Origin of the sequence: Hazenella coriacea (assembly GCF_004341825.1) — a bacterium.
GTDB lineage: Bacteria > Bacillota > Bacilli > Thermoactinomycetales > Thermoactinomycetaceae > Hazenella > Hazenella coriacea.
Genome location: NZ_SMAG01000002.1, coordinates 1 through 57,671 on the forward strand (window position 1 = coordinate 1; position 57,671 = coordinate 57,671).

The 57,671-nt window shown below is 40.4% G+C and carries 47 protein-coding genes, 3 tRNA genes, 1 rRNA gene, 1 other RNA gene and 1 other annotated feature (1 of these 53 running past the window's edge); of the genes, 13 read left to right on the forward strand and 39 right to left on the reverse strand.

Annotation, left to right across the window (positions count from 1 at the left end; genetic code table 11):
- The 8 genes from EDD58_RS03335 to ffs form a co-directional block, all read right to left on the reverse strand.
- A 16S ribosomal RNA gene (locus tag EDD58_RS03335) occupies positions 1 to 98 on the reverse strand; the annotation flags it as partial.
- A gap of 173 nt (positions 99 to 271) precedes the next feature.
- Entirely contained in the window at positions 272 to 544 is a 273-nt protein-coding gene (locus EDD58_RS03340) for a pro-sigmaK processing inhibitor BofA family protein (RefSeq protein ID WP_131923442.1), read from the reverse strand.
- A 62-nt stretch (positions 545 to 606) separates the two neighbouring features.
- A complete protein-coding gene (locus EDD58_RS03345; protein ID WP_131923443.1) occupies positions 607 to 1,590 on the reverse strand; it encodes a CPBP family intramembrane glutamic endopeptidase in 984 nt (327 codons plus the stop codon).
- Positions 1,591 to 1,682: 92 nt separating this feature from the next.
- The gene (gene recR, locus EDD58_RS03350; RefSeq protein ID WP_131923444.1) at positions 1,683 to 2,279 is read right to left on the reverse strand and encodes a recombination mediator RecR; all 597 of its coding nucleotides are present in this window, start codon (positions 2,277 to 2,279) and stop codon (positions 1,683 to 1,685) included.
- Between the two features lie 24 nt (positions 2,280 to 2,303).
- Positions 2,304 to 2,615 carry a YbaB/EbfC family nucleoid-associated protein gene (locus EDD58_RS03355; RefSeq protein ID WP_131923445.1) on the reverse strand — a complete coding sequence of 104 codons (312 nt, stop codon included), beginning with the start codon at positions 2,613 to 2,615 and terminating at the stop codon, positions 2,304 to 2,306.
- A 15-nt stretch (positions 2,616 to 2,630) separates the two neighbouring features.
- Positions 2,631 to 4,316 carry a DNA polymerase III subunit gamma/tau gene (gene dnaX, locus EDD58_RS03360; protein ID WP_131923446.1) on the reverse strand — a complete coding sequence of 562 codons (1,686 nt, stop codon included), beginning with the start codon at positions 4,314 to 4,316 and terminating at the stop codon, positions 2,631 to 2,633.
- Positions 4,317 to 4,450: 134 nt separating this feature from the next.
- Positions 4,451 to 5,605: an ATP-binding protein gene (locus tag EDD58_RS03365; protein ID WP_165875776.1), complete on the reverse strand. Its 1,155-nt coding sequence runs from the start codon at positions 5,603 to 5,605 to the stop codon at positions 4,451 to 4,453.
- A gap of 357 nt (positions 5,606 to 5,962) precedes the next feature.
- An RNA gene (gene ffs, locus EDD58_RS03370) (signal recognition particle sRNA large type) lies at positions 5,963 to 6,230 on the reverse strand.
- A gap of 538 nt (positions 6,231 to 6,768) precedes the next feature.
- On the opposite strand from ffs, the gene EDD58_RS03375 reads away from it, so the two are divergent.
- Entirely contained in the window at positions 6,769 to 11,073 is a 4,305-nt protein-coding gene (locus EDD58_RS03375) for a S8 family peptidase (protein WP_131923448.1), read from the forward strand.
- 395 nt (positions 11,074 to 11,468) lie between these two features.
- Entirely contained in the window at positions 11,469 to 12,185 is a 717-nt protein-coding gene (locus EDD58_RS03380) for a GDSL-type esterase/lipase family protein (RefSeq protein ID WP_131923449.1), read from the forward strand.
- A gap of 146 nt (positions 12,186 to 12,331) precedes the next feature.
- Here EDD58_RS03380 and EDD58_RS03385 read toward each other — a convergent pair whose 3' ends face one another.
- Complete coding sequence (locus EDD58_RS03385; RefSeq protein WP_131923450.1) at positions 12,332 to 16,636, reverse strand: PolC-type DNA polymerase III; 4,305 nt, start codon at positions 16,634 to 16,636, stop codon at positions 12,332 to 12,334.
- A 724-nt stretch (positions 16,637 to 17,360) separates the two neighbouring features.
- Between EDD58_RS03385 and EDD58_RS14745 the strand changes: the two genes are divergently transcribed.
- Both EDD58_RS14745 and ribD read left to right on the forward strand, forming a co-directional pair.
- Positions 17,361 to 18,032 (forward strand): helix-turn-helix domain-containing protein, encoded by a 672-nt coding sequence (locus tag EDD58_RS14745; protein ID WP_279389097.1) that lies wholly within the window; start codon positions 17,361 to 17,363, stop codon positions 18,030 to 18,032.
- A gap of 23 nt (positions 18,033 to 18,055) precedes the next feature.
- The gene (gene ribD, locus EDD58_RS03395) at positions 18,056 to 18,772 is read left to right on the forward strand and encodes a bifunctional diaminohydroxyphosphoribosylaminopyrimidine deaminase/5-amino-6-(5-phosphoribosylamino)uracil reductase RibD (RefSeq protein ID WP_165875779.1); all 717 of its coding nucleotides are present in this window, start codon (positions 18,056 to 18,058) and stop codon (positions 18,770 to 18,772) included.
- Positions 18,773 to 19,110: 338 nt separating this feature from the next.
- Here ribD and EDD58_RS03400 read toward each other — a convergent pair.
- The 8 genes from EDD58_RS03400 to EDD58_RS03435 form a co-directional block, all read right to left on the reverse strand.
- Positions 19,111 to 19,203: transfer RNA gene (locus EDD58_RS03400), tRNA-Ser, on the reverse strand.
- A 102-nt stretch (positions 19,204 to 19,305) separates the two neighbouring features.
- Positions 19,306 to 19,791 (reverse strand): tRNA adenosine(34) deaminase TadA, encoded by a 486-nt coding sequence (gene tadA, locus EDD58_RS03405; RefSeq protein WP_279389086.1) that lies wholly within the window; start codon positions 19,789 to 19,791, stop codon positions 19,306 to 19,308.
- Between the two features lie 87 nt (positions 19,792 to 19,878).
- Positions 19,879 to 20,316: a Fur family transcriptional regulator gene (locus tag EDD58_RS03410; RefSeq protein ID WP_131923452.1), complete on the reverse strand. Its 438-nt coding sequence runs from the start codon at positions 20,314 to 20,316 to the stop codon at positions 19,879 to 19,881.
- 52 nt (positions 20,317 to 20,368) lie between these two features.
- Complete coding sequence (locus EDD58_RS03415) at positions 20,369 to 21,232, reverse strand: metal ABC transporter permease (protein ID WP_131923453.1); 864 nt, start codon at positions 21,230 to 21,232, stop codon at positions 20,369 to 20,371.
- A 51-nt stretch (positions 21,233 to 21,283) separates the two neighbouring features.
- The gene (locus EDD58_RS03420) at positions 21,284 to 22,039 is read right to left on the reverse strand and encodes a metal ABC transporter ATP-binding protein (RefSeq protein ID WP_131923454.1); all 756 of its coding nucleotides are present in this window, start codon (positions 22,037 to 22,039) and stop codon (positions 21,284 to 21,286) included.
- A complete protein-coding gene (locus tag EDD58_RS03425; protein ID WP_131923455.1) occupies positions 22,036 to 23,004 on the reverse strand; it encodes a metal ABC transporter substrate-binding protein in 969 nt (322 codons plus the stop codon). The genes EDD58_RS03420 and EDD58_RS03425 overlap by 4 nt, the downstream gene beginning before the upstream one ends.
- Positions 23,005 to 23,294: 290 nt before the next feature.
- Entirely contained in the window at positions 23,295 to 25,457 is a 2,163-nt protein-coding gene (locus tag EDD58_RS03430) for a YhgE/Pip domain-containing protein (protein ID WP_207903242.1), read from the reverse strand.
- 260 nt (positions 25,458 to 25,717) lie between these two features.
- The gene (locus EDD58_RS03435) at positions 25,718 to 26,308 is read right to left on the reverse strand and encodes a TetR/AcrR family transcriptional regulator (RefSeq protein WP_165875780.1); all 591 of its coding nucleotides are present in this window, start codon (positions 26,306 to 26,308) and stop codon (positions 25,718 to 25,720) included.
- 368 nt (positions 26,309 to 26,676) lie between these two features.
- On the opposite strand from EDD58_RS03435, the gene EDD58_RS03440 reads away from it, so the two are divergent.
- The 3 genes from EDD58_RS03440 (at position 26,677) to EDD58_RS03450 (ending at position 28,749) form a co-directional block, all read left to right on the forward strand.
- On the forward strand, positions 26,677 to 27,435 hold the full coding sequence (locus EDD58_RS03440; protein ID WP_131923458.1) for an SDR family NAD(P)-dependent oxidoreductase: 759 nt from the start codon (positions 26,677 to 26,679) through the stop codon (positions 27,433 to 27,435).
- A 13-nt stretch (positions 27,436 to 27,448) separates the two neighbouring features.
- The gene (locus EDD58_RS03445; RefSeq protein ID WP_131923459.1) at positions 27,449 to 28,186 is read left to right on the forward strand and encodes an SDR family NAD(P)-dependent oxidoreductase; all 738 of its coding nucleotides are present in this window, start codon (positions 27,449 to 27,451) and stop codon (positions 28,184 to 28,186) included.
- Between the two features lie 134 nt (positions 28,187 to 28,320).
- Positions 28,321 to 28,749: a MarR family winged helix-turn-helix transcriptional regulator gene (locus EDD58_RS03450; RefSeq protein ID WP_131923460.1), complete on the forward strand. Its 429-nt coding sequence runs from the start codon at positions 28,321 to 28,323 to the stop codon at positions 28,747 to 28,749.
- 274 nt (positions 28,750 to 29,023) lie between these two features.
- Here EDD58_RS03450 and EDD58_RS03455 read toward each other — a convergent pair whose 3' ends face one another.
- Entirely contained in the window at positions 29,024 to 29,980 is a 957-nt protein-coding gene (locus EDD58_RS03455) for a pyridoxal-phosphate dependent enzyme (RefSeq protein ID WP_131923461.1), read from the reverse strand.
- 232 nt (positions 29,981 to 30,212) lie between these two features.
- On the opposite strand from EDD58_RS03455, the gene EDD58_RS03460 reads away from it, so the two are divergent.
- On the forward strand, positions 30,213 to 32,426 hold the full coding sequence (locus tag EDD58_RS03460) for an MMPL family transporter (RefSeq protein WP_131923462.1): 2,214 nt from the start codon (positions 30,213 to 30,215) through the stop codon (positions 32,424 to 32,426).
- A 75-nt stretch (positions 32,427 to 32,501) separates the two neighbouring features.
- On the opposite strand, the gene EDD58_RS03465 is transcribed toward EDD58_RS03460, so the two are convergent.
- From EDD58_RS03465 to EDD58_RS03475, 3 genes are all read right to left on the reverse strand, one after another.
- Positions 32,502 to 33,116, reverse strand: a complete 615-nt coding sequence (locus EDD58_RS03465; RefSeq protein ID WP_131923463.1) for a LysE/ArgO family amino acid transporter — start codon at positions 33,114 to 33,116, stop codon at positions 32,502 to 32,504.
- Positions 33,117 to 33,272: 156 nt separating this feature from the next.
- Entirely contained in the window at positions 33,273 to 33,506 is a 234-nt protein-coding gene (locus tag EDD58_RS03470; RefSeq protein ID WP_131923464.1) for a hypothetical protein, read from the reverse strand.
- The gene (locus EDD58_RS03475) at positions 33,479 to 33,706 is read right to left on the reverse strand and encodes a hypothetical protein (protein WP_131923465.1); all 228 of its coding nucleotides are present in this window, start codon (positions 33,704 to 33,706) and stop codon (positions 33,479 to 33,481) included. The genes EDD58_RS03470 and EDD58_RS03475 overlap by 28 nt, the downstream gene beginning before the upstream one ends.
- Positions 33,707 to 33,934: 228 nt before the next feature.
- Between EDD58_RS03475 and EDD58_RS03480 the strand changes: the two genes are divergently transcribed.
- Positions 33,935 to 35,044 carry a helix-turn-helix domain-containing protein gene (locus EDD58_RS03480; RefSeq protein WP_131923466.1) on the forward strand — a complete coding sequence of 370 codons (1,110 nt, stop codon included), beginning with the start codon at positions 33,935 to 33,937 and terminating at the stop codon, positions 35,042 to 35,044.
- Positions 35,045 to 35,353: 309 nt separating this feature from the next.
- On the opposite strand, the gene EDD58_RS03485 is transcribed toward EDD58_RS03480, so the two are convergent.
- The 3 genes from EDD58_RS03485 to EDD58_RS03495 all read right to left on the reverse strand — a co-directional run bounded on the left by EDD58_RS03485 (position 35,354) and on the right by EDD58_RS03495 (position 37,097).
- Complete coding sequence (locus EDD58_RS03485) at positions 35,354 to 35,716, reverse strand: type II toxin-antitoxin system RelE family toxin (RefSeq protein WP_131923467.1); 363 nt, start codon at positions 35,714 to 35,716, stop codon at positions 35,354 to 35,356.
- Positions 35,716 to 36,093, reverse strand: coding sequence for a hypothetical protein (locus EDD58_RS03490; protein WP_131923468.1), 378 nt, complete (start codon positions 36,091 to 36,093; stop codon positions 35,716 to 35,718). Before EDD58_RS03490 ends, EDD58_RS03485 begins: the two co-directional genes overlap by 1 nt.
- Positions 36,094 to 36,413: 320 nt before the next feature.
- Entirely contained in the window at positions 36,414 to 37,097 is a 684-nt protein-coding gene (locus tag EDD58_RS03495; RefSeq protein WP_243648645.1) for a GH25 family lysozyme, read from the reverse strand.
- 380 nt (positions 37,098 to 37,477) lie between these two features.
- Between EDD58_RS03495 and EDD58_RS03500 the strand changes: the two genes are divergently transcribed.
- Positions 37,478 to 37,774, forward strand: coding sequence for a hypothetical protein (locus EDD58_RS03500; protein WP_131923469.1), 297 nt, complete (start codon positions 37,478 to 37,480; stop codon positions 37,772 to 37,774).
- Between the two features lie 387 nt (positions 37,775 to 38,161).
- Here EDD58_RS03500 and EDD58_RS03505 read toward each other — a convergent pair.
- The 3 genes from EDD58_RS03505 to asnB all read right to left on the reverse strand — a co-directional run bounded on the left by EDD58_RS03505 (position 38,162) and on the right by asnB (position 41,675).
- Positions 38,162 to 38,238 (reverse strand) — tRNA-Arg (locus tag EDD58_RS03505).
- A 140-nt stretch (positions 38,239 to 38,378) separates the two neighbouring features.
- The gene (locus EDD58_RS03510; RefSeq protein ID WP_131923470.1) at positions 38,379 to 39,167 is read right to left on the reverse strand and encodes an alpha/beta fold hydrolase; all 789 of its coding nucleotides are present in this window, start codon (positions 39,165 to 39,167) and stop codon (positions 38,379 to 38,381) included.
- 663 nt (positions 39,168 to 39,830) lie between these two features.
- Positions 39,831 to 41,675 (reverse strand): asparagine synthase (glutamine-hydrolyzing), encoded by a 1,845-nt coding sequence (gene asnB, locus EDD58_RS03515; protein WP_131923471.1) that lies wholly within the window; start codon positions 41,673 to 41,675, stop codon positions 39,831 to 39,833.
- 597 nt (positions 41,676 to 42,272) lie between these two features.
- On the opposite strand from asnB, the gene EDD58_RS03520 reads away from it, so the two are divergent.
- Both EDD58_RS03520 and EDD58_RS15215 read left to right on the forward strand, forming a co-directional pair.
- Positions 42,273 to 43,199 (forward strand): ClpXP adapter SpxH family protein, encoded by a 927-nt coding sequence (locus EDD58_RS03520; RefSeq protein ID WP_131923472.1) that lies wholly within the window; start codon positions 42,273 to 42,275, stop codon positions 43,197 to 43,199.
- 221 nt (positions 43,200 to 43,420) lie between these two features.
- Positions 43,421 to 43,549, forward strand: coding sequence for a hypothetical protein (locus tag EDD58_RS15215; RefSeq protein WP_279389087.1), 129 nt, complete (start codon positions 43,421 to 43,423; stop codon positions 43,547 to 43,549).
- A gap of 118 nt (positions 43,550 to 43,667) precedes the next feature.
- On the opposite strand, the gene EDD58_RS03525 is transcribed toward EDD58_RS15215, so the two are convergent.
- The 6 genes from EDD58_RS03525 to EDD58_RS15220 form a co-directional block, all read right to left on the reverse strand.
- Positions 43,668 to 43,757, reverse strand: a tRNA-Ser gene (locus EDD58_RS03525).
- A gap of 86 nt (positions 43,758 to 43,843) precedes the next feature.
- On the reverse strand, positions 43,844 to 45,121 hold the full coding sequence (gene serS / locus EDD58_RS03530) for a serine--tRNA ligase (protein WP_131923473.1): 1,278 nt from the start codon (positions 45,119 to 45,121) through the stop codon (positions 43,844 to 43,846).
- Between the two features lie 45 nt (positions 45,122 to 45,166).
- Positions 45,167 to 45,388, reverse strand: a binding site (T-box leader).
- A 105-nt stretch (positions 45,389 to 45,493) separates the two neighbouring features.
- Positions 45,494 to 46,354: a pyridoxal 5'-phosphate synthase lyase subunit PdxS gene (pdxS, locus tag EDD58_RS03535; protein ID WP_131923474.1), complete on the reverse strand. Its 861-nt coding sequence runs from the start codon at positions 46,352 to 46,354 to the stop codon at positions 45,494 to 45,496.
- A 153-nt stretch (positions 46,355 to 46,507) separates the two neighbouring features.
- Positions 46,508 to 47,746, reverse strand: a complete 1,239-nt coding sequence (locus tag EDD58_RS03540; RefSeq protein WP_131923475.1) for a D-alanyl-D-alanine carboxypeptidase family protein — start codon at positions 47,744 to 47,746, stop codon at positions 46,508 to 46,510.
- 273 nt (positions 47,747 to 48,019) lie between these two features.
- A complete protein-coding gene (gene guaB / locus EDD58_RS03545) occupies positions 48,020 to 49,477 on the reverse strand; it encodes an IMP dehydrogenase (RefSeq protein ID WP_131923476.1) in 1,458 nt (485 codons plus the stop codon).
- A gap of 314 nt (positions 49,478 to 49,791) precedes the next feature.
- Entirely contained in the window at positions 49,792 to 49,917 is a 126-nt protein-coding gene (locus EDD58_RS15220) for a hypothetical protein (RefSeq protein ID WP_279389088.1), read from the reverse strand.
- Positions 49,918 to 50,022: 105 nt separating this feature from the next.
- Between EDD58_RS15220 and EDD58_RS03550 the strand changes: the two genes are divergently transcribed.
- Complete coding sequence (locus tag EDD58_RS03550; RefSeq protein WP_131923477.1) at positions 50,023 to 51,132, forward strand: YaaC family protein; 1,110 nt, start codon at positions 50,023 to 50,025, stop codon at positions 51,130 to 51,132.
- Between the two features lie 2 nt (positions 51,133 to 51,134).
- Here the strand turns inward: EDD58_RS03550 and gyrA are convergent, their stop codons facing one another.
- The 6 genes in view from gyrA to dnaN are tightly spaced (at most 46 nt apart) and all read right to left on the reverse strand, a layout consistent with a single transcriptional unit that may run on beyond the window.
- On the reverse strand, positions 51,135 to 53,597 hold the full coding sequence (gene gyrA / locus EDD58_RS03555) for a DNA gyrase subunit A (protein WP_131923478.1): 2,463 nt from the start codon (positions 53,595 to 53,597) through the stop codon (positions 51,135 to 51,137).
- A gap of 40 nt (positions 53,598 to 53,637) precedes the next feature.
- Complete coding sequence (gene gyrB / locus EDD58_RS03560) at positions 53,638 to 55,551, reverse strand: DNA topoisomerase (ATP-hydrolyzing) subunit B (RefSeq protein WP_131923479.1); 1,914 nt, start codon at positions 55,549 to 55,551, stop codon at positions 53,638 to 53,640.
- Between the two features lie 46 nt (positions 55,552 to 55,597).
- Positions 55,598 to 55,852, reverse strand: coding sequence for an extracellular matrix regulator RemB (remB, locus tag EDD58_RS03565; protein WP_279389089.1), 255 nt, complete (start codon positions 55,850 to 55,852; stop codon positions 55,598 to 55,600).
- Positions 55,853 to 55,861: 9 nt separating this feature from the next.
- Positions 55,862 to 56,980, reverse strand: coding sequence for a DNA replication/repair protein RecF (recF, locus tag EDD58_RS03570; RefSeq protein WP_131923481.1), 1,119 nt, complete (start codon positions 56,978 to 56,980; stop codon positions 55,862 to 55,864).
- Positions 56,981 to 56,994: 14 nt separating this feature from the next.
- Positions 56,995 to 57,210, reverse strand: a complete 216-nt coding sequence (gene yaaA / locus EDD58_RS03575) for a S4 domain-containing protein YaaA (RefSeq protein WP_131923482.1) — start codon at positions 57,208 to 57,210, stop codon at positions 56,995 to 56,997.
- A gap of 21 nt (positions 57,211 to 57,231) precedes the next feature.
- Positions 57,232 to 57,671, reverse strand: the 3' end of a protein-coding gene (dnaN, locus tag EDD58_RS03580) for a DNA polymerase III subunit beta (RefSeq protein ID WP_131923483.1). Its footprint extends 694 nt past the window's final position; only the last 440 of its 1,134 coding nucleotides appear in the window; its start codon lies off the right edge, out of view — the gene reads right to left on this strand; its stop codon occupies positions 57,232 to 57,234.

A 57,671-nucleotide genomic window follows, 5' to 3' on the forward strand; every position in this document is an offset into this window, starting at 1 on the left:
ACCCGTTCGCCGCTAGGAGCCGAAGCTCCCCGCTCGACTTGCATGTATTAGGCACGCCGCCAGCGTTCGTCCTGAGCCAGGATCAAACTCTCCAAGAATGGTTGTTTGATTCTATGCTCTCAAAAAATTAACAGGTCATGGTTTCACTCTTTAGTTTTCAAGGAACACTTTCATGTGAAGCTTTTTTCTTTCGTCACCATCTTGCGGCGACAAGTAATAATCTATCATGCTATTAAATGAATGTCAACACCTTTTTTAAAAGAAAAAATAATTAAGCTAAAAATAGTAATTGTACTGCTACCAAATACAAGATTCCTGGTAACCCAAGGAGTCCTGTAATCATTGCTGTTACAGGGTTGATTGGTATATGGAAATCCATCACTTGACCAAGAAGATTAACAATAAATAAGACTAGTGCTCCAATTGCACTATATAATAATCCCATCCAAATCCACTTGAGTGGTTTTTTTATAGAACGGTTCAACATCATAAAAAAAATGATCCCAGCTCCCACAGCGATCAACCACCACTTTAATTCTATCAATCGAGTCCCTCCTTGTCCGCTTTACTAGAACATACACAAACTCGTTCATATTTAGAACTCATTTACCAATCAAAAATCTGAATCCATACAGACATAGAGTTGTTAAGCACATGAAAAATAATTGGTGCCCACAAGCTCTTAAAATATACCTTTAACCCTCCTAAGATTAACCCTAGAACAAACAATGGTGCTAACAGAGCGATATCTACATGAAAAAGTGCAAATAAACTCGACGAAAAAAGAACCCCCATCCATTTCCCTGTATCATTTGCAATCGCCTCATAGATCATCCCACGAAAGAAAAACTCTTCAGCGAATACTCCAATCAATCCAATCATTAACCATTGAAAAAATAAAAATAGAGGTCCTCTAACAGTCGCCACGTCAATTCCCTGGTTAATCGTTTCTTCACGCCAAGACATTAATTCAATATGAAAAAAATCGGCAACTGGTTTTGTAATCCAAGAGTCTAGAAAAAATGTGACCCATCCATAAAGTACAACAGAGATCAATAGAATTTGAATCCATTTCATCATGTTTATAGATCGTAAACCAATCTGGGAAAATGACCGATGAAACAAGATAACACCGAGGACAACCAACCATACATGTGGTAAATAAGGAAGCAAATCATTGATCCATTCAACTTCTCCATCCATCCACAAAAACGGTATAGAGCCGACCATCACCCCTGTTTGAATCCATGCCGTATAGTAAACAAGATCAAGAAGTGTAATCTGATTCAATGATCGATTTCGTTCAAACTGAAACCGATCATAGATCCCTAACAACAAAAAGATAAATGAGCCCACCAGTATCACAAGTATGCGAATAAAAGAAACCAATGCAAATCCTAATGAAGAAAATTGATCCTGTCGGAAAATCTGCCACATTCCCTCATCGGTTTCGATCCATTGGAGAGAAGCATATTCCAATGGCAACATTGCAAAAAAACAGACACACATCACCCAAGCGATTCCATTTCTTATGAAATGAACTTTCTTCATTCCATCCCATAAATGAACCCAAGAAATATTTACTTTCACTCAACGCCACCTAATTTCTCAAAAATAGAAAAAGCAGCATAGCTTCTCTGATAAGAAGATGCTGCTTTAGATATATGTGATAAACGATTCAACTAGACCTCTCGTCTTCCCTCTAGCGCTTTCGTCAGTGTAACTTCATCTGCATATTCTAGGTCTCCACCCACAGGTAATCCATGTGCAATTCTAGTCACTTTAATTCCAAAAGGTTTAACCAGTTTGGATAAATACATGGCGGTGGCTTCCCCTTCAATATTGGGATTAGTAGCCAAAATCAGTTCTTGAACTGTGTCATCTCCAAGACGACGTAACAAGTCAGGAATTTTCAATTCATCAGGGCCAATTCCCTCAATGGGCGAGATCGCACCATGTAAAACATGATATAAACCATGGAATTCTCGGGTTCGTTCCATCGCCATTAAGTCCTTTGTATCTTGTACAACACAAACCACAGACCGATCTCTCTTTTTATCTGAACAGATATAACAAGGGTCAGTATCTGTGATGTTTCCACAAACAGAACATGTACGCAAGTCCCGCTTAGCTCTGACTAAAGCTTTCGCTAAGTCTAACACATCGTCTTCTTCCATCGTAAGTACAAAAAAAGCCAAGCGTTGTGCCGTTTTAGGCCCAATGCCTGGCAACCGCATAAAGCCATCGATTAATTTAGAGATCGGTTCAGGTACATACATGATTAGCCACCCCTATACTCGGAATTAAAAGAGGCCAGGGATGTTCATACCTGCCGTAAATTTTCCAAGATCTTTATTTACTAATTCATCAACTTGTTTCATAGCATCACTAAATGCAGCTGTCACTAGATCCTGTAACATTTCAACATCTTCAGGGTCCACAACATCTGGAGAAATTTCTACACTTAGAACTTGTTTATGTCCATTCATCGTCACCTTCACCACTCCACCACCAGCCGTACCGACAACCTCTTTATTCTCCAACTCTTGCTGAGCTTTAGCCATTTCCTGTTGCATTTTTTTTACTTGTTTCATCATTTGATTCATGTTTTTCATTGAAAGGGTCCCCCTCTAATTATGTCGATCACTAACCTCGACCAAATTTTCTCCAAATAACTCGATCGCTTTACGTACAATCTCCTCTGAATCCTTTTTTATTGGTTCGGATTCAGTTGATGGCATTTGATCTGGAGCCTTTTTCGTTTCCACTTGCCCCCAGTCCGAATGCATCAAAGTGTAGAGTGCCATAGGTCTTCCTAAAAACTTACCCATGACTTGTTCAATTAATGACTTATGTGCTTCTTTTTCAGTCGTTTCCCGATGAATTTTACTTTTAAATGCAACTAAGACTGTATCATTTGTCGCACCTACTGGCTCTCCATCCATCAGCCATGCATGAACAGTAATTTTCTCTTCTTTAATACGATGGAGAATATCTGACCAGACCCTCTTCACTTCTGCGAGTCTTTCTGAAGACAACTGCTCTAAAAAACGATCTTGTAATAAAAGCTTGCGGCTTGATGACCGTGCTGGCTGAGTTTCTTGAACTGGCTTTTGTATTTTTTCTGCTATCGGTCTTGGGGTTAAGTGTAACTGCTCTACCTTTTCTTCTAAAGACCGAATCTGTTCTTGCAGTTGGCGAATGACTTGGCTAGCTTCCTCTGTCTGAGATTCGATCGGAGGTTCGCAAAGGTGAACCATCGCCATTTCTAATAAAATTCTCGGATGAGCGACCCATTTCATCTGTTGTTGATAATGGATCAAAGTATCTAGCATCCGTGTCAACTTTGGAACAGAGAAAAGCTCCCCCATATTCATATCAGATTCATCAGTAAATACTGCTTGGGTATATTCAAGACGTGGAGCTGTTTTTTTAAGTAAAAGGTCACGCAATGCAAAAGTGAGATCCTGAATCAATTGATCAGGTTCCAACCCACCCATCACACAATCATCCAAATGCTGGAGAGCTGCCGCTGAATCTCCTTCTGCCATGGCTTTAATCATCAGATAAAGTACATCACGAGAAATCGCTCCTGTAACCGCTAAAACAGTGCTCTCATCTATATGATCTTTTCCAAATGCTAATGCCTGATCAAGTAGACTAAGCGCATCCCTCATTCCACCATCAGCAGCTCGAGCCACTGTATACAAAGCCTTCTCATCCGCATGAACTTGTTGCGATTCACAAATCATCTTGAGTCGATCAACAATCCGCTCTACAGAGATTCGACGAAATGCAAATCGCTGACACCGAGAAATAATGGTCGGTGGGAGTTTATGGGGTTCTGTTGTAGCTAAAATGAAAATAACATGAGCAGGTGGTTCCTCTAATGTTTTCAACAGAGCATTAAAAGCTTCTGTGGTTAACATATGAACTTCATCGATAATATACACCTTATACCTTACTTCCGTAGGGGCATACTTCACTTTATCACGTAATTCACGGATTTCATCCACCCCACGGTTGGAAGCGGCGTCGATCTCCACAACATCCATGATCCTACCATCTGTAATCCGTTGACATGCTTCACATTCATTACATGGTTCAGCTGCTGGACCTCTCTCACAGTTAACAGCTTTGGCTAAGATTTTTGCAGCACTGGTTTTCCCTGTACCCCGTGGTCCATTAAATAGGTAAGCATGTGAAAGATGCCCTTCTTTCAAGGCATTCATCAACGTTTGTGTGACGTGCTCTTGTCCAATGAGATCGCTAAATCGCTGTGATCTCCAAACTCGATATAATGCCCGATAGGACACACTCAACACTCCAACCTTCCCCAAAGGGGCAAAATAATCATTACATTTATCATACTACACTGATTCTCTTTTTTTCAAAACAACATCATGAATTTTGTGCTTGTACGAAGATAAAAAAACCAACCTTCTATAATCTAAGAAGGTTGGTTCTGTTTAGCAAGAGGAAGTTTAATCCCTACAGTCGTCCCCAAGGTTTGAGTAGAAATGTAGATGGATCCACCAATTTCCCTTAATATCTGTCGGCAAATGGGTAGACCGAGTCCAGTTCCATTCTCTTTGGTTGTAAAAAAAGGATCATAAATTTTATCCATCACATGTTTAGGAATTCCCGGTCCTGTATCGATCACTTTAACCGTTAACTGTGAATCAGCAAGATGAGTCTCTAGTTGAATGGTCAAAGACCCTCCATCGCACATTGCCTCGATCGCATTTTTGGAAACATTGAGAAATATTTGTTTGAGTAATTCCCCATCCGCATGAACTACATACGAAGGGGGTAAAAAGCGTTCCATCTGTACATCTACATTATGTAATAAGGCTTCATTGTGGATAATAGGGACAATTTCCTCAAGAACTTGGCAGACATCCACTGTCTCAATATGAACTTCTCGCGGCTTACTCAAAAGTAGAAACTCGCCTACTAGGCTATTGATTCGACCAATCTCTTTTAACATTAAATCAATGTAGCCCTGTTCTTTTACTTGCCCACTTTGCTGTAACTGATATCCGATCATCTGTAAAAAACCTCGGATGGATGTTAACGGATTACGAATCTCATGGGCAGTTCCTGCCGCTATTTGCCCAATCGTAGCCAAGCGGTTATTTTGTCTTATTTGCTGTTCCAAAGAGCGAATCGTAGTCACATTTTCAATCCAAAGGAACCAACCCTGAAAGTTAACTTCTGTTTCACGAATAGGAAAAATTCGAAAGGATAGATTCCTGATGATCCCATCCTTTCGAATGGTTATCTCTTCAGTTCTTGCTGTAGGAGGTGAAGATTGGAAGGCAACAAAAAGACGGCTCCAATCAGCAGACTCCAACTCCAACTTTGATAAACTGTCTCTTATCGACTGATTTAGACTATCGAGTTGATCGATCTCTAACAGCCGACAAGCTGCCTCATTGATATCCAAAATGTTCAGGTGCTGATCCAGTAGAATAACCCCATGATGTATATTTGAAATTAACTGGGCGGCAATCCCCTCAACCGGCGTAATAGGATAAAAGGTAAGAAGTTGATACAAACCTCGATCGCCCATTCTTGTTAATAATTGTACATCGGAATTCATCATATTTGCACCGCCACATCACAGCTTTCCTTTCAATCATTTCAGTCCCTTTTCACTTACACAGGATCAACCCTATATAAAACTCCCCTGAGAGCAGACCCCTTAACCACAGCCTATTTCAAAATATTAATCATATCTTCAAATTAATACAGTCTCACAAAAATGTTAATTGCATCCAAATATCCTACTTGTTAATTCGCCTTTAAACGATCTCTTCCTTCTTAATGACAAATTTTTTCGAAAAGGACGAAGATTGTTGCCCCTTTGCTCACAATTCATCCTAATGCAACTCTCTTCAACAAAACAAAAACTACCCATGATAAAGGTAGTTGATGTACAAAGTTCAAATTATGTATATCGCGCACCTGACTTTGACACATCAAGCCTGAGCGGACACTGTCATCACAGCTAAGACCAGGCACCCCTACGGCACACGGGTGGTCTCCCTTAGTGCTGCTTCCTTCCGGACCTGACACGGTTCAGAAGTTCCCGTTGCGTAGGACCCAATCCATCAACACTGATCAGACAGCCCAAACCTCACACTCGATGAGCCTCGGACAGGAATTCACCCCTGCTAAGGCGGATTGCAGGTAATAGGGCACCGCCAGCTCCCCAGCTAGCGCGACAAAATAACTATAACATAAAACAAGTATATGGATCAATCACTGGATTGGTTTTCCACAAAAATAGATTTGATTTTTCATTCCTAAATAAAATAATAAATAAGTATCTTAAATAATTATTCTGTTATATATAATCAAACCTTGTATATCTACTATTACATGAAAATTCATTTATGGATCTCTCTCTTTCTTTTATATTTATAATCGAATTAAATTCACTGAATGTATAATTCTTTCGATATAATTACTTCTTTTTCATTGAACTATTCTCCCTATCAATCACCCCGTAAAATATTCCTCTTTTTAGATAAATGAATCAATAAAATCCAGGAAGGATTCCAATCTAACTTTAAAATTGTATCAAATAAAGTTTAATATTATAATGACAATTTTCTAATAATGGGTTATTATTAAATTGTATTGTTCTGAAAAATCGACTATTCGGAAGGGTTGTGATAATTGTATTATTTACTTTATTGGTTTTATTCGTAGAAACGGGACTTTGGAACTAAAACAATAGGAAAGAAGGGTTAAATGCGAATGCAAAGAACACAGAGAATTACGATGCGTCTATTCAGCCTTCTGCTCTGTTTTATGCTGGTTTCCCTTGGTTTTTTACCTCAAACTGCAAATGCACAAGTTGGTTCTGAAAATGTTTCTATGAAACAAACCATGCCTGTCAAAGATAAAATCAATAAACGTGTCTTAGATCAATTTGCTAAAGATCAAAATGTCACGTTTCTTGTTAAATTGAAGGATCAAGCAGATACTATGAAAGTAGCTAAGGAAACCGCTCAAAAGGCCAAGTCTCAAAAGCAATCCTTAGCTAAAACTCAACTCATGCAAAGATCCGCGGTGGTATCTGAACTTAGATCTACCGCTATAGATACACAAGCTCATTTGAAAGATTACTTAACCAAACAGAAAAAGGCCGGAAAGGTCAAGGAGTTCGAATCTTTCTATATTGTAAACGGGATGGCAGTGACAGGAACGAAAGAAGTTGCCGAAGCCATTGCAGCCTTCCCTGAAGTAGAAAAAGTATTACCCAATGAAAAGCGTCAACTACATGCACCTAACAAAGTAAATGCCAAGGCTACTTCAAAAGCCGGTACAAATGCCATTGAGTGGAACATCGAACGTGTAGGCGCTCCACAAACTTGGAACTTGGGCATCGACGGAACAGGTACGGTCATTGGTAGTATTGACACAGGTGTTCAATGGGATCATCCTGCATTAAAGGAAAAATACCGTGGATTCGACCCTGCAAACCCCAATCAACCTGATCATGAATTTAACTGGTTAGATGCTACTTCACGTGGACAAGCTACCCCTTACGATGATAATGGTCATGGTACACATACCGTTGGAACCATGGTAGGAGCTGAACCAGACGGCGCTAACCAAGTGGGTGTTGCTCCTGGAGCAAAATGGATCGCAGTTAAAGCATTTACAGGCTCTGGTTCGGCAACAGACCAAAGCTTATTAACTGCAGGTGAATGGATGATCGCTCCTAAAGACCGTAATGGTGTTCCACATCCAGAAAAAGCACCTGATGTGATCAATAACTCTTGGGGTGGCGGATCCGGAATCGATGATTGGTATCGTGATATGGTAAGAAACTGGCGTGCAGCCAACATTTTCCCAGAGTTTTCTGCTGGAAATAGCGGACCTGGAGCAGGCAGTGTGAACACTCCATCCAACTATCCTGAATCTTTTGCCACAGGCGCTACAGACATCAACAATAAGATCGCTTCTTTCTCATCACGTGGTCCTTCACCATATGGTGGTATTTTAAAACCTGAAGTATCTGCTCCCGGTGTCAACATTCGCTCTTCTGTACCTGGGAATGGATATGACGGAACCTATAGTGGTACCTCCATGGCAGGTCCACACGTTTCAGCAGTTGTAGCACTTTTAAGAGAAGCCAACCCCTCCCTCACTGTAGATGAAATTGAGCAAATTTTAAAAGAAACAGCGACTCCGCTGACAGATAGCACCTATCCATCTTCACCCAACATGGGTTATGGTTACGGATTAGTCAATGCCTTTGATGCAGTCTCTTCCGTGCTAACGGGTCGAGGTAAAGTAAAAGGCTCTGTCATGAAAGAAGGACAAGATAACGAAGCACCCACGTATCAACATGAAGCTCCTGCTGAAACTTATGCTGGTATGGATCTACCACTTAGCGTAAGTGTCCAAGATAATGTAAGTATCAAAAAGGTAGAGCTTCAGTATCTTTCCAATAGTGGAGAATGGGTAGCCGTAAATGCTAGCCGTGTAGAAGGAGATTACCGTTCCGGGGTTTATCAAGCCAAAATCCCTGGTAACGCCATTCATGTTCCTAAAGCATCCTACAAATGGAACATTGTGGACTATGGTAATCATGTGATTACTTCAGATATTTATGAAGTGAATGTGGTTCCAGGAATCAGCGTCGGCTATTCCCAAAACTTCGAATCAACACCTGTGGGCTGGTACTCTTTTGGAACCTTAGACTCTTGGCAATGGGGTAAACCCACCTCAGGACCTGGAAGTGCCTTCTCAGGTGAAAAAGTATATGCAACCAATCTGGCAGGGGATTATGACAGTAAGGCAGATATGACACTTGTCATGCCACCTGTAGATCTACCAGAAGGAAATGCTTACCTACAATTCAAACAATGGTACGACTTCGAAACCCGGTATGATTTTGGTCATGTTGTTGTTTCAACTGATCAACAAAACTGGACACAATTAGCTCAAGTCAATGGTCTCTCCAATGGATGGGTTGATGGTCAAGTTGATCTCTCAGCATATGCGGGTCAACGCGTCTATCTCGGTTTCCATGTCAAAACAGATATTAGTATCGTGAAAAAAGGCTGGTATATCGACGATGTGAAGTTAAGTGCAACCGCACTCAGTAACATCACCAAAGCACCTGTTGCCAAAGCGGATGCTACTAGTGGATCTGGAAAAGAACAAGTCGATCCAAAGAAACTCAAACCTAGCAAAAAGATCAATGTTAAATATCCAGTAGCGATCAACCAAGTAAAGAAAGCATCAACACCAAGCGGACTTCCTCTACAAGCAACGGTTAGTGTTCTAGAAACGGGTCGTTCCGCAACTACAAATCCGGCAGATGGTAGTTATGAAATTAATCACGCATCAGGTTCCTACACCTTACGTGCCGAAACCTATGGCTATCGTGCCGTTGACCAACGTGTAGAAATCCCAACAGATGGAGTCGCTGACACTAACTTCGTCTTGCAACCAATTCCGAAAGGAAACATCAAAGGAACTGTTACCAACAAGCAAACTGGGCAACCTATCGCAGATGCCAAACTTCTATTGATGGAAGATGCCGCCATTCAACCTGTAACTACAGATGCCAATGGTAACTTTACACTTCAAGCATACGAAGGAACTTACACATTAAGAATTCAAGCCAACTCTTATGTAACCCAAGATGTTCAAGTAACAGTCACTGGGAATAGCGACGCAAATAAAAACATTCAATTAAAACCATTTATTGGTTACTCGGGTGAGATCGGCTATGACGATGGTACTCCAGAAAATGCTCGTGCCTTCAACCAAGGGGGTAATGGCTGGGCAGTCAAAATGTCACTCGCTCCTGGCCATGACAATGCCTTAGTCACAGGTGGGCTCTTCCGCTTCTGGACAAATGAATGGCCTAATCCAGGTGGAACCGAAATGCAAGTGGCCATCTATGATGCCAACGGTCCGAATGGAGCACCTGGTAAAAAATTAGCTGGACCGATCTCAGCCACCGCTAAACGTGACGGAGAATGGACACATGTAGATCTCAGAGATCAGGGAGTGATGGTCAACGGCGATTTCTACATGACATACATTCAGCCAAAAGCTCATCCAAATGCGCCTGGACTCGCTACCGATGAAGATGGTACCAATGCAAATCGTAGCTGGCAATTCGTCAGTGGTGCATGGGCACAATCACCGAAAGATGAAGGAAACTACATGATCCGTGCCCTTGTAGATTATGAGGCATTTACTCCAACCATAAAATCACCAACAGATGGACTTTACACCAATAAATCTGAGGTCAAAGTCGAAGGAACATCAGCTCCCGGCGTTAATGTGAGTGTCATGAACAATGGGAAAGTTGTTGCCACCGTTGAGCCAACAGCTCAAGGAACCTACTCGGCCAACATCACCTTAAACAAAGGTGAAAACACACTTACAGTTAAATCCACAACAGATAAAGGTTCTACAGACCCTTCTGATCCTGTAAAAGTGATTCTTGATCAAACAGCACCTACAATCTCAATCGACAAACCAGTCAATCATTTCAAAACCAACCAACAAGCTGTTACTATTGTTGGGCAAGCAAGTGATCAGTATCTCCATGAAGTTGTTGTGAATGGTGCTAAAGCGAAGCTAAATGCGGACGGCACCTACTCCCACCGGATGCTCTTGGAAAATGGTGAAAATGTGATCAAAGTCGTTGCCAAAGACCGTGCAGGGAATGCGGCTGAAACTCAGGTTAAAGTATTAGCCAAATTCGACGCACCAGAGATCACCAATCTCAAACCAGACCAAGACTTGCATCTCAAAAAGGGGAATTCCGTGAAGATTGAACTGGATAGTGAGGCTGGTCTAGAAGCTAGTTTCAGCATTAAAATGCCACTATTTGGACCATCCAAAGCAGCACCTACCAACTTTACCGATTTCCCACTCTTAGACACTGGAAATGGACACTATGTCGGATACTGGACCGTTCCATCCCATTTGAAAAATATTGAAGGTGCCGTGGTTGAAGTTACCTTGAAAGACGACTATGGTAACGTAACCAAGAAAGAAGCTGTAGGTAAACTATTTATTAAATAGTTCAAACATCAAAAGGCGATACTCTCATTTTGAGAGTACCGCCTTTTTTAATCTTCATGCACGAAGACATCCTATTGATTCCCAAATAAATTCTTTATTCACTTAGCTCAAACTGATCAAAAGCAGAAGGAGCGAAGAATAAATTTGGTGCTATCTCTCCAATAAATCAACCTCCCGTACATAGCTACATCACTTTTTTCAGTTATCTCATCAAATTACATCGAGAAAACCAGATGATCTTAACGGTCATTTGTCCCCTATTTGCTACTTAAAAGTTACAAAATCTAAATGCATTTCATTGAATAATCCGAAAACCGCAGAGGATATTGTTGCTCAATATTGAATTCCTTTACAAGCTTTTTATTGTTGTTGAAAAGAAAAAAGGAGAGGATTAGATGAAAAAAATAGTTACAATCTTGCTAGTTACAGGAGTACTATTTTCTTCTGTTTCACTAACCACTTTTGCTAACGCAAAAGATTACCATGCCAAGAAAAAGGTAGAGTATGTATCATTAGGAGACTCCATAGCAGCAGGACTAACACCATACGGAAGCTATGATTTAAGTTTTGCAGATTATCTAAGGGATCATTTTAAAAGAAGTAATCATAAAGTTGTTGATTATGATAATTTTGCTGTTTCGGGTTACACTTCTGATCAATTAAGAAACGATATTTTGAACAATGAAAGTGTCAGAAAAGAAATCAAAGAGGCAACTCATATAACGATCGATATCGGTCTAAGTGATGTCTTTCGTATGTTGCTAACAGATCCATCTCGTGTGTCAGAAGCAATTGATAGTGCGAGTGCTAATCTACAAATAATTCTCAGCACCATTGATGACCTTAATCCAAACGTGGATGTTTATGTATTGGGCTATTACAACCCTTACCCTTATGCTCCTCAGCCAGGTCAAGGGAAAATGCTAGAAATTGTGAGATCACTTAATTCAGAAATTAAACTACGTACAGAAGCCAATGGTGATACTTATGTTTCGACAGAGGAAATAATAGCAAAAAACTATCAAAAGTACATGCCTAATCCAGATGATAATCATATAAATATTAAAGGACACAAAGTGATCGCAAAGGAGCTTTGGAAAGCTACAAAATAGATCTCTGTTCCTAACATGTTGGAGTTTCTACAAAGTTGAAAGCGATAAAAGTCATTCTTCTAGTCATTTCCATCTTGATCATTCTTGCTATGATTGAAATATAAGAAAAAAGAAGCCGTCCAACCATCGACGACTTCTTTTTCTTTTTAAAACAATACGAGTTGGTTACTTTCTGGTAAGTCTTTAAAACATCCCATATTTCTAAAGATGTCTACCACTGTACTGGAGGCTCTGGATCTTTTTTGGAAATCATCAATCGATAGAAACTCTCCATCTTTTCTCGCCTGCATGATACTAAAAGCAACACTTTCGCCTACACCTGCGATCGATTCAAAGGGGGGTACCAATTCTCCATCTTTCACTTGGAATTTATTGGCGTGAGACTCATAAATATCGATCGGCTTTATTTTGATTCCTCTTGCATACATTTCTTGAACCAATTCTAGGACAGTAAGTAATGTTTTTTCTTTAGCTGAAGCTTGAAATCCCTTTTCATTGATCTCTTTGATGAGTCTAGAAACATGATCGTATCCTTTTAGGACTTCTTCAATATCAAAGTCGCCTACTTTTGTGGAAAAGAGAGCCGCATAAAATTCCGCTGGATGATACACCTTAAACCATGCGATTCGTACCGCTGCTGTCACATAAGCAGCTGCGTGAGCACGAGGAAACATATACTTGATCTTGCGACAACATCCAATGTACCACTCAGGTACGCCATTTTCTCTCATCAAATCTGCTTCTTCGTCGGTGACTCCTCGTCCTTTCCGAACCTTTTCCATAATCTTAAAGGCATTCTTAGAGGGTAATCCCTTACGTAGCAAATACATCATAATATCGTCACGACAACAGATCGCCTCAGACAACGTACACGTACCTCGATTGATCAAATCTTGTACGTTTCCCTGCCAGACATCAGTTCCATGGGATAAACCTGATACACGAGTGAGCTCACTAAATCTACGTGGTTTGGCATCTTCTAAAATTCCGCGTGCAAAGTAAGTTCCAAACTCAGGAATCCCCAAAGTTCCATGCCGAATCCCATTAATCTGCTCAGGTACAATACCTAACGGCTTGAGACTACTAAAAATCTCGATCACTTTCGGGTCACCCAAAGGTACTTTCGTCGGATCAATCCCCGTCATGTTGTGTAAAAGCCGTTGAATTGTTGGACCTGTATGTCCTAAAAGGTCCAACTTTAAAATCTTTCCGCTGATCGATTTATAATCGAAGTGGGTCGTAATAACAGCTGATTTAGCCGCATCTGCGGGATGTTGGATCGGAGAGAAATCAAAAATCTCTTTTTCCTGTGGAACGACCATCAATCCGCCTGGATGTTGTCCCGTTGACCGTTTAACACCCACACATCCTTGTGCCAGACGATCAATCTCGGCATGTCTTAAAGTCAAATTATGCTGTTCAGCGTACTTTTTGACATATCCATAAGCAGTTTTCTCTTTAACGGTATTGATACTTCCCGCACGATAGATATACTCTTTTCCGAAAAGATCCTCTGTATAGGCATGAGCACGAGCTTGATATTCGCCGTCAAAGTTAAGGTCAATATCTGGCTCTTTATCTGCTTCAAATCCAAGGAACGTTTCAAATGGAATGTCGTGTCCGTCTTTTAATAGTACCTCATTACACTCTGGACATTGTTTATCTGGTAAATCAAATCCAGATTCATAGGAACCATCTGTAACAAACTCACTGTATTTACACTTTTCACAACGATAATGCGGAGGTAAAGGATTCACTTCTGAAATCCGACTAAATGTAGCTACTACAGACGAACCTACAGAACCCCGAGAACCTACGATATAGCCATCTTCAAGGGATTTGTTTACGATTTTCTGGGAAATCATATACAATGTGCTGTATCCATGCTTGATGATCGATCCCAATTCTCGATCTAAGCGGGCTTGTACAACCTCTGGTAATGTCTCTCCATACCAGTCGTGTGCAGTGTCATAACAAATTTGCTTTAGCTCTTCTTCAGCACCTTCTAAGTTAGGTGTAAACGTTTCTTCTGGGAACGGCTGAATCCCATCTTCGATCCATTCTTCCGCAATCATCCGCGGATTGGTAATAACCACTTCTTTACACTTTTGCTCTCCCAAATAGCGAAACTCTTTAAGCATCTCATTCGTAGTTCTAAAGTGTGCCTTGGGAAGTGGGCCTTTCGGCTTAGCACCTGTCTGATTAGCTGCAATGATCTCACGAGAAATCGCATCTTGCTCATCCAAGTAATGAACATTCGCCGTTGCAACTACAGGCTTTCCTAATTTCTCCCCGATCTCTACTAGTAAACGATTCGCTTGCCGAAGTCGTTCATCATTTTCGACAAAGCCTTTTTCTACTAAATGAATATTATAATCAACAGGTTGGATCTCCAAATAGTCATAGAAACGAGCTACTTCTTCCACCTCTGTGGGAGACTTGTTGAGCGCTGTTTCAAACAATTCCCCTCGTTCACAGCCAGAGCCAATCAACAAACCTTCTCGATGTTTCATCAATTGACTGCGGGGAATCCGTGGAACACGGTAGAAATATTTTAAATGTGACATCGAAATCAGTTTATACAGATTTTTCATACCTTCTGGGTTTTTGACTAATAAAATAGCATGGAAGGGACGCATCCGACTAAAATCCCGTTCTCCCTGATCTTCATTCAATTGAGGCAAGCGAACAATATTTTTGGCTACGGTTTCATGCAACATTTTCCAAAGAACATACCCAGTTGTTTCCGCATCATAGATCGCCCGGTGATGCTGTTCTAGCTTCACATCTAGTTTATCAGCTAAATTATTTAATCGATGATTTCTTAATCCCGGATAGAGAAAACGTGCCAACTCTAGTGTATCTAGAACTGGGTTTTTGACAGGCTGCTCTCCAATTCTCTTTACTGCTTCTTGTAAAAACCCCATATCAAATCGCGCATTATGGGCAACTAAAACACATCCATCAATAAATTGAAGAAAACGAGCAATCACATCATCAATCTCTGGTGCATCCTTGACCATATCATCTGTGATGTGTGTTAATTCAATGATCTGTTGGGGCAAGGGTCGATGTGGATTGGCAAATTCAGAAAAGGTTTCAACCACTTTTCCATCTTTCATTTTGACCGCACCTAGTTCGATAATGACATCATGAACAGCAGAAAGACCTGTTGTCTCAACGTCAAAGACCACATACGTATCCTCCAACAGCTCCCCTCGATCCACTTCATTCATGACAATCGGTACACCATCATCAACGATATTGGCCTCAACCCCATACAGCACCTTCACACCTGTTTTTTTAGCGATATCATAGGCTTCAGGATACGCTTGAACGACTGCATGGTCAGTAATCGCAACTGCGGGATGCCCCCATTTGGCAACTCTTTGTACAATATCTTTCACATCATAAATCCCATCCATCGCTGACATGGAGGTGTGTAGATGTAGCTCTACACGCTTCTCTTCCGCATGATCCATTCGTTCCGTCTCATTGGACTCTACTTCATGAAAATCATTGATCATCATCACAAGTTCTCTAGCAAAGGTGTCGTATTGAACATTCCCTTTCACCTTCAACCAGTCGCCATTTTGAACCAGTGAACAAATCTTCGCCTGTTCCTTATCCTTGGCAAAATATTTACATGAAATGGAATCAGTGAAGTCGGTGAGATTAAAAGTGAAAAGCTGCCTTCCACTCTTCAGTTCCTTCATTTCACTTCGGAAAACCTTCCCTTGAACAACCACTCGATTCTCTTCTTCGATAATCTGATTCATCAGTCGAGAATCTTCCTTAATCTGATATCCAACCCGCTTCTCCAATTGGATCTCTGGAGGATTTTCTTCTCTCATCTGACTGATTTCGGCTTGTTCAGCTAGAGCTTGTTGGATTAACACTTGTTCCTCTTCCGCTTTTTTTTGTTGAAGTTGCTCTAGATGTTCCTGAGTACTCAAATCTTCTTTCGCACTTAAATGAATCGTTACTGATTTCCCTGTAATCCTTGTATAGTATTTCGCAACGAGTTGGTCGATTCCACGACTCTTTGCCATATCAAGAATAGTAGGGTTTGCAAATACAACCTCGATCCGCTCTCCTTGTACCGACCATTCCGCTTTTCCAAACCAACTCCCAGATGCAGGAGCATGATTCTCTTCGATCTGCTTTTGAATCCAGTACTTCACTTTTTCTAAGGTGGTCTCATGGTTCACGGAGTCATAGATAAAGTGCACCTTCACACGGATCGGGTGAAAATGTTTGTTGAGTCTGAGCTGAAATTCATACCAAATTTCTGCGGGGATCGGCTCAGGTAGATGAAGAAGAATGGTCCAAGAATGCTGTTTCATACTGACTTGCACTTTCTCAATCCATGCTTGTCCAAAATGTTCTTGGAGCCATTCTCGAGGCAGATCCACTTCATTAAATAGCTTACGAATACTCTCATCGGCCATGGGCACACCTCCTCATTAGAATCGTACGACAGGGTTGTTAACTCCTAAGATAAATAAGAGAGCTAACCCCTCGATCTTAATCTATCTAGATGTATAAGGATGGGATGACTGTTCTATAAAAACCCCTATTTATTTGCCACCCTCTTATGTACCCTTGTTTGGAATATAATGTTATAACATACAAAATACATGACTTCATCTTATCAAATCATCAAAAGTTGGACAACACAAGGAGCAGATAGAGGTAGGATGATTTAATATTTAAATACTATTATACTTTTAAAACTAGGGTAAATTAGATCACGATCTATGCTATACAGATTAGAGTGATCACCTTCATACTAGTAGGCATGATCAGCTGTTTGATCATGGTGAAGGTAATCGATGATGACTTGTATCAACCGATCTCAAAGTCTCCATATAAAAGACGAACCCTCAAAACCTCCTTGGTTATCAAAGGTTTCTAGGGTTCTCGATGATGCTTTATTTAAAATTTTGTATATCCCCAAAAAAGGGACTGGTTATATTCGCCAGCTCTTGTTTTTTATTTTCTATTATAATCTTTTCTATTTATGAAAGGAAAACGCAGTAATTGATTTCAAAAACCTTATCTTTTGCCAACAAAACAGGAGAAGTTTCAATTCCTCATAGGTACGATCTAAACCCCAAAAAGTACTGATACTAAAGCACTCTATCTTCTGTTCAAATTTCCTGCTTCCTTTGTATTCTTTTCAAGGAAGCAAGAATGAAAGCAAATATGTTGCAAAAGGATGCTGCAAGAGAAATAGGAATCAGCAATGTAACTCTTTCTCAATATGAAAAAGGGATTCGCAATCCAGATCCAGAAACTTTATTAAAGTTGGCTGATTTATATAATGTCTCTATCGATTGGCTTCTCGGTCGATTCCCCTCAACTCGTCAAGGATTCGGAAGGGACCATAGTAGCAAAGCTACCAAAAAATATCTTGATCTTCGATTGCTTAATACTTTAGCTGATCTTCCAGAAAATGTACGTATGGAGTTGCAACCACCAGTACTACTCTATCGAGTTCTACAACTGAGGGATGATGTAACGATAACTATATCAGAATCTTATCTACCTAATTCTCTACCTCTTGAAGAGTTGGAAAAGATTCTTGAAGGAGTTAAGCAGAATCCTACGCTGAGTTTGTACAAAACTCTAGAATCATTCGGGAGAAAACCGATCTCATGCGAAGAAGTTATAGTCGTAGATAGTCCTTCTCGTGAAGAAGCTGATCTTCTGAACATGCCTGAGAAAGTTCCTGTCGCGCGGATTACGAGAAAAACCTTTGATGCATCGAGCAAACTCGTAGAGCATTGCCTGCTGACGAGCCGAACAGATCTCTATAAGTTTGTGTATCGATTTACTTTATAACTTTATAAAGGGAGGTTTTTATGTTGAAATATGAACATGAACATACCAAACAGATGGCTTTGGGATATCACAAGCGGACAGGATTCCCATTCGTAACACTGAAAACAGCAATGACTCTAGATGGGAAAATTGCTACCTCAACTGGTGATAGTAAGTGGGTAACCAATGAACTCTCGAGAGAAAACGTTCATTACATGCGTCATTGGAACGATGGGATTATGGTCGGGATCGGGACTGTTCTAAAAGATCGCCCGAGTTTGACTACACGTTTATCTGAGGGTGGGGGTAAAAATCCAACCCGCATTGTAGCTGACAGTTTGTTGCGTATCCCACTTGACACTCCACTGGTGACCACCACAGAAGAAGCCCCAACTTGGGTATTTTGTACTGATGCAGCAGCCCCAGAAAAAGAAAAACAGCTGGTAGAGCATGGAGTAAAAGTGATTCGCACGGGTAGCGGCCCGCACGTTGATTTAGTAAAAGCAATGAAGTATTTGGGTGAAAACGGAATCACATCTGTTTTGCTTGAAGGTGGCGGTCAGCTCAACTGGTCAGTGCTTGAAGCCTCTCTTATCCAAAAAGTGGTTACCTTTATTGCTCCGAAATTGCTCGGTGGCAAGGAAAGTATTACTCCCATTTCTGGTCAGGGATTTGAACGAATGGGATTGGCTGTTCCATTAAAAGATGTAACGGTTCAGCGCTTTAGAGAAGATATTTGCATTACGGGATATCTATCGTGACAATCTGTTAGCAAGAAAAAAGAGTGTTTCTAGGATGAGAGCACTCTTTTTTGTGCCTGTTCTGCATACTAGTTAATTTGATTAATCGTTTGGATATCGGGATAGGCTTATAACCACTTCGTCAGGTAGCCTATGGGGAATTTCATAGTACGTTCTCTGACGCTTAGTTACGACAGTAAGCTTAACTTTTTTAGACACAAAAAAACGCCTCCTATCTCGTTTCTACATCCGCTTAAGATGCAAAAACAAACTAGGAAGCGTCTCTCGTACACTTCGTTTATTCGCTATGTGAACGTGTGCCATCGTTTAGACAATCGCCCATAATCACAGTATTTGTTTGGCGGAGAGGGTGGGATTCGAACCCACGGTACGAGGAATACCCGCACAACGGTTTTCGAGACCGCCTCCTTCAACCACTCGGACACCTCTCCATATAAAAAGCCTAGACAACTATCAATCTTACAGCAATGATACGAAGTTGTCAAGACTACAGCTGCTATATCTTTCATTCACCATTGGATGTACTCTAAATCTCACGATTCTGAAGCCATCTTTTTTAGGCGCTTTTTTTCTTTTCTTAGTTCACGGAAAAAGTGGGTTAACATGGAGCTGCACTCTTCTTCGAGTACACCTGAGATCACTGCGGTCTGGTGGTTAAATCTCGGTTCATCGAGAAGATTCATTAAGGTTCCCGCACAGCCCGCTTTGGGATCTGTGGTTCCATAGACAACGGTCGCAATCCTTGACTGGATGATCGCTCCGGCACACATGGGACAAGGTTCCAAGGTGACATAGAGAACACAATCATTCAATCGCCAACTCCCTAAGTGGTCAGTAGCTTCCTGGATGGCGATGATTTCAGCATGAGCCGTGGGGTCTTGATCGATTTCCCGAAGGTTGTATCCTTTACCGATGATCTCATCCTTGTAAACGATGACCGCTCCGATGGGAACTTCACCGATTGCTTTTGCTTTTTCTGCTTCATGGAGTGCAGCTCTCATATATTTCTCATGATTCAAGAGGCAAGAACCCCCAATTTTATTGACTCAAACTAATTACATCTGTTTATCCAACGATCCTCTTTAAATAACTGATCTTCATCGCACTTAGGATGGTGACGGGACGGAACGATTGTCACCACAATCGGCGCAACGACCATAGATTTCAAACTTATGTCCAGTGATTTCAAAGTTTTCAGGTTGTCCCAAAATCGCGTTCATCGGACAAAGGTGGATGGCTTGAGTACGACCACATTGAGTACAGATCAAATGGTGATGGTGTTGATCACTGCCACAGTTAATCCTGTACCGTCGTTCCCCTTCCCACTCGGTCCCTTCGATGAGCCCCAGATCTTCAAACAACGATATATTTCGATAGACAGTGTCAAAGCTCAGCCCCGGATAGTCCTTCTGCATTTGATCAAGGATTTCCTTCGCTGACATATAACGACTTTCCTTTACGAACAGCTGAACCATTCGCTCACGCTTGTCCGTATACTTATACCCATGTTGTTTTAATAATTCTAGTGCTTGGTTTAGATCCATTCATCTCGCTCCTACACACAGTTCCAACCATTGGGTTTTCATTCATTTTATCTTATTTTTGCTCTGGAATCACCCTTCTATTTCGAATAAGCAAAGAAATCTTTTTTATCATTAAAACAAGTAGCAAGATCACAATAGAAACTAAGACAATCGTTCCTCCAGACGCCCAATCTAGTTCATAAGCCGCGTATAATCCTGCAAATACAGCTAGTTGTGAAAAAAACATCGACCACACAATGGTTTGCCGAAAGCTATTGGTAAATTGTAAGCTGGCAGCTACCGGAATCGTCATTAATGCAGACACCAACAAAATCCCAACGACACGAATCGCTGCGGCAATGACTAGTGCCACCACGATGATAAATAGGAGATTGACCCAACGACGAGGAACTCCTGATAAAGTGGCATGTTCTTCATCAAACGAGAGAGCAAACATCTCTTTATAAAAGAAGAAAGAGAATAAAAGAACGATCAGTCCGGTAATCAAAATCGTGTACAAATCTTCTTGGCTCACTGCAAGGATGTTGCCAAATAAATAGCCTGCGATATCTACATTAAATCCATCAGCAGCACTAATTAAAACCACACCGAGACCGATCCCACCTGATAGGATAATGGGGATCGCCAACTCCTGATAGGATCGATATAGGCGGCGCAACTGTTCAATAAATAATGAGCCTGCCACCGCAAATCCCATCCCCGTGTAGATCGGATTGACCTGAAGTGTAGGAAATTCCTTTTGTAACAATAAGCCTGCGGCTACACCTGATAAAGTAACGTGAGATAAGGCATCAGCAATTAACGATAGCCGTCGTACCACGAGGAAGACTCCTACTAACGGTGAAATGATCCCGATCGTGATCCCTGCCAATAAAGCTCGTTGCATAAATTCATATTCTAAAATAGTCTCGATCATAGAATAGAGCCTACTAACTGAGGCGCTCCCCTCCTTCATGGCAAAACAAAATTAATGTTGATGTTCGACGACTTGAACTTCATGACCATAGGCGGCTGACAACACTTCCTCTTGTTGTTCAGCAAAATCCTTTGAATGTCCATGGAAGAACAGTCTCTTATTGAGACAAGCGATCCGATCTACATAAGTGGTCACCGCACCAATGTCATGTGTGACCAAAATCATTGAAATTCCCCGCTCTTGGTGTAACTGGGTGAGTAAATCATAAAATTGCTCTGTCGATTTAGCATCCACCCCTACAGTCGGTTCATCTAAGATTAAGAGTTCAGGCTGACTAACTAGTGCCCGTGCAATAAACGCACGCTGTTGCTGTCCTCCTGACATTTTACCAATATTCCGGTCAGCAAATGCAGATAATCCTACTTGTTCAATCGCTTCATCCACGAACTTCCAATCCTCTTTTTTCATCCAGTGGAACAATCCCAGTTTCCCAGTCAAACCAGAAGCAACCACTTCTCGAACCGTTGCTGGAAATCCAGAGTTAAAGCTATTAGACTTTTGTGAGACGTAGCCGACTTTAGAACGCTCCTTGGCAGATAAAGAAGGCTTACCAAATATACGGATCTCTCCCTTTTGTGGTTTCATGAGACCGAGAGCTAACTTCATCAACGTAGACTTGCCAGATCCATTGGGGCCGATCAGACCGACTAGCTCCCCTTTTTCTACGGTTAAATTTACATTATCAAGGACTTGCTGATGATCATATGCAAAAGAAATATGATCCATTTCAATCACAAATTGACTCATGGTTGGACTCCTAAAGCCTTAGCAATATTTTCTTTATTTTTTCTCATTACCGAAAAGTAGTCAGCTCCCTGTGCTATCTCTTCTTTGGTTAATCCTTCAAGCGGATTTAAGGTAAGTGCTTCCGCTTTGACTTCTTTTCTAACAACCTCTGCTACTTTACTACTAACAAGTGTTTCAAACAAAATATATTTGACTTGATGTTCTTTTACCGTCTCTATGATCTGTTTTAACTCTTTGGGACTAGGTTCTTGAGATGGGCTCATCCCTGTAATGGCAATCTGCTCTAACCCATAACGACTTGCCAAGTAATTAAAGGCAGAGTGAGAAACAACGAGCTCTTTTTTCTTCGCTTGTTGGGTCATCGCATCATATTCTTGATGAAGAGTATCTAACTCACCCGCAAGTTTTTGATAATTTTTCTCGTAATCATCTTTATGACTTGGGTCTACTTGCACTAGCCCTTCTTTAATATTCATCGCTTGTTGTTTTGCACGTACAGGATCAAGCCATACATGAGGATCAAAGTCTCCATGATCATGCTCATCTTCTTTGTGCCCTTCTTCATGGGCGTGTTCATCATGATGTTCCTTGGTCGAAAGAAGTTCGATTTCTTTCGTACTTTCTACCACAACGGTTTTCTCTTTATCAAGGTTTTTCGCTACCTGATCTACCCACGATTCAAATCCAGCACCATTATAAACGAATAAATCCGATTTTGTAATTTTCTCCATATCCTTGGGGGTTAATTCAAAATCATGGGCTTCCGTTCCTGGTGGAATCATATTAGTCACTTGCACATGTTCGCCACCAATTTTTTTCGCAAAATCTTCAAGCGGATACACACTTACCATCACTTTCACTTTTCCATCCACTAACTGAACAGATTCTTCGTTGTTACCGCAACCTGTTAATAAAGCTCCGATCACTAATAATAGCACCAAGAATGGGCTTAACCATCTTTTCACAAAATTACCTCCAAATCAAGATAAGTACGATTGATAATAGCTGAACCCTATTATAACCTAAACTTATTTCTCTGTAAATCGTAAACATTACGTTTTATATTTATGATCTATTACCTTTTATTATGTCCGTTCAATCGTTCGATCCAATAAAAGAAATTCATCAGTGAACAGTGGTGTCGATGTATCAAAAGTTAGGAGTCGATATTTCATCATTGTCTTTGAAACAAAAAAAGAGCCTCCTAAAAAGAAGACTCTACATCTTGAAGATTGATCTAACTCTCTAACTTTTTTTATGCGATATTTTGCCGGCGAATTTCAATATAGGATAAAAATTTACGAAAACCTGTTTTCACCCAACGAACATGAATTTGCGTTAAGATATAGGCTCCTGCCATAAATCCGAGCAATGTATAGGAGTCTGATAAGACAACACTCCAATCTCCACTAGAAAGAACGGCTCGCAATCCATGTACCGTATATGTCATCGGTAAGTAAGGGTGAATCGTTTGGAATAATTGTGGTAATAACTCTAATGGGTAAGAACCTGTACTAGAGGTAAGTTGTAGCATCAGTAAAATAATCGCTACAAACCGTCCTACATTCCCCATTAAAGCAACCAACAGTTGGTTAATCGCTATAAATGTAAACGACATGATGATGGTAAAGAGATATAACCCGCCAGGTAATTCAGGCTCAATGCCTAGCCCCAACGTTAAAGCTGCCGTCACAATGATGGCTTGGGCTGCTCCAATGAGAGCACCTGCCCCCATCGATAAAGGTCGGTTGCCCAATTGTTGTGGTAACTGGTATAAGTCGATGACTGTAAATAGGATCATTGCCCCTACCCAAAGAGAGAGCGAAATAAAGTAAGGAGCAAAGCCTGTCGCATAGTTAGGCACTGGATGTAAAGAGGTTTCTTTTACATCTACTGGATTAGCGATGATCTCACCTTTTTTATCCGCTCCAAGTAAGCCCTTCTCAGACTCCTTGACACCATCACCGAGTCCAGTTGCTAGTTCAGATTGACCATCTTCAATTTTCTTCAATCCTTTGTTTAACTCTTCTGCACCTACACCTAATTTCAGCAAGCCATCGAGTAATTTCCCTTGCCCTTTTTCTAACTGATAGGCCCCTTGCAACAATTCGTCTGTTCCATTTACAAATTGGTTGGAGGCTTGGTTCAGGTCATTTAATTTATCTGCTAACAAATGAGCTCCCTTGGAAAGCTCTCCGATTTGAGCTATTTGTTGATCTAATCCTTGATTGGAGTTTACAAACTTACTTAAGTCGTTACGCAACGCTTGGAGTTCTTTGATCTGCTCTTTCCAATCGTCCACACGACGATCGATTTGATTGATTTGCTGCCCCATCTCTCCTCGTTGACTCCGTTGCGCTTCAAGCAAGGAGTTCAGTTGATTGACATTGGGGTCTGATGCTAACTCTGGATGCTCCTGTATGATTGTTTGTAACAACTGCTTGGATTGATTTTGGTCTTTCTCTAGCTCACCCAACTTGGATTGAACAGAAGCTAGGCGATTGTTCAAATCAGCCGTTGTTTGTTCAGGAAGGTTTATATTTCTTTTAATCTGATCTACTTGTTGACTGATCCGATTCATCAGCTGTTGAATCTCTTTGGCTTTAGCATCAATCTCACCAACTCCACCAGCTACCTGCCCAGCTCCCTTTGCTAACTGTTCGGTTCCTTGTTGCGCTTGCACTAACCCACCTTTTAACTTTTCCAAACCTTGACTTAGGCGTTGGTTCCCCTCTTTCAATTGAGAAGCCCCACCTTCTAATTGACCTATTCCATCTATTAATTTTTCACTGCCATCTACGGCTTTATGTGTTCCTTCCGAAAGCGTCTCAGCTCCATCAGCTGCTTTCGCTAAATCTTTAGTCGAAGACTCGATCTTGTTAAAAATCTCATCAGCATATACTTTACTTAAACTTTCTTCAAGGCTAGACTCTAATTCACGAATCATCGACTGTCCAATTTTCCCAGATAGATAGTTACTACTCTCATCTGAGTAATACTCAAGCTCTCCTCTTAACGGGTTGGGACTATCGAGAGAGATCGCTTTTTGCGATAAGTCTTTAGGGATCACTACGCCTAGATAGAAGTTTCCATCTTTAAATCCTTCTTCCATCTCGGTGCGCGATACAAATTCCCATTTCAACTTGGACTCTTTCTTCAGTTCATCAACCAATTCATTGCCCACATGAACTTCTTCTTGATCCTTAGTTGCTCCTACATCTTCATTGACAATAGCAACTGGTAAGTATTGCATATTTTCGTATGGGTCAAAGAATGCAAATAAGTAGATGAAACTATATACAACAGGGAGTGCTAATACTCCCAAAATCCCCAAGCGCATGGCTTTATTTGCCCAGATTTGTTGCAAATCATGAATCACTAAAGGCAGTTTCTTTTTTCTTCGTCGAATCGCGCACACCTCCCAACAGGTACTGACTAGTCAGTACAAAGGAAATTATACACCCGCCACTATAAATTACAAGCTTTTTTTCACTAATATTACATAAACTTTGCGATAATGTTACGATCTTTTGACCTTTATTCTTCAAATCCCAAACGATGTCCCTCTTTTCTTACATGCATCAGGCACACTCTTTCGATAGTACTGACTGGTCAGTACAAAATTAATTATACACTTATCACTAACAATTTCAAGATATTTTTTTACTTATGTTATGTTTATTTTGTAAGAATGCTACCAAAGATTAAATGGTTAATACTTTCCATCATTTTAGGAGCTTCGTGTTCGATCTCCACATCTACTTCTTCTACAGAATATAATTTCTGCAATACCACCACACTCGCCGCTCCAAAGATGGCACTAGCCGTTTCTTGAGGAAATTGTAGATCGAAAACGCCTTCATTTTTTCCCTCTTCTAAAACATCTTCAATTAAACGTAAATACTCGCGAATTTTCGCACGAAATTGACTTTGTCGTTCTTTTCTGCCAAAAGCCTCATTGAGTAGTAACTTTGCAAGCTTTCCATTATCCATAAAGAATTGAATATGAGTCATTAAAAGTGCTTCCAAACGTTCTGTAGGTGAAGACTTGATTTCCATATTTCTGGTTACGTATTCAATTAATTTCTCCATTCCTTCATTCATTAAACCAACAAACAATTCTTCTTTACTTTTGAAATGATAATAAATCGTACCTTTAGCTACTTTGGCTTCTTGCGCAATATCATCCATTTTAGCTTGGTCAAATCCACTATCTGCAAAGACTTCAATTGCAGCTTGAAATATAACGTCTACCTTTTCATGACGCATCTTAAAAATCCTCCATATATCTATTTCCATAGTTGATGAATAATCAGCGGGGTGAGTGAAACAATCATACCTATACACTAAAAGTTCAGGCGCTTCAACTCTACTGAAAAATTACATATTCTTGTATGTTATACAAACCGTTATTTAAAAACAAGAAAACAAAGAAATGACTATAAAATATGTACAAGGGTCACACACTAATGGCATCACATACTAAATGTAAACCCATTTCCCTTATATTATAAACGATCCAATACCCATTTATCGTCAATCACCTTGGCTAAAATTTGTTCTTTTTTTATTTTAATGTTAAAATATTTATAGTTAAAAAATATAGCATTAAACTATCTGATCAAGGAGGAATCCCGATGACTCGATTAAAAGGAAAAGTAGCGATTGTCACGGGTGGTGCATCAGGAATCGGAAAAGGGATTGCCACTGCTTTTACCAAAGAAGGGGCCAAAGTCGCCATTGTGGATTTTAATGCTGAAAGTGGACAAAAAACAGCCCAAGAATTACAAGAGTTTGGTGAGAAACCCCTCTTCATTCAAGCAGACCTATCTAATCACGAAAAGCTTGGTGAGATTATCACCAAAGTTGTTGAGCATTTTGGTGATATTGATATTCTCGTAAATAATGCTCAAGCATCAAGAAATGACCTTTTTGAGAATACTACCAAGGATGATTTTGAGTTATCCTTTAATACTGGTTTTTATCCTACTTTTTATCTCATGCAACAATGTTTTAAATATATGAAAGAAAAACGGAGAGGAAAAGTAATCAACTTCGCTTCAGGCGCAGGGATCAACGGTGGTCTCACACATACCTCTTATGCAGCAGCCAAAGAAGCCATTCGGGCGATCTCGCGTGTAGCTGCTAATGAATGGGGTCCATGGAATATTCAAGTCAACTGTATTTCTCCCATTGCCAACTCTCCGGGCGTTCAAAAATGGAGCCAAGAAGCACCCGAGCATTATCACAATATGATCGAAAAAATTCCACTTCGTCGTTTGGGAGATTGCGAAAAAGATATTGGACGTACAGCCGTATTTTTAGCCAGTGAGGACTCAGACTACATCACAGGTCAAACCATTATGGTGGATGGTGGGTCTATTCAACTTCGATAGGAGGATTAATCAAATGAAACGTTTAAGCAAAAAAATTGCACTTGTCACAGGAGCTGCTTCAGGAATTGGAAAAGCGATTACTAAAAAATTCATCGAAGAAGAGGCACTAGTCATTGCGACTGATATAAATAAAGAGGCTTTAAATCAGTTAAAGCAAGAGTATCCAGAAGTAGATCCTGTAGTGCTTAATGTAACTTCAGAAGATGACTGGAAAAAAGCGATTCATCATGTTATGAATACACATGGAAGAATTGATATTCTTGTGAACAACGCCGGAATCACTTCAGAAAAACCAATCGATGAAGTTACTCCAGAAGAGTATGATAAAGTTGTTCTTGTCAATAGTCGCAGTGTCTTTCTTGGTTTGAAGCATACCTTACCTGAAATGGCAAAACAAAAAAGCGGGGCTGTTGTCAATATGGCCTCAGTGACAGCCATCGTAGGTATGGGATTAAATCCTTATACCGCCTCTAAAGGAGCAGTTCGTGCCATGTCAAAAGCAGCTGCAACACAGTATGGACATTTCAATGTCCGTGTCAACTCTGTTTGCCCAGGCGTGATTGAAACCCCTATGACACAAGGACTCTCCGCTAGCCGGGATCAGCTCACATATCTCTTAAGTCAAACACCACTTCAACGTCTTGGTCGACCTGAAGACATTGCCAATGCAGTCCTTTTCTTAGCGAGTGATGAATCTTCTTATGTAACTGGGTTAGATCTCATCGTTGATGGTGGATATGCAGCTAAGTAGCCATCCGAAACAAACTATGATATTTTCATTTAAGATCAAATCATATTGTTGTGCTGGAGCCCGATGTTTCACGCAAAAATGGAGAGTGAAACATCGAGCTCTGATTTATTGATCAGGCTTAAGGAGTGATCTTGATGGAGAAAACAGATATATTTGAATTGATACATACGATGGAACTATTTACAAATCAAGCGATCATCCAATGGACAAAGTCATTTCCATATCCGTTGGGGATCTCACCAATTCTTACATTAGCAGAGTTACAGAATAAAGGCCCTCAGAAGCAATCAGTCCTTGCTCACTCTCTTGGTTTTACACCTGGTGCGATGACGAATATCGCCAACAAGTTGATCAAGTTGGATTATGCAGAGAGACAATTTGATGAATCTGATCGCCGAATTGTTTATTTAGCAATCACTGATGAAGGGAAAAGAGTATTAAAATTCGCCCATTTAAAAGGACAAGAATTACGAATCGAGTTATTTAAAACTTTAAGTGAATCAGAGCGTGCCCAATTACTAAACATTTATAAAAAATTGCTCTCAGAATTTAAGAACCTCTAACCCCAAATACATCAGTGATCCAATCATCCTTGATTCGAAAAAATCTAGAGCCCAATGTTCACTCTCCATGAGCTTGTGCTTCGCAAGGAAGAGAAGAAGTCTACTCCATCCTTCGATTCCTGGAGGTAGCAAAACGCATAGAAGCATCTCCACGAAGAGTTGCCTCCTTTGTTACTCCATCGATGGGTTTCGTTAGGAGGCGACACAAAATCTTCTTGCACGGAATATTGACTCCTAACTGTTGGTAAATTAATATAATTCATTAGAAAGGCTCTTATATATTTTTAATCATTGCTAAATCAACATTGCCACCACTAATCATCAGACCCATTCGTTTACATCCCTTCAAAGGATTGCGACCTGATAATAAAGCGGCTAGACCTACAGCACCTGATGGCTCAATGATCAATTTGAGTCGGCTCATCGCAAAACGCATCGCCTCTTTGATCTCATCATCACTAACAGTGACGATCTCTTCTACATGTTTTTGGATGATTGGGAAAGTTACCTCACCAGGGGAGACCACACGTAAACCATCCGCAATCGTCTTCGGTGGGGTGATCTCTACCCGTTTCCCCACGCGAAGTGAAAGTCGTGTATCATCTGCATCTTTAGGTTCCACACCGATGATCCGTGTAGTTGGGCTCACTCCATGTGCGGCGATGGAAGTTCCCGAAATCAGGCCTCCACCTCCAACCGGAACAACCCAAGCATCTACTTCTTCGACCTCTTGCATCAGCTCCAGTGCCGCTGTGCCTGCTCCAGCAATAATCCGGGGATCATCAAAAGGTCGAATTAAAGTCATACCTTGCCCTTCGGAAAACTTACGAGCAATGGCTTCTCGATCTTCTCGAAGACGATCATAGAATACAATCTCTCCGCCATACCCTTTCGCAGCTTCTACTTTGATCGAAGGAGAGTCTAATGGCATGCAATTCACAGCACGAATTCCCAATATTTTGGCTGCTAAGGCGACAGCTTGTGCATGATTCCCTGAAGAAAAAGCTACCACCCCTCTTTGCTTTTCTTCGTCTGTGAGTTGACTCAGTGTATGATATGCGCCACGAAACTTAAAGGCTCCTGCACGTTGGAAATTTTCACACTTCAAAAACACTTCATATCCTGTCATCTCATTTAAAGTTCGTGAAGTGATCACAGGTGTGCGATGTACAATCCCTTGAATGCGTTCGAATGCTTGTTGTACCGAAGTAAAGGTAGGTTCTAGGTGCAAAATCTCCACTCCCCTGTTCTTTGATTGGAAGATGGTCTACATATTATTCTAACATCCCTTTTTTCCCAAGTCGATGTGTGCACTTTGGATTGAAGTTATGTAGTTAATCACAATTGTGACCACTTGCTTGAGAAATCCTCTACTTTCCATTTGTAATACTCTGTTCATGTTCCATTCATAATCACTCCTTACACTGTTCGTACCAGGAATAAAAGGAGTGAATACAACCGATATGTTTCAACCAATAAAAAAATTAGTGCAGTTTACCAGTAGCCAAAAAGGAGCCAAAATCACTTTATTGATCTGGCTTGCTATCATTATAATCTTAAGTGGTGTTGCTCCAACTGCCAAACAATATGCTGACAACAGTTCTGAAGGAAGTGTTCAAGAAAACACCCCTTCAGAAGTAGCTGAGCAACTATTGAATGAACAGTTTCCTTCCAAAGAGGGATTGACTGCTTTACTCGTCTTTCATCAAAAAGATCCTCTGACCCAAAAAGAAATCGATCAAATTACGAAGATTAGTCAATGGCTCTCTTCTGACCAGAAGCCTGAGCATGTGGCAAGTGCACTCCCATTTCATCAGTTTCCTAAACCAATCCAAGACCAACTTTTCTCAGAAGACAAAACAACCCTCTTGTTTAATATTGCTTTAGAAAAAGATTTAGATTCAGACCTTGTATATGAAACGCTCCAAGAGGTAGAGAAAAAGGTAAAAGAGATTGGCATTGGTAACATGCAGTTTGAAATTACCGGTCCAGCAGGAATTTCTGCTGATACCATTACCATTTTTAAAAATGCAGACTTTGTGTTAATGTTAGCTACCATCGGTTTGATCTTGGTGATTTTATTATTTATTTACCGCTCACCCTTGCTTGCGATCACCCCATTACTCATTGCAGCCGCTGTTTACCAAGTGGTGGATCGAATTTTAGGTTTAGCCGGTAAAAATGATTGGTTTGTGGTGGAGAACCAAGCGATCTCGATCATGCTGATCTTATTATTTGCAGTACTCACCGATTATTGTTTGTTTATTTTCTCCCGCTTCCGTGAAGAGCTTCGTAAAGTGGATTCCAAATATGAGGCCATGAGTGAAGCGATCAGCCGTGTATCAGAACCAATCTTATTTAGTGGCGGAACAGTTCTCATGGCGATGTTAACCTTATTTGCAGCTATATTTAAGCCTTACAATCATTTTGCTCCTATTTTTTCTGTTGCGATTGTCGTCATTCTAATCGCTGGTTTAACCCTAATTCCAAGTACATTTGCCTTAATGGGTCGCAAAGCATTTTGGCCATTTATCCCTAAAAAAGAGGGTACAAAAGCACAGCCAAAAGGAATCTGGAATAAAATAGCTTCTTTCATTATGAGGAAACCCTTCATTCCAGCAAGCATCCTAATGATCGTGCTCATCGGTGGGGCTATAAACGCATCTACGATCAACTACTCATTTAACCTACTCAAATCATTCCCAGAGGATATCTCATCTCGGCAGGGATTTGAAATTTTAGAAGAGCATTATCCCAAAGGGGAACTTGCCCCAATCACTGTGATTTTAAAATCTGAAAAGGAGATCGAGCTCAACTCTGTTTTTGTGAAAAATATAGCTTCATTAACCAAAGAGCTTCAAAAGCAGAAGGGCATTGACTCCGTTTCACCCACAGCAGAAGAATTACTTCAAACCCCAGCTAAATTCCCGAAAAACTTTTTAGCTGAGGGAAAACATGCAGTAAAGATCAAGTTAGTGCCTAAGGATAACCCTTATGATCAGGCGGCAATAGATGCCCTACAAAAGTTACTAGATCAAAAAGAGGATTTCTTAAAAACGAGTGGGCTTAACTCTAGCGACTACTCTTTACATTTTGCAGGACAGACAGCCAAACAACTGGATGTCAAACAGATGAATCAACGCGATACCCTTTGGTTGTTCGCTTTGGTGACAGTCGCCATTACCATCTTACTAATCTTTCAAACACGTTCGCTTGTCTTACCACTGGTGATGATCTTTACCATCCTACTCTCTTATGCGGGTACACTCGGCTTCGGATGGCTGATCTTCCACCATCTTCTTGGGTATGATGCTATTAGTTATCGACTCCCAGTCTATACCTTTGTATTCATGGTCGCCTTAGGGGTCGATTACAATATTATGCTAGTTTCACGTATTCGCGAAGAAGCTAAAAAATATCCATGGCGTGAAGCGGTTGGTCGAGGTGTTGCCTTAACAGGTGGAGTGATCTCCTCCGCGGGAACCATTCTAGCAGCGACATTCGGCGTGTTGATCACCCAGCCTTTACAAGAGTTATTCTTATTCGGTCTGATTATGGCGACAGGTATTATGATTGACACCTTCTTGGTGAGAGGAATCTTACTTCCCTCCATCATGATTTTGATAAAAGGAAAACCAAAGAATCGTCATACTGACTCAACAACTTTAGGAGCTTAGCATTCTAAGTATTTAAGCTCAAAACACCCCCCCCATCTGTGAGATTTCTTCATTCTCCAGATGGGGCGTTTTGTTTCATCCAACAATCAAATTCCAAGCCAAGTAGATTGCGACACCCCAAATGATCAAAGCTGAAATTTTATTGATCCATGAAAGCAGATTCCCCTTAGAATCAATCTTCCCCAACCATCTCCCCGCCAATGCCAATCCGATAAACCAACACCACGAAACTGTGATACAAGCGAGAGCAAATACTACTTTATCCATTCCCACATATTGCAACGAACTGGTTCCAATCACACCAATCGTATCCAAAATCGCATGAGGATTGAGGAGAGAAACAGACATAGCAAAGGCGACCTGTTGCTTACTTGATCGTTGGTCGTTGGGACCACTTACAGGTTTCGAGTCAGAAGTCCAAACCGACCACCCCATATAAACCAAGAAGATCATCCCCACCGAAAACAGAATCATTTGTAACCACTGCAATTGCAGGACAATCAGTGACACTCCTAATACCGCTAATATGATTAAAAGAGTATCACAGATCGCAGCCGTCACCACTACTGGCAATGCTCTTATCCATACTGGTTGTGTTGCCCCTTGATTAAAAACAAACACATTTTGTGCCCCTAAGGGCAAGATCAAACCAAACGCCAAAATCACCCCATGCAAAGCAGCTAAAATCATATGGAATAGCCCCCTGGAAATAAATGATGGATATAGGGTTCAGACTATTCTTATTGTAAATGAGAAGTATCAGAATGTAATAAAAACATAGGGAATATTCGGTCACAAAAAAGAGCCGTTGAATGGCTCTGATCATTGATGAATATCTGATTAGCTCTATCTAGTCCTTTTACTTGAATCAACAGTGGGTAACATATTTCTTCGTTCAACCCTACCTGCATCTAGACTTGTCTCAAAGCTATGTCTGTTACAACTTAAATCAAATAATCTCCTTAATTCCTGAGTGATCTTCTCTACCTCAGATCGAGAATAACCCAGTTTAGCAAGCACATAGATCATTGAACCCGCCACTTCTCCTTTTTTCATCCATCCTTCTTCATCTTTTCCCATCCATTTCTTCCTCCTTCTACTACTCTTCGAATATTTGTTCCAGAGATCTGCAATTGTTCTTCTTTCTGTTCAATTTCCACATCGTTCAGATGAAGAATAATCAGTTTACCCGTAATTGTTTTCAGGACAATGTACGAGCTCTCATAGTGATTAGTAGAAGTTATTGGGTTTTCAGATCGTACAGGAAACGGCACAATCATGAGCAACATCCCTTTTTATCAATTTTTCGTGAATGGTTGAGTTTAGTATAAAGATCGAAGATTAACTGTTCAACCAATTACAAAAATTAGATCAACCATTGGCCTATTACTGTATTTTCGAGACAAAATCTCACTAAATCCAGAGAATATTCCTTCTTTCTTGTAATTTCTTGTATTGCTTTCATTGGATGAATCACCAATAATAGGGACAAGAAGGAGGTTGGACCAATGGATTTTATCAAGTTAGGTCAATTCATTCGTAAGATACGCAAAGAACGTGGCATGACATTAGACGACCTCTGTGATGATTACATTCCTCGCTCCACACTCTCTTCCATCGAACGTGGACAAACCCAAAACTCAACCAAAGTCCGCTATATCTTAAAAAAGCTAGACATCCAGATCAGTGATCTAACCGAAAGGGAAAAGAAAGAAGCAGAAGATCGCCAATTAGAATTGATGATTATTGAAAATCAGATTAACTCTGACCCTAAAAAAGCATTAAAGCGATTATCTGAACTTCCCACCGAGTACGAAGGGCCCTTGTTAGATTTCTTAAAAGGGATGTGCTACTACAGATCTAAACAGATTGATAAGTCCGTCAAATTATTTAGTAAATCCCTAGAAAAACTAGAGAAATCGATCGATCCTGATCAAGCGAATTTAAAATCAAGTTGTCTTAACTATTTATCTATCGTAGAGTTTCAATACTACAACAACAAGGAAAAAGCCCTAAGATACATTGATGATGCATTGAATCACTTTGAGCTCAACAACAAACGAAGATATTTACACACTAATCTCCTCATCAATAAAGCCATCTACTTAAGGAGTTTAGGAAGAGCTGAAGAGGCGTTAAAAGCACTTGATGAAATCGAGTTTCAATCCTTTGACATTAATATTGAAACTGTTATCAGCCTCTATGACTTAAGAGCGAAACTTAAATGGAAAATTCAACTATATGATGAAGCTGCTAGTTATGCAAAGCAGGGACTGGAGATAGCAAGGATTAATTATAACTATGAAAGACAAGTGGAACTGTACAATACTTTAAGTGACATCTATACAGAAAAAGGATCACTTGACCATGCCAAAAAATGTTTGTTAGCAGCAATTGATTTGAAAGATAAGATTTCACGCAGACATTGGTTATTATTAAATTCATATCTCAAACTAGGCATCGTATTCTTCAATCAAAAAAAATATGATCTCTCCATAACAATTCTTGAGAAAGCCAAAGAGATTGCGGATAATTCAAATGATATGGTAAAATACACTCAAATTCTATTGTATATCGGGAAAAACTTCTTATCCCAATCGAAAAAAAAGAAGCTCTAAAAGCTTTCAACGAAGTTTTCGAGTTAAATCCCAATGAGAATCTCAATCTAGAGGCTCTACAGGGAATGATGCAAGTATATCTTCTACTTGAAGATGAAACAAACTTCACAAAATACTCCAAGATATATTGTAAAGCTAAAGGTTTTTAACCTTTAAGGGAGGCTTTAAAGATGATTGAACTATCTTTTTGTAATGAACCAGATGATACAACACCCGTAGATTGAATCTAAAAAAGAGCGTTTGCTATATTAGCTGATCGCTCTTTTATTTTTGGGAAGGGACTAATTGATTGCTTATTTACTTTATCTTCTATTGATCAAATGACTGTAGTCGTTTCGCCGCCAAACGATAAACTTTTTCCTTGTCCCTCGGACCAATTGCGATAATTTCCATACGTATGATTTTGTCATGAATCACTGGACGATATACAATACGTAAAGCCATATTCTTAGGCTTGATTTTGGTAAATCCCTTAAGTTCGTCCCGTAATGGCTCGCCGATTCCTTGTGGTTTAATCAAAGGCCCTGTCATTCCTCTTCTGATTATCAATGCTATGATCTTTTCCTGCTGATTTTTATCATAGCTACTTAGATCATCGAATGATTCCTTAGAAAAATATACAATGACATTAAACGGCTCCAGTAGTTCGTTTATTTGATCTATCTTCTCCATCAATCTTCCTCTTCCACCTCATTAATCAACTTCATGATCTGATCCACATCCAATTGATTGTGTTGAATCACATGGGAAAGAGAAAGATCAGCAACATCCTCTTTTCTTTCTAGGGTAACTTCCTCCATCGCATAATCTATAGCCCAATCCACGGCTTCCTTATAGGACAAAAGCTCCTGAAAATACTCCAAATCAGCGATCACCGCCTTACCTGGCTTCTTTACATTTTGAACCACATAAACATCTGTGCTTTTCTCTTGAGAATAGGAATCAAGAATTTCAGTCAGTTTTTTACTTCGGGTTAATTGAGTCACAGACAAGACTCGGTCATTAAGGAACTTTAAAATGTCTGTAGTCACACCTTTTTTAGCTTTCATAACGAACCCCACCCTTGCCACTCCTTTTCATATTTCTATTATATGCAAATTCACTTTTATTATACCACTTCAAACGTGTGTTAGTATACACAATTAACAACACAAATAATTAGAATAAAGTCGGTATGTTCGTTTCCGTTGAGTAAATTGAAAAAGTGCTATCTTTAAGATCACTAAGTATTTTTAAAAAACAGGGAGCCTTCTTTTTAGGAGGCTCCTCGTTTTAATTATATGGGTCATAGAGTGATATGATTTGAAACAACCGAATCACACATAATAATTAATATCTCTCAGTGATTCAGAAGGGGGTTTTTCTAATCCTATTGACTAAAAGTACGATTAAACTGTTCTAAATCGCCATTAAATACATTAATATCTACATAGGTATCAATACCATCGATTCTACCCCTATTGCTATACTGCCAGATAAGCCATTTTCGTTCATCCAAAGTAGGGGGTTTTACGATATCTCGAATCCAGATCTCATAACCTTCAAAGTGACCTTTTACATATCGATCATAACGGTCATAAGTCACATAAAGGATAGGTTTTTTCCCGTAGTGTTGTTCCATTCGATCTGCTAATACTTGTATTCCTTTTCTTGCTTTCTCTTGATCATGATACAAAGCAATCTCGATGTCGATGACAGGCGGTAAACTATTTGCCTGCTTAGGTACGATCTTTGTAAAGTTAGCAGCTTGCTCTTCTCCAGTACTCTGCATCGAAAAAAAGTGATACGCCCCTATTAAAAATCCATTCTCTTGTGCTTCCTTCCAATTTTCCGCAAAACGATGATCCACAAAATCTTTTCCTTCCGTTGCTTTCATATAGACAAATTTAAAATCGTTTTCTTCTTGAACTACTTTCCAATTAATCTTATTCTGATGGTGAGAAACATCTAAGCCTTTCACTCCATAGCTCATTGCAAAGAGGTCATTATGCCAGATGATCCCAAAATAATCTAAAACACCTAATAGAATAATGATCAGGATCGCACTGAGCACCCATATTAATTTTTTTATACAGATCATCTCCTGCATTTATATATAACAATATTTCATCCTAATTTCTTAAAGTTCATGCAAAAATATTAAATGATTATACTATTATAACAAAAATTGTTAATTTAAGTAGAATAAAAAACCACTTGCATCAATAACTTATCACTTATTTTTTAATAATAACTTCCTAAATCCCCATTTTTTTTAACCGCTAATTCAAGAAAGATTTTTTCTAATGATTCTTTCTGTTTATTCAGATCTATGATTCGAATTACTAAATTCCTCTATGCCATTACTATTTGAGGATTTTCTTCTGCCATTAGATCACCCCTTTGTATATAATTCGAATATGAGGAAAATTAATTATCCAAAGGATGTATAAAATGAACAACTATTATCTTTATGAACGACTACCTAGAAGAGGGAAGTGGTGGATGGCTTCTTATATTCAGGGGATCGCCTGTGCTATCTGTATCATAAGCATCGTAGGGATTTTTCTGGGTTTATTACTGGCATTTACTACCCTATTCACTGTTTTAATGCAATTAAGGTACCCAGTAACAAAAGTGACATGTCCTATATGCCAAAGAAAACTAAATGTAGAGGTAGATGTACAAAAATTCCATTGTCCTTGCCATACTTGTTTAGAAAAACATGGAGATCAATGGGGAGAATGTTAAATTGACCAATTTTAGGATCTGGGCGATTTAAAATACTTTCTTCCATGTAATGCTTTAATTAGATAAAAAAGACTTGATCCCTAATATGGACTATTATACGAGGAGATATGGAGAATTACTAAGATATAAATAATTTCTAAAATAAATAGTAAACTTCTTGTTTTGTCAACAGAAAACTTTATCTTTGAGAATATTAAAGTGAGCGTGTATTCAATTATCCGAATATTCACGTGAAAAGTACAACCATTTTCTCCATATAAATCTTCCCTCTATATAAACTTGATTGAAATACGAATTCACTATATCATGGGTTCTCCCTTGGTTGAATTAAATATCAAAAAGGGGCGGCCTTGGATGACCGTCCCTTTTTGATATATTGAACTATTTTGGCGCGCCCGAGAGGATTCGAACCTCCGACACATAGTTTAGGAAACTACCGCTCTATCCTGCTGAGCTACGGGCGCAAATAAACCTATGGATTAGGCAACTGATCCGATCATATGCAAACATCCACAGACCGGATGATACTGTATCTTATAGTTTAACTCCTTATTTATGTGAGCGCAACTGATTTTCCTCGTTTTTTTACATTATAGATTCAAAATTAAGGTTGAGAAGATAACCGATATTGTTGATCATGAATCCAATTACGGATTAATTCATTAAGTAGTAAGTGGTTTTTGGTTGGGATTTGATGAGGGGTTCCATTTAGGAAATATAGTGTACTCTTTGGGATTTTTTGATGGAGTAGATGTGCATTTTTGCGAAAGCGAGAATCACTTTTTCCATAGACTAATAAGACTGGCTGTTGGATATTTGGCAAGTGATCTGTACAGTTAAATTTTAAACCCGAATCCAAAAAGACTTTGACATGGTCGATATTACTTTGTAAGGAATGGGTATATAGCTTTTTAAACGTTTTAAAGTCGTTCGCATTTCCACTTGCGATACTAAGTGCGAGTAGTTTTTTCGTGAGAGGATTGGATAACATTTTTGCGAGCCAAATCAATCCTTTGACCCGTAACGTTTTAATTTCGGACATCCCACTCACTAATACCCCGCCTAAAAAACGTTGGGGATGAGTCATTAAAGCAAATAAGGCAATCGAGGAAGCCGTTGAATAACCACAAATATAAGCTTGCTGGATTCCGAGATGATCCATCAACTGAATCACATCACTCACAACGAGGGAATAATCTAAGTCGCCTTGAAAATCACGACTCTTCCCATGCCCTCGAACATCTAAACGGATCAATTGATAACGGTCTGCCAATTCTCGCTGATGGTCGAAGACTTCCTGTGTAATCAGAAACGGGTGGATAAAGATAATAGGGATTCCCGTCCCTTCCACTTGATAATATAGATTTTGTCCATCAATTTGAATATAAGGCATCTTCCAGCGCTCCTCTAGATCATCAAAAATCCTATGTAATCAACATTGTAGAATTATTATTTGTATGGAATGACAGACATATACAAGCAGTTTATTATGAATAGTAATCTGATCTTACTTACAATCTCCTCTTATCAGATTTCCATCCCAACTTCTTTGCCTGAGTCAACCATCATAAATAAGAATCCCTCAGGAATTTGCTCACTAGGTACTCATTTTTAATAAATATATCCATTGACAATAGTGTTGATTTACAATTCGTTAGGAATCGATGTTTCGCACGAAATGACTTTGTACCACTACCTAGCAAAACCCTTGGATGAAGGAAAAGAGGAGGCAACTCTTTCTTGAGATGCTTCGTTGCCTTTTGCCTCCTCCCAGAATCAGGGTGAAGCGGAACTCCACTTCTTTGCAAGGGACAAGCTCATGGAGGGTGAAGATTGAGCTCCGATGTTCAATCATGTAGATAAATATGACCTCATCGACACTACTGAATTTGAGCTAAAGAACTTAAAGGTATTAAATACAATTTTATTCGATTTAATCCGTTGAGGATAGATATTCCGCTAGCAAGCTACTTTTACAAACACTCATCTAAATAAGTTAGAGAAGAAATAATCTAACAGGACTTGAATATACATGTTACCTCTATTCCCATATCGATTATTTAATAGACACTTTATAATCGATCAACCACTGATTGATCTGCAACCAATAAGCTAATAAAGCAGGTACATTCATCAGTTGTCCAAACCACGGAAGGTGCTTCTGTGAGAGGTCTTGTTGGACAAACTGGCGAGCTTGTTGGCGATCGATAAGTTGAAAGAGTGGAGCTTGGGAATCATCTAGTAATCGCTGAACCTCGTTCTTCATCGCTTCTAAGTATCTAGGATGGTGTGTTTTGGGGAAAGGGCTCTTTTTTCTCTCGATCACTTCTTGAGGGAGGAGTCCTCGTAAAGCATGACGAAGCAATCCTTTCTCTCGCTGTCCATACGCTTTCATCGACCAAGGAATATTCCATACGTATTCAACTAAATGATGATCACAGAATGGAGCCCGAATTTCCAAACCGACAGCCATGCTCATCCGATCTTGTCGATCTAACAAGGTTGGCATCCAACGGGTCAAGTTAAGATAAAAGAGTTCTCGCATTCTTGCATCCATTTCATGATCCTCTACACAACGAGGAACTTCAGATAACGCCTCTTGATATCTGTTCTCTACATAATCAAAGGGGTCCATTCGCTCTCGAATCTCAAGATTCATAAAAGAAATCCGCTCTGCAACTCGTCTGGCCCATGGAAAAGTATTAGCATGAACCATTTCCTCTCGGTGAAACCAAGGATATCCTCCAAACACCTCATCGGCACTCTCTCCTGATAATACCACGGTCAACTCTTGTCTGATCGCTTTCGAAAATAAGTATAGAGATGCGTCAATATCAGCCATTCCAGGTAGATCTCTTGCTCGCATGGCTACCATTAAAGCTTGAATGAGTTCATCGTTATCCAGATAAACTGTATGATGATTCGACTGAATCTGTTCAGCCATCAATTGAGCCCAAGGAGCATCAGAATTGGGCTGAAACTCATTTTGCTGGAAATACTGGTCGTTGTCACGATAATCAACAGAATAGGTGCAAAGAGGACCTCTTCCCTCTTCCTCAAAAATAGATGCGACTACTGCAGAGATCGCACTCGAGTCTAATCCTCCCGATAACATGGTTCCAATCGGTACATCAGAGACTAACTGACGTCTGACTGCATCTTGAAATAGCCCTCGCACTCGGTGAATGGTTGTCTCAAAATCATCCGTATGAGGCTGACTCACTAACTCCCAGTATGACTGAACAGTGATTCCTTGATGTCCCACACGCATCCAATGCCCTGGCTTACATTCATGAATGCCACAAAAGACCCCCAGTCCTGGTGTTCTCGCTGGCCCCATCAACAAAATCTCAGCGATACCTTCATCATCAATCTCAGCCCGTACTTCAGGGTGGGCAAGAAGTGCCTTCAACTCAGAGCCAAACAAGAAAGAAGTGCCCACCTGTGTATAAAAAAGTGGTTTGATTCCAAATCGATCTCGAGCAAGAAACAGTTCTTCCTTCCGCTCATCCCAAACGGCAAACGCAAACATGCCATTGAGATACTCTGGACAACGATCCCCCCATTCTGCATAAGCAGTCACGATTAACTCTGTATCTGAACGGGTCGCAAAATGATATCCCAATGACTGCAACTTCATCCGTACTTCAGTCATGTTGTATAGCTCGCCATTATAGGTGATGAGATACGTTCTCTCTCCAAATCTCTTCACCATGGGCTGAGTTCCACCCTTAGCATCAATCACCATTAAGCGCCGATTTCCCAGAGCTACATGTTTTGAAATCCAAGTTCCTTCCGCATCTGGCCCACGGGGTATTAACATCTGATTCATTTGATCCAAAATAACTTTTTTCTCACTTAGATCTTGTCTAAAATCAAGCCAACCTGTAATTCCGCACATGTATATCCACACCCTTTCTTCTTGATCCCCTATAGGCATCTACCTATTTCTATGTCTATGTAACAGGGAGAAAATCGTGTACAGATGTAGATAAAAATATCTTAGTTTAAATCCCTTCTGTAATTGACAAATTCCATGTTGTTAAATTAGCCAATGAGGCCTTACTTTAAAATAAGGGGTAGAGGTAGCAAAGCTCGAGAAATCAAGACTAAAATGAAAAAATGACTTGAGAACCACATGGGATCTCAAGTCATTCGTATTTATATGGGAAACTCAGGGATGACACGTTCATACTCACCCTAAGCATCAGTAATGCCCTGATATTTCGCCAATCATCATGAAAGCCTTTACAATAGTTACAATTTTAGATAACATACTTACTATAGGTTAGGTACTTGAATAGAGTAAAAACAATTCAAGTAATTAAAAATCATTTTTTAAGTAGTGGTACAAAGTTATTTCGTGTGAAATGTCGAATCCTAACCAATGGTAAATCGATACTACTGATTTCAATAGTGTTTAAAGAACTTTACTGAATACCTAACCAGAATTAAACAATTCTGAGTAAGGAAATTCAGAAGAAGGGAGTTTTCATCGATGAGCAAAAAAGATGTCAACGGGTTATTTTGCGACTTACAAACAGGGATTTGTGGGGATTCCGCAGATGACATTCAACCTGTCGTTTTACTTAAACCTAAGAAAAAAGTTGAAATATACTATTATACAGATCCCATTTGTTCTGCTTGTTGGGCACTAGAGCCTCTGTTAAAACGATTCGAAGAAGAGTATGGGGAATTTGTCACCATTCATTACTGTATGGGAGGTCTTTTAAAAGGCTGGGAGCGATTCATAGATGCTGGTAATGGTATTAGGCAACCCAAAGATGTAGCCCCCCATTGGGAAGAAATTGCTGTTCATTTTAACATGTCCATGGATGGGGATGTCTGGATGGAAGATCCTCTTGATTCTTCCTATCCACCATCCATAGCATATAAAGCAGCACAATTACAGGGAGAACCGCAAGCCAAGAAGTTTTTGCGACGGATCCGTGAAATGGTATTTCTAGAGAAGAAAAATATTAGTAAAGAAGAAGTTCTCATCCAAGCAGCTTCCGATGTAGGACTTGATCTGGAAACATTTCAACGAGACTACCACGATCCCCAAACCACTCAACTTTTCTATGATGAAATGGAAAAAGGGAGAGAAATGGGAGTCCGTGGCTTCCCATCCCTCATCTTTATCAATGCTGATGGAGAAGGGGTCATGGTTCCAGGCATTCAGCCTTACACACAATATGTCAAAGCGTTAGAACAAGCAATGGGAAAAAGTATCACTGCTAAGCCGATCCGTTTGAAAGTTGAAGAAGTAGTGAAAAAATATGGTTTCGTCGCTACTGAAGAAGTAAAATCAATTTTACAAAAGGACGAGTCAGAAGTCTTAGCCGAATTAGAGCAACTAGCCACAGAAAACAGGATCATCAAGGTTCCTGTGAAATTCGGTTTGTTTTGGAAAGCAATCAATTAAGCTGAGAAGATAACTTTAAATTGGAAGAACGTTCTCTTAAGTAACCAGATCATATGAGCTCTGGTTACTTTATTTTATAAGCAATTGTTTTTTGACAAAGCCATGACGAATCTATGGAGGAATGTTGATCTCCCTCTTATTCCGCTTTTTAGGGTTATAATCAAGGTGAATATTGCGATGATTAGGATAATAATTCGAGGTGTTTCAGGAGGTGATTCTGCTTGGGCGGCGCCATCGCATTGAAAATTTTAGCCCTTATTGGTTTAGTTGCATGTTTAGTATTAGGGATCATTGGGGTAATCATGTCGATTTCTTCCTTCATGAAAAGTGCAAAGAGCCCCAAAGAGTAATTCAATTATTTCCAGCTCATATCTTACACGATGAACCCAGAGAAGAACCGATCAGGGTTGTGATCCATAAACACAAAAAACGCACTTACCACTTTTAATAGTAAGTGCGTTTCTCCTTTGGCGGAGAGGGTGGGATTCGAACCCACGGATGCCTCACGACATCGGCGGTTTTCAAGACCGCTGCCTTCAACCACTCGACCACCTCTCCATAGCCGAAATAACAAGGTTACAGAATATAATTATACAGATTTCTGAGCACTTGTCAACACTTCGGCTAGAAATATATTTTTTTAATTATTTGCCGATGAATTCTCTGCCACCCATATAAGGTTGTAACACTTTAGGGATATAGATGCTTCCATCTGGTTGTTGATGATTTTCCAAGATGGCAGCGATGGTACGGTCGATCGCTAAGCCTGAGCCATTTAAGGTATGGACAAATTCTGGTTTGGCTTTGGCATTGCGCCGGAAACGGATGTTGGCACGGCGAGCTTGGAAATCTTCAAAGTTGCTGCACGACGAGATTTCCCGGTATGTGTTGTTGCTGGGCATCCATACTTCCAAGTCATAAGTTTTTGCTGAAGCAAATCCAAGGTCACCAGTACATAGAATGACAACACGATAAGGTAGTTCTAACAGTTGTAGGACTTTCTCCGCATTGGCTGTTAGTTTTTCATGTTCGTCATACGAGGTTTCGGGTAGCACAAACTTAACTAATTCGATCTTGTTAAATTGGTGTTGGCGGATTAGTCCACGGGTATCTCTACCTGCAGCCCCCGCTTCCGAACGAAAACAACCGCTGTAAGCAACAAAGTAGTTAGGTAAGTCTTCTCCACGTATGATTTCATCTGCATAATAGTTGGTAACAGGGACTTCGGCCGTAGGAATTAGGTAGTATCCAGTGTCCTCTACCGCAAACGCATCTTCAGCGAATTTTGGAAGCTGTCCTGTTCCCGTCATGCTAGCCCGGTTGACCAAGTAAGGGGGAAGGATCTCAGTATAGCCATGATCTTCGGTATGAAGATCTAGCATAAAGTTCATCAATGCTCGTTCTAATCTGGCACCTAATCCTTTGTAAAAGACAAAGCGTGATCCAGCTACTTTGCTTGCCCGTTCAAAGTCAAGAAAGTCATGTTCAGTTGCAATTTCCCAGTGTGGCTTTCGATCTAGGGTATCTGTAGGCACATCTCCCCAATAACGAACGGGAACATTTTGATTTTCATCTTCACCCACTGGAACGGTTTCGTGCGGAAAGTTGGGGAGAGTTAACATTTGTTGCTTTAACTGTTCATCACAGGTTCTGAGCTCATCATCTAGCTGTTTAATCTCATCTCCCACTCTTCTCATCTCTATAATCTTATCTTCTGCGTCTTCTTTCGCTTTTTTCTTTTCCGCTATTTCCCGGGAAACCATGTTACGTTGATTCTTGAGTTGCTCTGTACGTTGAATGAAGTCGCGTCGTTTTTCATCCAACTCTAAAAACAAATCTAATGTCTCTACATCTACATCTCTTTTGGCCAGTAATTCTTTGACTTGATCAAAATGGTTACGAAAAAACTTAATGTCATGCATACATCCTTAGCCCCCTTTAAGAAATAAAAAAACCTTCCAGCCCCAAAAAGGGACGGAAGGTTCCGCGTTGCCACCCTTGTTGACTGTTCAGTTAGTAAACAGTCCACTCGATGCGAAATAACGGCTCGCTACCGATCACGTTTAGGCAAATGTTTGCGTTCACGTTTCGCTCCGAGGTGGATTCACCGTTGCTTAGGACGATTCGCACCAACCATCGCCTCTCTGATTCTAAGTTCAAACGGTTACTCTTCTCTTCTACACGTTCATTTCTGTGTAATTATTTATCATTATTATATCCTATTTTACGCAGTTGGCAACAAACTCTTTCACCAAATAGACGAAAGTATAAATGGTACTTGGTCAGGAATCCTCTTACCAACCACGCTCTTGCATCCGCTCAGCAGGACTTAACTTAGAGATTTCGATCCCTGCCATTGGATTACCAAGATCTTTAGATACCTCTGCGATTAAAGCAAAGTCCTCATAATGAGCAGTTGCTTCAACAATCGCTCTAGCAAACTTCTCAGGGTTGTCCGATTTAAAAATTCCAGAACCTACAAATACACCATCTGATCCCAAATGCATCATTAATGCCGCATCCGCAGGGGTAGCAACTCCACCTGCTGCAAAGTTCACCACAGGTAGTTTTCCTTTTTCATGAACTTCTAACAATAGTTCATAAGGTGCACCTAGCTCTTTCGCTTCTGTCATTAATTCATCTCGAGACATGCCTTGTACTTTGCGAATCTGACTTTGCATCATTCGCATATGGCGAACCGCTTCTACAATATTTCCTGTTCCAGGTTCCCCTTTGGTACGCATCATTGAAGCACCTTCACCGATCCGACGTAAAGCTTCGCCTAAGTTACGAGCTCCACAAACAAAAGGAACTTTAAACTGAGATTTGTCGATGTGGAATGTTTCGTCTGCGGGTGTAAGTACTTCACTCTCATCAATATAATCGACACCCATCGACTCAAGCAGACGTGCTTCTACAAAATGACCAATCCGTGCTTTGGCCATCACCGGAATGGAAACGGCACTCATCACTTCTTCTACAATGCGAAGATCTGCCATCCGAGCAACTCCACCAGCCGCTCTTATATCGGACGGAACCCGCTCAAGCGCCATAACCGCAACAGCTCCTGCTTGTTCCGCGATTTTAGCTTGTTCTGCATTAACAACGTCCATGATGACGCCGCCTTTTTGTATTTCTGTCAGATGTTCACTCATGATTTAGCCCCCTCATTTTCCAGACAAACGATAGTCAACAGGTGAATCAATTACTATGTATCCACCTAAATGGTTACTGATCAACAGTAACAAATAAATAATACTATACCGATCTCTTCTATTATAGTTTATCCAGAGGAAACTAAAAATAGGTTACTCAAACCAGTCACTAATGGTATCTCCAACATCTCTAAAGAATAAGCGGAACCAACTTCCTTCTTCAATATCTGTCTGTGTGATCACTTCAACTGGCTCCATACCTGGAATTTCTTTTCCTTTATACAGTACTTGGGCTTCACCCACTACAGTTCCAGCGTTGATTGGTGCTTGTAGATTGGGTTTATAGGTCACTTTAATCTCATATTGATCTTGTTCATTTTTGTGTGTAGGTAGTTGAACATTGGTTTTGGCAACAACAGGTACTTCTCTTTCCACACCATTTGGAAGAGAGAGTTCCTCATATTTGGGAATGGGCTTATTTTCAGGAACCAAGTTTTGAAACTCAAATTCTTGGAAACCATAATCCAACAGTTTGGCAGTTTCTTTAAAGCGGTTGATTTGTGAGTTTGTCCCCATCACTACCGTGACTAAGCGATAGGATCCCCGTTGAGCTGTTCCAGTAAAACAATATCCAGCAGCATCGGTATATCCCGTTTTCACACCATCTACGCCATCATATTCCACTTGTGAGCCAGGTAGCATAAAATTCCAATTTGGCACTTTCATCTCTCTAGACGTACCTTTTCCAAATGTATAATTGGGGATCGAAGTGATCTCTAATACATCTGGATGTTCTTTCATTAACTCCTTAGCCAAAATAGCTGAATCTCTTGCTGACATGACATGTTTTCCATCACATTGAGGTGGATCTGGGTAGAGGTGTTTCTCTAAGCCTGTAGAATAACAGTAATGTGTGTGATTCATCCCCAACTCTTTTGCCTTTTGATTCATCATATCGACAAACTTCTCTTCACTTTCTCCGATATGTTCAGCTAATACAACAGTGGCGTCGTTGGCGGATTGAACTGCCATCGCAATAAACAACTCTTTAACTGTCTCTTTTTCTCCTGCCCTTAAACCGATCGAAGCTTCTTGAATCGCCGCAGCTCGTGGGCTCACCGTAACTTGGTCTTCCCACTTTAGCTTGCCCTCTTTGATCAGATCAAGAACTACGAATTCGGACATCATTTTGGTCATACTTGCGGGAGGTCTAGCCTCATCCATTTGTTTTTCCTCTAGGATTGCTCCTGATTCAAAGTCCATCACAATATATGATTTAGCATTAATTTCAAGTTTACTTTCCTCTGCCCATGCTCTCCCCGGGAGAAACATAAGACAAAAAATAATTAAGCTCAGTAGTTTCGAAGTCCATGTTGATCTAGTTCGCTTCAAAGATCATCTCTCCTATGAATCAGTACGTATAGATCTATTTAAAATGGCAAATTCAATATATTAAAAACATCTATAACTTATTTTGAAAATATTTCATATCCCCTTTTAGTTTACATAATAAAAGGCAAAAAGAAAATCGAAAAAGTGAAAAGCTGGTTAAAGTCTAGAAATATAAAATATCTATACAAATATTAGAAACACCAAAAGAAAGGATCTATGAGCTTTAACTCACAGATCCCTTCTTTGAAATCGCATCAGAAATCCCTGTCCATTTTACAATGAATAGTTGGGAGCTTCTTTAGTGATTTGAATATCGTGTGGGTGACTCTCCCTTAGGGATGCACCTGTAATGCGAACAAAGCGGCTCTTCTCTTTTAATTCTTCGAGATTCTTCACTCCACAATAGCCCATACCTGCCCGTAAACCACCAATCATTTGATAGACAGTATCAGCTAAAGGACCTTTATAAGGAACACGTCCTTCAATACCTTCAGGTACTAGCTTTTGCGCATTTTCTTGGAAATAGCGATCTTTACTTCCTGCTTGCATCGCACCAATTGAACCCATGCCACGATATACTTTAAAACGGCGACCTTGATAAATCTCAGATTCACCTGGGGCTTCCTCAGTACCTGCAAACAAACTTCCTAACATGACTGCATCTGCTCCGGCAGCAAGTGCTTTTACAATATCTCCAGAAAAGCGAACGCCACCATCTGCAATAATGGGTACGCCATATTGCCGAGCCACTGAAGCACAATCATAAATAGCCGTGATTTGAGGAACACCGATTCCAGCAACAATCCGAGTTGTACAGATGGATCCAGGCCCGATTCCAACTTTTACAACACTCGCACCTGCTTCAATCAAATCTCGTGTTGCCTCACCAGTTGCCACATTACCTGCAACAATGACTAAATCAGGATATTTTTTACGCAACTCAGCTACTTTTTCAATCACTCCGCTTGAGTGTCCATGAGCTGTATCGACTACGATCATATCTACTTCAGCTTTGACAAGTGCATCCACTCGGCGCATCGTATCTTTAGTTACACCGACTGCAGCAGCTACTAATAATCTTCCTTGCTGATCTTTGGCCGCATGAGGGAAGAGAGTTGCCTTTTCAATATCTTTAATCGTAATGAGTCCTTTTAAAATACCATTAGCATCTACAAGCGGTAACTTTTCTATCTTATATCGTTGGAGAGTGACTTCTGCATCTTTGAGGGTTGTTCCGACAGGTGCAGTGACTAGATTTTCTTTAGTCATAACTTCGGAGATGGAGATCGAATAATCATGAACAAAGCGAAGGTCACGGTTCGTGAGAATTCCAACCAACTTTCTGTGTTCATCAACAATAGGCACACCAGAAATTCGATATTTGGCCATTAGTTCTTCGGCATCATGCACTTTATGTTCAGGATGAAGGTAAAATGGATTCGTAATCACGCCACTTTCAGAGCGTTTGACTCGATCTACTTCTTCCGCTTGTTCCTCCACCTTCATATTTTTATGAATAACACCAATTCCTCCTTGACGAGCCAAGGAAATTGCTAAAGATGATTCAGTTACAGTGTCCATACCAGCACTAATCAGTGGAATCTGTAAGTTGATTTTATCTGTTAATTGAGTTCCTACTTGTACATCGCGAGGTAGTACCTCAGATTTGGAGGGTAATAACAACACATCGTCAAAAGTTAGGCCTTCTTTTGCAAATTTTTCTTCCCACATGTCTCTTCTGTCCCCTTTTCCGATCCGATATGTTTCTTGACAGTTTACCAAAGCCTTATTTTTTGTGTCAAGACAATCCACATATTCAGAATAGATGAAAATAATCATGGATACACCTATTTATTGTGGATAACTTGTGGGCAACTACTATATATTGTGGATAACTTGTGGAGATTGTGGATTCCCTCTATTCCCTCACCCTTAAAATGAACGAATTTGGGAATCATTAGAAATGAAAATACATCTTTTTGGAATGTGTTAATGAGACCATCCATTCCTCCTGATCGATCCATCAACTTAAAACAAACCTCTCACTAGTTGTATCCATGAGGATTCCATTTCATCCAAGTAAAGGATGGTTGGACTGCCTCAGGAGTTAAATCACAAATCCCTTTTCCCCCATGTGCACCATTTTCTTGCCGTTGATTTCCCTCATCCACATTATTTCCGAATCAGTACACGACAAAAACCTGTCCAGAGCTCCGATCACTTGTCCATTCTAGTAAAAAGGGGTTCCTCATAAATCAGATTCATTGTAATAACATGTGGAGTATTATCAAACGATAATAGGAAATGGAGGTGAACAGTCATCCATGTGTTCCATACGCAAGATTAGCTGTGAATCACCAGAAAAATATATCTGGGATGAGTTTTTGTATTTGGAAAATGAATCAGTAGCCAAACGTTTCCTCACTCAGAAATATTCAGCACTTGGGGCTTCTCATGCAGAGCGGGTTTCATTTCGGAATGTGTACGATTTTATTTCTTATATCAAACAAGCAAGAAACTCTTTTCTGTCTATTAAAAAGAATAGCTTATGGATTCAACCTCTTCTACTCTATTATGGAATGATGGGCCTCTTAAAGGCACTTTTACTTACAATTGACACAGATTATCCACAAAATACAACTGTACTACGACACGGTCTATCTACAAGAAAACGAAAGAAAGTTCCCTTTCGGTTTAGCCAAGATGAAATTAGAGTACAAAAAGAAGGTTTATTTCCTCATCTCGCTAAGCTTTTGGGAGTTTCGATTGCAACTGGAGAAACATTTATCACGCGGAATCTTTTAGGGATGATTCCTGATTTGCAATCAACTTATCAACGTGTATTCAATCATCCTTCATTGATTCCTATTGAACTATCTCATGATCACCCCATCCCAGAAGCGACCCATATGGAGTGGGAGATTGAGGATTCAGTTCTTGATCAACTCCATCTCACTCCTCAATCATTAGTTGAAAAGCTAAACTCTCACTCTATTTCAAGTCAGTTTCGCTTATCGCTATCCCAAGATCAAAAGAATCGTGTTCAAATGATATGGCTAAATTCGGAAGTTCCACATGTAAATAGTTGGAGCAAAGGGTTTAATCATCCCTGGTTCATGAGTGACAAAAAGGGCAATTATTACCTGTGGTTAAGTAATAATTGCCCCATTCATCCCATTCCGGAATATCTCACACTTTATATGCTTCTATTTTCTTTGAGTATGCTATGCCGTTATGATCCACCCTTATGGGGAGAAATTATCGATAGCGACATGTCTGAAGAACGAATCTTGATTGAGCAATTGTTATCCACAGTCACTCGCAAGTTTCCACAAATGATCCTTGAACTCTTCTATGAGGAGAAATGGATTCTTCGGATCCAATAAGGTTATTTATTATCCTCTTTTTCTTTCAAGGTCTCCTCTTCGTCCTCGGAACTTGGCACACGAGCAACCGTTGAGACTTGCTCGTCTCCCTCTACTTTAATCAGCTTCACACCTTGTGAAGGACGACCAATGGTAGAGATTCCAGCGACAGGGATCCGAATGACCATTCCTGATTGTGTAACGATCATTAATTCCTCTTCATCGGAAACAACTTTATGCCCAATAACAGGTCCGTTTTTGGCAGTCACTCGACAAGTGATGATTCCTTTTCCTCCTCGGGCTTGTACACGATACTCTTTTTCAGGAGTCCGTTTACCAAAACCATTTTGTGTGACAACCAGAACATCTTTTCCTGGAGTGATGATATCCATATCAATGACAAAGTCGTCTTCACCTAAAGTGATTCCTTTAACACCCGTTGCAGCACGCCCCATTTCCCTAACATCTTGCTCATGGAAACGAATCGCTAACCCTGCATTCGTACCGAGGATCATTTCTTGGTTTCCGTCTGTGAGTCGAACACCTACAAGCTCGTCCCCATCGCGCAAATTAATGGCAAACAAACCATTACGTCGGATATTTTCAAAATCAGATAGGGCCGACTTTTTAACAACCCCATACTTGGTAACGAAGAATAGGTATTCAGCAGGAACAAATTCTTTAACTGGAATAACCGCATGGATATACTCATCTTGATCGATTTGTATTAAGTTGATAATCGGTGTCCCTTTTGCAGTTCGGCTCAGTTCAGGTAACTCATAAGCCTTCATCCGATATACGCGACCTTTGTTGGAGAAGAAAAGTAAATGGTTATGTGAATGGGTGACGAAGAGAGTTTGTACAAAGTCGTCATCTCGGGTTCCCATTCCCGTAACCCCTTTTCCACCTCTTTTTTGAGTTCGATAGTTGGATAGAGACATCCGCTTAATATAACCCCGATGTGTAAGCATGATCGCCACTTCATCTTCGGGGATCAGATCTTCTTCGACAATCTCTCCCACATCTCTCATGATCATCGTACGCCGCTCGTCTTTAAAGCGGTCTCTGATCTCAACAAGTTCGTCTCGAACGACTCCACGAATTTTTGCTTCATCTGCTAAGATCGAGCGTAGTTCAGCAATGGTTTTGAGTAGATCTTGATACTCCGACTCAATCTTCTCACGTTCTAATCCTGTGAGTCGTTGTAATCGCATATCTAAGATGGCATTGGTCTGTTTTTCAGTTAAGCCAAAGCGTTCCATCAAACCTTTTCGAGCTTCAGCTGTCGTCTGTGAAGAGCGAATTAATTGGATCACTTCATCGATATGATCAAGAGCAATCCGATAACCTTCTAAGATATGCGCCCGTTCTTCAGCTTTGTTTAAGTCGAACTGGGTTCGACGACGAATGACTTCGATTTGGTGTTCAAGATAGTGATACAATGCTTGTTGAAGATTTAAGACATGTGGTTCACCATGAACTAATGCCAACATATTGACACCAAAGCTGGTTTGTAAAGTAGTGTGTTTGTATAAGTTATTAAGAACAATTTGCGGGTTCACATCCCGGCGTAGTTCAATCACTACTCGCATTCCTGTACGATCTGACTCGTCTCTCAGATCCGTAATTCCTTCGATCCGCTTGTCACGAACCAAGTCAGCAATTTTCTCTACCAATTTTGCTTTATTGACTTGGTAAGGAAGCTCTTCAACAATGATTCTCATTTTTCCGTTGGCGGCTTCCTCGATGTTTGTTTTGGCTCGAATTCGAATACTACCCCGACCTGTGCGGAAAGCCTTACGGATTCCCTCGTGTCCAAGGATAATTCCACCCGTTGGGAAGTCAGGTCCCTTAACGACTTTCATTAAGTCTTCAACGGTCACATCTGGGTTATCAATCATCATTAAAATGCCATCGATGATCTCACGTAAGTTATGAGGTGGAATATTAGTAGCCATCCCAACGGCGATCCCCGCTGCCCCATTAACTAATAAGTTAGGAAAACGTGACGGCATGACCAAAGGTTCTAGCTGTTGACCATCATAGTTAGGACCAAAATCAATGGTATCTTTCTGAATGTCGCGCATCATCTCCAATGTGATGGGTGCCATTCGCGCTTCGGTATACCTCATCGCAGCAGGTGCGTCTCCATCAATCGAACCAAAGTTTCCGTGACCATCAACTAACATATAGCGATAAGAGAAATCTTGTGCCATCCGAACCATGGCATCATACACACCCACGTCACCATGTGGATGATATTGAGCCGTTACGTTTCCTGCTACACGTGAAGACTTTTTATAGGGTTTATCTGGAGTCATTCCTAATTCATGCATCGTATATAAAATTCGGCGATGAACTGGCTTCAGTCCATCTCGAACATCTGGAAGCGCACGACTGACAATGACGCTCATTGCATAGTCGAGAAATGAGGTCTTCATTTCTTCACTAATATTTACTTCTTGCACACGTTGTGAATCTGCCATATCGTTGATCCCCCCGCTCTATCAGAAATCATCTACTGGATTAAATATCCAATTTCGCCTGTTTTGCATATTCTTGAATAAATACACGGCGAGGCTCGACACGGTCTCCCATCAGCATCTCAAAAACTGAATCCGCATCCATCGCATCTTGCAATGAAACTTGTAACAAGGTTCGGCTTTCAGGGTCCATGGTTGTTTCCCAGAGCTGGGTCGCATTCATTTCCCCTAAACCTTTATAACGTTGAATGTCTATTTTTCCCTTGCCTTCAACCTCAGCCACCATCTGATCTTTCATTCGATCATTGTAAGCATAGCGGATCGTTTTTCCTTGGGTGACCTTGTAAAGAGGAGGTTGAGCAATATAGACATATCCATGCTCAATCAATGGACGCATATACCGAAAGAAAAAAGTAAGCAAAAGTGTGCGAATATGTGCTCCGTCCACGTCAGCATCGGTCATGATGATCAGCTTATGATATCGTGCCTTTTCAATGTTAAACTCATCGCCAATCCCTGTGCCCAATGCTGTAATAATCGTCCGAACCTCATCGTTAGACAAGGCTTTATCTAAGCGTGCTTTTTCGACGTTAATAATCTTACCTTTGATCGGGAGAATCGCTTGAAACATCCGGTCCCGTCCTTGTTTAGCGGTCCCACCCGCAGAGTCTCCCTCTACGATATATAATTCGCTATCAGCTGCATTTCGGGAGGTACAGTCAGCTAACTTCCCAGGTAGCGAACTAACTTCTAGAGCACTTTTACGTCGAGTCAACTCACGAGCTTTTCGGGCTGCTTCTCTGGCCCGAGCAGCCATCACAGCTTTTCCAATCACCTTTTTAGCAACAGCTGGATTTTCCTCTAAAAAAGTTTGTAAATGCTCAGCAAAAATCTGTTCTGTAGCTGTTCGTGCTTCACTGTTCCCCAGCTTGGTTTTTGTCTGCCCTTCAAACTGTGGATCAGAGATTTTCACACTGATAATCCCTGTTAAACCTTCACGAACATCATCACCTGTCAGGTTACTCTCATTCTCTTTCAATAAGTTATTGCGCCGAGCATAGTCGTTAATGACACGAGTTAGCGCTGACTTAAATCCAGATTCATGAGTTCCTCCTTCATGAGTGTGAATGTTGTTTGCATAAGAGAAAATATTGGATGAGAAAGAATCGTTGTACTGCATGGCGACTTCAACATAAATGCCTTCTTTTTCACCCTCGATAAAGATCGGTGATTCATGAAGAACTTCTCGATTCCGATTTAAATGCTCTACAAATGATTGAATCCCTCCATCAAATTGGAAGGTATCTGTACGAGTCTCTTCACCACGAAGATCTTCTAAAATTATTTTTACACCCCGATTGAGAAACGCTAATTCTCGCAACCGATTTTGTAGAATACTATAATCATAAATGGTCGTTTCAGTAAAAATCTCAGTATCTGGTTTAAAGGTTACTTTTGTACCCGTTTCATCAGTTTGACCCAAAACTTGAAGATCTGTCTGCGGGACTCCTCTTTCGTACCGTTGTTGATGAACTTTTCCTTCTCTGCAAACCTCCACAACAAGCCACTCAGACAAGGCATTCACTACGGATACCCCAACCCCATGAAGACCACCAGAAAACTTATATCCTTCACCGCCAAATTTTCCGCCTGCATGTAAAACAGTCATTACCACTTCAACGGCTGGACGCCCCATCTTCGGATGAATACCTACAGGAATCCCACTACCGTTATCAATCACTGTTATACTATTGTCTTCATTGATTTTTACCCAAATGGTATCACAACGCCCTGCTAACGCTTCGTCAATACTGTTATCTACAACTTCCCAAACTAAGTGATGCAAACCACGACTTGATGTGGAACCAATATACATTCCCGGACGCCTTCGAACAGCCTCTAATCCTTCAAGTACTTGAATTTGTGATACATCGTAATTAGTATCTTGTACCGTCACACTAAGTCACCTGCTCTTTCCGATATCCACAAGCTGGTTTCCCTGATTATTTCCATAGCTTTTGACTTGACTGAGCCCTTTTTTTTAATGTGGAGGAGGAGATAGGCGAAGCATACACGTAGTTCGCCGTTATAATATAAGATTTAACATCATCAGGAGAGATTTGCTCCACTTTTCCTTCTCTCTTGGCCAATTCAATATAAGGAAATTTGGATTCCTTCGCTTGGTAAACACTCGCATCAAGGATTGCGATCACCTCACGCATGCGAATCATCCGACTTCCACCTAGGTGAATAAACACCTTCCGATCTCACCTCAGTCCAGTTATAGTCCCTTGTTGCACCTGATAAGTTTGTGCTCTACTTAATGTCTCAGGGTCAATGCCTTCTAAGCTAGTCGTTGTTACGAAAGTTTGAACCCGCCCTCGAATCGCTTCTAACAAATGGGTTTTTCTAGTGTCATCTAACTCTGATAACACATCATCTAAAAGTAATATAGGATAATAGCTTATTTCATGATAAATTAATTCAATTTCTGCAAGCTTCAAAGAAAGCGCTGCAGTTCGTTGTTGCCCCTGAGACCCATAGGTATGAAGGTCTAATCCATTTGCAAGGAGTCGTAAGTCATCGCGGTGAGGTCCAATCAAAGTCGTCCCCCTTATAATTTCTTTATCTCGGATTCGTGTTAATTCCTGTTGCAATTGAATGGCCAACTCACTTTTTCCCATGTCTGGCTCAATTTGTAGAGATGGAATATATTCTATCGTAAGTTCTTCACTTTGTTGAGTGATCATACCATGTATTTGTTTTGCCCACTTTCGAAGTGAATGCAAAAAGTGAAATCTCTTTTTCCAAATCTCGATACACAACTGAATCAGTTGTTGATCTAATACATCTAGTAATTCGTAACTAACCCCTTTATTTAAGGTCAATTGTTTTAATAAACTGTTTCGTTGCAGAATTAGTTTATTAAATTGTGATAAATAGTGAACATATGTGGGGCTGACTTGCCCAATCTCCATATCTAAAAAACGGCGGCGCACCTGAGGACTTCCTTTGACAATCGCTAAGTCCTCAGGTGCGAATAATACAACAGGAAGAGAGCCGATATATTGGCTTAAACGAGGCTGTTCAATCCCATTTCGGCTCACTTTCTTCCCTTTTTGAGACAATTTTACTTCAAGACGAATCATCTGTTGATCTTTTTTTACTTGAGCTTTTAAATGGGCTCCCTGGTGACCAAACTGTATTAATTCTTTATGGGAGCGGGTACGGTGAGATTTGCCCATGCCTAGTACATAAAGGGACTCTAAAATATTTGTTTTTCCTTGGGCATTAGGTCCAACAAACAGATGGAGTTCTTGAGGGCATTCTAAACTCAATCGATCGATATTACGGTACTGCTTGAGTTCTAATGTTTGAACGCGCAAGGAAGGGCCCTCCCTTAATCTTGGACCACTTGAATGGACCCAAATCCTGATATATCCACAAGATCCTGTGGATATATTTTTCGACCCCGTCTTACTTCTACTTCGCTATTCACTTTTACCTCTACCTCTTGTAAAAAAAACTTCGCATGACCACCGCTACCAATGAGGTCCACTCGTTTTAGTAACTGACCCAAGGTAATATAAGGCCCCTCTATTTTTAACTGTCGCAATCGCTTCCCTCCTTGATCTGGCTATCGAGTTCGAATGGGCACGATCAGATGGAGAGAATCTTCACGATCAGTAGGTTTAATCAAAAACGGGGTCATCTGACCGGTAAACTGGACACGAATCTCTTCGCTTTCGATCGAACGTAAGGCCTCCATCATATATCGAGCATTAAATGAAATATGAAGTGTAGGTCCTGAAACTTGTGCAGCTACTTCTTCGGCTACACTCCCAATATCTTGTGCTGCAGAAGTTACTTCCAGATTACCATCTCTCATTGTCCATTTTATCACATTATCCCGACCATCACGGCTAATAAGAGAAGCACGGTCCACAGATTGAAGTAACACTCGAGTAGATACAGTTAACTCAGTCTCCCCACCTGGTGGAATCACACGATTCGTATCTGGATAAGATCCATCGAGGAGTCTTGAATAAAACTCTAACTCATTGTTTTTTACTAAGA

Excerpts from the sequence above, each read along its gene's own strand:
- recR (WP_131923444.1), bottom strand. The coding sequence starts at position 2,279 with ATGTATGTACCTGAACCGATCTCTAAATTAATCGATGGCTTTATGCGG.
- EDD58_RS03365 (WP_165875776.1), bottom strand. The coding sequence starts at position 5,605 with ATGAATTCCGATGTACAATTATTAACAAGAATGGGCGATCGAGGTTTG.
- gyrA (WP_131923478.1), bottom strand. The coding sequence starts at position 53,597 with ATGGCAGATTCACAACGTGTGCAAGAAGTAAATATTAGTGAAGAAATG.
- EDD58_RS03445 (WP_131923459.1), top strand. The coding sequence starts at position 27,449 with ATGAAACGTTTAAGCAAAAAAATTGCACTTGTCACAGGAGCTGCTTCA.
- EDD58_RS03500 (WP_131923469.1), top strand. The coding sequence starts at position 37,478 with ATGAACAACTATTATCTTTATGAACGACTACCTAGAAGAGGGAAGTGG.
- EDD58_RS03475 (WP_131923465.1), bottom strand. The coding sequence starts at position 33,706 with ATGATTGTGCCGTTTCCTGTACGATCTGAAAACCCAATAACTTCTACT.
- EDD58_RS03510 (WP_131923470.1), bottom strand. The coding sequence starts at position 39,167 with ATGCCTTATATTCAAATTGATGGACAAAATCTATATTATCAAGTGGAA.
- EDD58_RS03435 (WP_165875780.1), bottom strand. The coding sequence starts at position 26,308 with ATGCGTCATGAAAAGGTAGACGTTATATTTCAAGCTGCAATTGAAGTC.
- EDD58_RS03460 (WP_131923462.1), top strand. The coding sequence starts at position 30,213 with ATGTTTCAACCAATAAAAAAATTAGTGCAGTTTACCAGTAGCCAAAAA.
- EDD58_RS03415 (WP_131923453.1), bottom strand. The coding sequence starts at position 21,232 with ATGATCGAGACTATTTTAGAATATGAATTTATGCAACGAGCTTTATTG.
- asnB (WP_131923471.1), bottom strand. The coding sequence starts at position 41,675 with ATGTGCGGAATTACAGGTTGGCTTGATTTTAGACAAGATCTAAGTGAG.
- EDD58_RS03380 (WP_131923449.1), top strand. The coding sequence starts at position 11,469 with ATGAAAAAAATAGTTACAATCTTGCTAGTTACAGGAGTACTATTTTCT.
- EDD58_RS03490 (WP_131923468.1), bottom strand. The coding sequence starts at position 36,093 with ATGAAAGCTAAAAAAGGTGTGACTACAGACATTTTAAAGTTCCTTAAT.
- EDD58_RS03375 (WP_131923448.1), top strand. The coding sequence starts at position 6,769 with ATGCAAAGAACACAGAGAATTACGATGCGTCTATTCAGCCTTCTGCTC.
- EDD58_RS03420 (WP_131923454.1), bottom strand. The coding sequence starts at position 22,039 with ATGAGTCAATTTGTGATTGAAATGGATCATATTTCTTTTGCATATGAT.
- EDD58_RS03355 (WP_131923445.1), bottom strand. The coding sequence starts at position 2,615 with ATGAAAAACATGAATCAAATGATGAAACAAGTAAAAAAAATGCAACAG.
- EDD58_RS03385 (WP_131923450.1), bottom strand. The coding sequence starts at position 16,636 with ATGGCCGATGAGAGTATTCGTAAGCTATTTAATGAAGTGGATCTGCCT.
- EDD58_RS03470 (WP_131923464.1), bottom strand. The coding sequence starts at position 33,506 with ATGGGAAAAGATGAAGAAGGATGGATGAAAAAAGGAGAAGTGGCGGGT.
- EDD58_RS03465 (WP_131923463.1), bottom strand. The coding sequence starts at position 33,116 with ATGATTTTAGCTGCTTTGCATGGGGTGATTTTGGCGTTTGGTTTGATC.
- EDD58_RS03480 (WP_131923466.1), top strand. The coding sequence starts at position 33,935 with ATGGATTTTATCAAGTTAGGTCAATTCATTCGTAAGATACGCAAAGAA.
- pdxS (WP_131923474.1), bottom strand. The coding sequence starts at position 46,354 with ATGAGTGAACATCTGACAGAAATACAAAAAGGCGGCGTCATCATGGAC.
- EDD58_RS03450 (WP_131923460.1), top strand. The coding sequence starts at position 28,321 with ATGGAGAAAACAGATATATTTGAATTGATACATACGATGGAACTATTT.
- EDD58_RS03485 (WP_131923467.1), bottom strand. The coding sequence starts at position 35,716 with ATGGAGAAGATAGATCAAATAAACGAACTACTGGAGCCGTTTAATGTC.
- EDD58_RS03520 (WP_131923472.1), top strand. The coding sequence starts at position 42,273 with ATGAGCAAAAAAGATGTCAACGGGTTATTTTGCGACTTACAAACAGGG.
- serS (WP_131923473.1), bottom strand. The coding sequence starts at position 45,121 with ATGCATGACATTAAGTTTTTTCGTAACCATTTTGATCAAGTCAAAGAA.
- EDD58_RS03410 (WP_131923452.1), bottom strand. The coding sequence starts at position 20,316 with ATGGATCTAAACCAAGCACTAGAATTATTAAAACAACATGGGTATAAG.
- guaB (WP_131923476.1), bottom strand. The coding sequence starts at position 49,477 with ATGTGGGAAGAAAAATTTGCAAAAGAAGGCCTAACTTTTGACGATGTG.
- EDD58_RS03440 (WP_131923458.1), top strand. The coding sequence starts at position 26,677 with ATGACTCGATTAAAAGGAAAAGTAGCGATTGTCACGGGTGGTGCATCA.